Annotated in this window: 51 protein-coding genes (1 of these 51 running past the window's edge); 29 read left to right on the top strand and 22 right to left on the bottom strand. The window is 72.4% G+C overall.

Annotated features, from left to right (window positions below):
• On the bottom strand, window positions 1–2930 hold part of the coding region annotated (locus ACFVIM_RS04020) for a SpaA isopeptide-forming pilin-related protein (protein ID WP_384298078.1) (this coding region is incomplete at its 3' end). The annotated region extends 1358 nt beyond the left edge of the window; 2930 of 4288 annotated nt are visible.
• Between the two features lie 317 nt (window positions 2931–3247).
• Entirely contained in the window at window positions 3248–4192 is a 945-nt protein-coding gene (locus ACFVIM_RS04015) for an AraC family transcriptional regulator (protein WP_384298075.1), read from the bottom strand.
• Window positions 4193–4286: 94 nt separating this feature from the next.
• Here ACFVIM_RS04015 and ACFVIM_RS04010 point away from each other — a divergent pair, with 94 nt between their 5' ends.
• The 3 genes from ACFVIM_RS04010 (at window position 4287) to ACFVIM_RS04000 (ending at window position 7292) form a co-directional block, all read left to right on the top strand.
• Window positions 4287–5150, top strand: coding sequence for an NAD(P)H-binding protein (locus ACFVIM_RS04010; RefSeq protein ID WP_384298073.1), 864 nt, complete (start codon window positions 4287–4289; stop codon window positions 5148–5150).
• A gap of 226 nt (window positions 5151–5376) precedes the next feature.
• Window positions 5377–6729, top strand: coding sequence for a hypothetical protein (locus tag ACFVIM_RS04005; RefSeq protein ID WP_384298071.1), 1353 nt, complete (start codon window positions 5377–5379; stop codon window positions 6727–6729).
• A gap of 8 nt (window positions 6730–6737) precedes the next feature.
• Window positions 6738–7292: a class IV adenylate cyclase gene (locus tag ACFVIM_RS04000; protein ID WP_384298083.1), complete on the top strand. Its 555-nt coding sequence runs from the start codon at window positions 6738–6740 to the stop codon at window positions 7290–7292.
• Window positions 7293–7315: 23 nt separating this feature from the next.
• Here the strand turns inward: ACFVIM_RS04000 and ACFVIM_RS03995 are convergent, their stop codons facing one another.
• On the bottom strand, window positions 7316–7804 hold the full coding sequence (locus ACFVIM_RS03995) for a nitroreductase family deazaflavin-dependent oxidoreductase (protein ID WP_384298068.1): 489 nt from the start codon (window positions 7802–7804) through the stop codon (window positions 7316–7318).
• The gene (locus tag ACFVIM_RS03990; RefSeq protein ID WP_384298066.1) at window positions 7801–9201 is read right to left on the bottom strand and encodes an acyl-CoA dehydrogenase family protein; all 1401 of its coding nucleotides are present in this window, start codon (window positions 9199–9201) and stop codon (window positions 7801–7803) included. Before ACFVIM_RS03990 ends, ACFVIM_RS03995 begins: the two co-directional genes overlap by 4 nt.
• A gap of 117 nt (window positions 9202–9318) precedes the next feature.
• Here ACFVIM_RS03990 and ACFVIM_RS03985 point away from each other — a divergent pair, with 117 nt between their 5' ends.
• On the top strand, window positions 9319–10488 hold the full coding sequence (locus ACFVIM_RS03985; RefSeq protein ID WP_384298064.1) for an acetyl-CoA acetyltransferase: 1170 nt from the start codon (window positions 9319–9321) through the stop codon (window positions 10486–10488).
• Between the two features lie 51 nt (window positions 10489–10539).
• Here ACFVIM_RS03985 and ACFVIM_RS03980 read toward each other — a convergent pair whose 3' ends face one another.
• From ACFVIM_RS03980 to ACFVIM_RS03970, 3 genes are read right to left on the bottom strand one after another with little or no spacing between them, the layout of a single operon-like run.
• A complete protein-coding gene (locus ACFVIM_RS03980; RefSeq protein ID WP_384298061.1) occupies window positions 10540–11262 on the bottom strand; it encodes a TauD/TfdA family dioxygenase in 723 nt (240 codons plus the stop codon).
• A 38-nt stretch (window positions 11263–11300) separates the two neighbouring features.
• A complete protein-coding gene (locus ACFVIM_RS03975) occupies window positions 11301–12119 on the bottom strand; it encodes a hypothetical protein (RefSeq protein WP_384298059.1) in 819 nt (272 codons plus the stop codon).
• A gap of 7 nt (window positions 12120–12126) precedes the next feature.
• Window positions 12127–13548: an aldehyde dehydrogenase family protein gene (locus ACFVIM_RS03970; RefSeq protein ID WP_384298081.1), complete on the bottom strand. Its 1422-nt coding sequence runs from the start codon at window positions 13546–13548 to the stop codon at window positions 12127–12129.
• A 470-nt stretch (window positions 13549–14018) separates the two neighbouring features.
• On the opposite strand from ACFVIM_RS03970, the gene ACFVIM_RS03965 reads away from it, so the two are divergent.
• From ACFVIM_RS03965 to ACFVIM_RS03940, 6 genes are all read left to right on the top strand, one after another.
• Window positions 14019–14720: a hypothetical protein gene (locus tag ACFVIM_RS03965; RefSeq protein ID WP_384298056.1), complete on the top strand. Its 702-nt coding sequence runs from the start codon at window positions 14019–14021 to the stop codon at window positions 14718–14720.
• 458 nt (window positions 14721–15178) lie between these two features.
• Window positions 15179–18526, top strand: a complete 3348-nt coding sequence (locus ACFVIM_RS03960) for a S8 family serine peptidase (protein ID WP_384298054.1) — start codon at window positions 15179–15181, stop codon at window positions 18524–18526.
• Between the two features lie 414 nt (window positions 18527–18940).
• Complete coding sequence (locus ACFVIM_RS03955; protein WP_384298051.1) at window positions 18941–19417, top strand: hypothetical protein; 477 nt, start codon at window positions 18941–18943, stop codon at window positions 19415–19417.
• Window positions 19418–19538: 121 nt separating this feature from the next.
• Window positions 19539–19940, top strand: coding sequence for a hypothetical protein (locus ACFVIM_RS03950; RefSeq protein WP_384298050.1), 402 nt, complete (start codon window positions 19539–19541; stop codon window positions 19938–19940).
• A gap of 121 nt (window positions 19941–20061) precedes the next feature.
• Complete coding sequence (locus ACFVIM_RS03945) at window positions 20062–20598, top strand: hypothetical protein (RefSeq protein ID WP_384298048.1); 537 nt, start codon at window positions 20062–20064, stop codon at window positions 20596–20598.
• A gap of 8 nt (window positions 20599–20606) precedes the next feature.
• Complete coding sequence (locus tag ACFVIM_RS03940; RefSeq protein WP_384298045.1) at window positions 20607–20843, top strand: hypothetical protein; 237 nt, start codon at window positions 20607–20609, stop codon at window positions 20841–20843.
• A gap of 13 nt (window positions 20844–20856) precedes the next feature.
• Here the strand turns inward: ACFVIM_RS03940 and ACFVIM_RS03935 are convergent, their stop codons facing one another.
• From ACFVIM_RS03935 to ACFVIM_RS03925, 3 genes are all read right to left on the bottom strand, one after another.
• The gene (locus ACFVIM_RS03935; RefSeq protein ID WP_384298043.1) at window positions 20857–21372 is read right to left on the bottom strand and encodes a GNAT family N-acetyltransferase; all 516 of its coding nucleotides are present in this window, start codon (window positions 21370–21372) and stop codon (window positions 20857–20859) included.
• A gap of 1 nt (window position 21373) precedes the next feature.
• The gene (locus ACFVIM_RS03930; RefSeq protein ID WP_384298040.1) at window positions 21374–22273 is read right to left on the bottom strand and encodes a hypothetical protein; all 900 of its coding nucleotides are present in this window, start codon (window positions 22271–22273) and stop codon (window positions 21374–21376) included.
• 245 nt (window positions 22274–22518) lie between these two features.
• A complete protein-coding gene (locus ACFVIM_RS03925; protein WP_384298038.1) occupies window positions 22519–23991 on the bottom strand; it encodes an XRE family transcriptional regulator in 1473 nt (490 codons plus the stop codon).
• 391 nt (window positions 23992–24382) lie between these two features.
• On the opposite strand from ACFVIM_RS03925, the gene ACFVIM_RS03920 reads away from it, so the two are divergent.
• The 4 genes from ACFVIM_RS03920 to ACFVIM_RS03905 are packed head-to-tail and all read left to right on the top strand — an operon-like array spanning window position 24383 to window position 26067.
• Complete coding sequence (locus ACFVIM_RS03920) at window positions 24383–24580, top strand: hypothetical protein (RefSeq protein ID WP_384298036.1); 198 nt, start codon at window positions 24383–24385, stop codon at window positions 24578–24580.
• Window positions 24577–24984, top strand: a complete 408-nt coding sequence (locus tag ACFVIM_RS03915; RefSeq protein WP_384298033.1) for a hypothetical protein — start codon at window positions 24577–24579, stop codon at window positions 24982–24984. Before ACFVIM_RS03920 ends, ACFVIM_RS03915 begins: the two co-directional genes overlap by 4 nt.
• 3 nt (window positions 24985–24987) lie before the next feature.
• On the top strand, window positions 24988–25365 hold the full coding sequence (locus ACFVIM_RS03910) for a hypothetical protein (RefSeq protein ID WP_384298031.1): 378 nt from the start codon (window positions 24988–24990) through the stop codon (window positions 25363–25365).
• A gap of 18 nt (window positions 25366–25383) precedes the next feature.
• Window positions 25384–26067: a pyridoxal 5'-phosphate synthase gene (locus tag ACFVIM_RS03905; RefSeq protein WP_384298029.1), complete on the top strand. Its 684-nt coding sequence runs from the start codon at window positions 25384–25386 to the stop codon at window positions 26065–26067.
• A gap of 73 nt (window positions 26068–26140) precedes the next feature.
• On the opposite strand, the gene ACFVIM_RS03900 is transcribed toward ACFVIM_RS03905, so the two are convergent.
• Window positions 26141–26563 (bottom strand): Zn-ribbon domain-containing OB-fold protein, encoded by a 423-nt coding sequence (locus ACFVIM_RS03900; RefSeq protein ID WP_384298026.1) that lies wholly within the window; start codon window positions 26561–26563, stop codon window positions 26141–26143.
• A gap of 248 nt (window positions 26564–26811) precedes the next feature.
• On the opposite strand from ACFVIM_RS03900, the gene ACFVIM_RS03895 reads away from it, so the two are divergent.
• The 6 genes from ACFVIM_RS03895 to ACFVIM_RS03870 all read left to right on the top strand — a co-directional run bounded on the left by ACFVIM_RS03895 (window position 26812) and on the right by ACFVIM_RS03870 (window position 34550).
• Entirely contained in the window at window positions 26812–27948 is a 1137-nt protein-coding gene (locus ACFVIM_RS03895) for a flavin-containing monooxygenase (RefSeq protein WP_384298024.1), read from the top strand.
• Between the two features lie 357 nt (window positions 27949–28305).
• Window positions 28306–30528: an acetate--CoA ligase family protein gene (locus ACFVIM_RS03890; RefSeq protein ID WP_384298022.1), complete on the top strand. Its 2223-nt coding sequence runs from the start codon at window positions 28306–28308 to the stop codon at window positions 30526–30528.
• A complete protein-coding gene (locus ACFVIM_RS03885; RefSeq protein ID WP_384298019.1) occupies window positions 30525–31478 on the top strand; it encodes an enoyl-CoA hydratase/isomerase family protein in 954 nt (317 codons plus the stop codon). Before ACFVIM_RS03890 ends, ACFVIM_RS03885 begins: the two co-directional genes overlap by 4 nt.
• A 177-nt stretch (window positions 31479–31655) precedes the next feature.
• A complete protein-coding gene (locus ACFVIM_RS03880; protein WP_384298016.1) occupies window positions 31656–32210 on the top strand; it encodes a flavin reductase family protein in 555 nt (184 codons plus the stop codon).
• A gap of 76 nt (window positions 32211–32286) precedes the next feature.
• Window positions 32287–33711: a WD40 repeat domain-containing protein gene (locus tag ACFVIM_RS03875; protein WP_384298013.1), complete on the top strand. Its 1425-nt coding sequence runs from the start codon at window positions 32287–32289 to the stop codon at window positions 33709–33711.
• Window positions 33712–33716: 5 nt separating this feature from the next.
• Window positions 33717–34550 (top strand): hypothetical protein, encoded by an 834-nt coding sequence (locus ACFVIM_RS03870; RefSeq protein WP_384298010.1) that lies wholly within the window; start codon window positions 33717–33719, stop codon window positions 34548–34550.
• 87 nt (window positions 34551–34637) lie between these two features.
• Here the strand turns inward: ACFVIM_RS03870 and ACFVIM_RS03865 are convergent, their stop codons facing one another.
• From ACFVIM_RS03865 to ACFVIM_RS03850, 4 genes are all read right to left on the bottom strand, one after another.
• On the bottom strand, window positions 34638–35237 hold the full coding sequence (locus ACFVIM_RS03865; protein WP_384298007.1) for a GNAT family N-acetyltransferase: 600 nt from the start codon (window positions 35235–35237) through the stop codon (window positions 34638–34640).
• A gap of 168 nt (window positions 35238–35405) precedes the next feature.
• On the bottom strand, window positions 35406–36476 hold the full coding sequence (locus ACFVIM_RS03860) for an alcohol dehydrogenase catalytic domain-containing protein (RefSeq protein WP_384298005.1): 1071 nt from the start codon (window positions 36474–36476) through the stop codon (window positions 35406–35408).
• The gene (locus ACFVIM_RS03855; RefSeq protein WP_384298002.1) at window positions 36473–37654 is read right to left on the bottom strand and encodes an acyl-CoA dehydrogenase family protein; all 1182 of its coding nucleotides are present in this window, start codon (window positions 37652–37654) and stop codon (window positions 36473–36475) included. Before ACFVIM_RS03855 ends, ACFVIM_RS03860 begins: the two co-directional genes overlap by 4 nt.
• A 34-nt stretch (window positions 37655–37688) precedes the next feature.
• Window positions 37689–38594, bottom strand: a complete 906-nt coding sequence (locus tag ACFVIM_RS03850; protein ID WP_384297999.1) for an SDR family oxidoreductase — start codon at window positions 38592–38594, stop codon at window positions 37689–37691.
• Window positions 38595–38711: 117 nt separating this feature from the next.
• Here ACFVIM_RS03850 and ACFVIM_RS03845 point away from each other — a divergent pair, with 117 nt between their 5' ends.
• The 4 genes from ACFVIM_RS03845 to ACFVIM_RS03830 all read left to right on the top strand — a co-directional run bounded on the left by ACFVIM_RS03845 (window position 38712) and on the right by ACFVIM_RS03830 (window position 43085).
• Window positions 38712–39638 carry a cyclase family protein gene (locus tag ACFVIM_RS03845; RefSeq protein ID WP_384297996.1) on the top strand — a complete coding sequence of 309 codons (927 nt, stop codon included), beginning with the start codon at window positions 38712–38714 and terminating at the stop codon, window positions 39636–39638.
• A gap of 298 nt (window positions 39639–39936) precedes the next feature.
• A complete protein-coding gene (locus ACFVIM_RS03840; RefSeq protein ID WP_384297993.1) occupies window positions 39937–40845 on the top strand; it encodes a hypothetical protein in 909 nt (302 codons plus the stop codon).
• Between the two features lie 110 nt (window positions 40846–40955).
• On the top strand, window positions 40956–41966 hold the full coding sequence (gene dapF / locus ACFVIM_RS03835) for a diaminopimelate epimerase (protein ID WP_384297991.1): 1011 nt from the start codon (window positions 40956–40958) through the stop codon (window positions 41964–41966).
• 66 nt (window positions 41967–42032) lie between these two features.
• Window positions 42033–43085 (top strand): fatty acid desaturase, encoded by a 1053-nt coding sequence (locus ACFVIM_RS03830; RefSeq protein ID WP_384297988.1) that lies wholly within the window; start codon window positions 42033–42035, stop codon window positions 43083–43085.
• Between the two features lie 178 nt (window positions 43086–43263).
• Here ACFVIM_RS03830 and ACFVIM_RS03825 read toward each other — a convergent pair whose 3' ends face one another.
• The 4 genes from ACFVIM_RS03825 to ACFVIM_RS03810 form a co-directional block, all read right to left on the bottom strand.
• Window positions 43264–43713: an ATP-binding protein gene (locus tag ACFVIM_RS03825; protein WP_384297985.1), complete on the bottom strand. Its 450-nt coding sequence runs from the start codon at window positions 43711–43713 to the stop codon at window positions 43264–43266.
• A 344-nt stretch (window positions 43714–44057) separates the two neighbouring features.
• The gene (locus ACFVIM_RS03820) at window positions 44058–45065 is read right to left on the bottom strand and encodes an acyl-CoA dehydrogenase family protein (protein ID WP_384297982.1); all 1008 of its coding nucleotides are present in this window, start codon (window positions 45063–45065) and stop codon (window positions 44058–44060) included.
• 1 nt (window position 45066) lies between these two features.
• Window positions 45067–46206 carry an acyl-CoA dehydrogenase family protein gene (locus tag ACFVIM_RS03815; protein ID WP_384297980.1) on the bottom strand — a complete coding sequence of 380 codons (1140 nt, stop codon included), beginning with the start codon at window positions 46204–46206 and terminating at the stop codon, window positions 45067–45069.
• Window positions 46203–47471: an amidohydrolase family protein gene (locus tag ACFVIM_RS03810; RefSeq protein WP_384297977.1), complete on the bottom strand. Its 1269-nt coding sequence runs from the start codon at window positions 47469–47471 to the stop codon at window positions 46203–46205. The genes ACFVIM_RS03815 and ACFVIM_RS03810 overlap by 4 nt, the downstream gene beginning before the upstream one ends.
• 314 nt (window positions 47472–47785) lie before the next feature.
• Here ACFVIM_RS03810 and ACFVIM_RS03805 point away from each other — a divergent pair, with 314 nt between their 5' ends.
• A complete protein-coding gene (locus ACFVIM_RS03805; protein ID WP_384297974.1) occupies window positions 47786–49300 on the top strand; it encodes a class I adenylate-forming enzyme family protein in 1515 nt (504 codons plus the stop codon).
• Window positions 49301–49375: 75 nt separating this feature from the next.
• Window positions 49376–50242, top strand: coding sequence for a GNAT family N-acetyltransferase (locus ACFVIM_RS03800; RefSeq protein WP_384297971.1), 867 nt, complete (start codon window positions 49376–49378; stop codon window positions 50240–50242).
• Here the strand turns inward: ACFVIM_RS03800 and ACFVIM_RS03795 are convergent.
• From ACFVIM_RS03795 to ACFVIM_RS03785, 3 genes are all read right to left on the bottom strand, one after another.
• Window positions 50239–50430: a hypothetical protein gene (locus ACFVIM_RS03795; protein WP_384297968.1), complete on the bottom strand. Its 192-nt coding sequence runs from the start codon at window positions 50428–50430 to the stop codon at window positions 50239–50241. The two genes, ACFVIM_RS03800 and ACFVIM_RS03795, sit on opposite strands and share 4 nt — an antisense overlap.
• Window positions 50431–50870: 440 nt before the next feature.
• The gene (locus tag ACFVIM_RS03790) at window positions 50871–51386 is read right to left on the bottom strand and encodes an EF-hand domain-containing protein (protein WP_384297965.1); all 516 of its coding nucleotides are present in this window, start codon (window positions 51384–51386) and stop codon (window positions 50871–50873) included.
• Window positions 51387–51707: 321 nt separating this feature from the next.
• Window positions 51708–52082, bottom strand: coding sequence for an STAS domain-containing protein (locus ACFVIM_RS03785; protein ID WP_384297963.1), 375 nt, complete (start codon window positions 52080–52082; stop codon window positions 51708–51710).
• A gap of 223 nt (window positions 52083–52305) precedes the next feature.
• On the opposite strand from ACFVIM_RS03785, the gene ACFVIM_RS03780 reads away from it, so the two are divergent.
• The 3 genes from ACFVIM_RS03780 to ACFVIM_RS03770 all read left to right on the top strand — a co-directional run bounded on the left by ACFVIM_RS03780 (window position 52306) and on the right by ACFVIM_RS03770 (window position 56537).
• Window positions 52306–52887 carry a sigma-70 family RNA polymerase sigma factor gene (locus tag ACFVIM_RS03780; protein ID WP_384297960.1) on the top strand — a complete coding sequence of 194 codons (582 nt, stop codon included), beginning with the start codon at window positions 52306–52308 and terminating at the stop codon, window positions 52885–52887.
• The gene (locus tag ACFVIM_RS03775; protein WP_384297958.1) at window positions 52884–54416 is read left to right on the top strand and encodes a zf-HC2 domain-containing protein; all 1533 of its coding nucleotides are present in this window, start codon (window positions 52884–52886) and stop codon (window positions 54414–54416) included. The genes ACFVIM_RS03780 and ACFVIM_RS03775 overlap by 4 nt, the downstream gene beginning before the upstream one ends.
• Before the next feature lie 351 nt (window positions 54417–54767).
• Window positions 54768–56537 (top strand): hypothetical protein, encoded by a 1770-nt coding sequence (locus tag ACFVIM_RS03770; protein WP_384297956.1) that lies wholly within the window; start codon window positions 54768–54770, stop codon window positions 56535–56537.
• Window positions 56538–56618 lie beyond the last annotated feature (81 nt).

The raw sequence follows: 56618 nt of genomic DNA, 5'->3' as shown, positions 1-56618 counted from the left end.
GGGTCGGCACCCGTGGTCTGGAGACCGGGGATGCCGTTGGACTCCAGCCAGAGCTGGAAGGTCGCGTCCGCGAGCGGGGCGCTGGTGACCGAGTCCTGCTTGACGACCCGGACCTCGCCCTCGACGGGCGGGGTGGGCATGTTGTCGGCGTTGACGGTGACACCGGTGGCGGCGTTCTCGTCCGTCAGGACGAGCGGACCGAAGACCGGGTCGGCCGGGAGGTCGTACCCCGGCGGGGCCGCCGTCTCCTGCCAGTAGTAGGTGCCGGGCTCGACCGTACGGACACAGAGCCCGTCGGCGCCCGTGGTGCAGGGCGCGCCCACGGTGGTGTCGGGGTCGGCACCCGTGGTCTGCAGACCGGGAACGCCGTTGGACTCCACCCAGAGCTGGAAGACGGCTCCGGCCAGCGGAGCACCCGTGACCAGGTTCCGCTTGAGCACCCGGACCTCACCGGTCACGACCGGGATCGCGACGTCGGCGGCGGTCACGGTGACACCCGTGGGGGCGTTCTCGTCGGTGAGGACGAGCGGCCCGAAGACCGGGTCGGCGGGGAGCTGGTACCCGGGCGGGGCGGCCGTCTCCTGCCAGTAGTACGTCCCGGTCTCGACCGTCCGCACACAGGTCCCGTTGCCGGGGGTGGTGCAGGGCGCGCCCACGGTGGTGTCGGGGTCGGCACCGGTGGTCTGGAGACCGGGAATCCCGTTGGTCTCCTCCCACAGCTGGAACACGGCACCGGAGAGCGGGGCACCCGTGACCGAGTCCTCCTTGATGACCCGGACCTCACCGGTGACCGGGGCGGTCGCGGTGTTGTCCGCGTTCACCTGGACGCCCGTGGGGGCGTTCGCGTCGGTGAGGACGAGCGGGCCGAAGGCGGGGTTGGCGGGGAGGTCGTACCCGGGCGGGGCGGCCGTCTCCTGCCAGTAGTACGTCCCGGTCTCGACCGTCCGCGCGCAGATCCCGTTCGCGGGGGTGGTGCAGGGCGCGCCCACGGTGGTGTCGGGGTCGGCACCGGTGGTCTGGAGACCGGGGATGCCGTTGGTCTCCTCCCACAGCTGGAAGGTGGCACCCGCCAGCGGGGCACCGGTCACCGAGTCCCGCTTCAGCACCCGCACCTCACCGGTGACCGGGGCGGTCGGGGTGTTCTCGATGTCGATGTTGACGCCGGTCGCCGCGTTCTCGGCGGTCAGGACGAGCGGGCCGAAGACCGGGTCGGCCGGGAGGTCGTACCCGGGCGGAACCGCCGTCTCCTGCCAGTAGTACGTCCCGATCACGACGTTGTCCGCGCACTCGCCGACCACATCGGTGGTGCAGGGCGCGCCGACGGGGGTGTCGGGGTTGGCTCCGGTGGTCTGGAGACCGGGGATGCCGTTGGTCTCCCGCCAGAGCTGGAAGACCGCGCCCGGCAGGGCCGCGCCGGTCACGGCGTCGGTCTTCTCCAGGGAGACCTCGCCCGTGATCGGGGTGACGGTGTTGGCGGCCGTGATGGTGATGCCGTCCGGCACCTGGCCGGGGCCGAGGACCAGCGGTCCGAAGACCGGGTTGGCGGGGAGGTCGTAGCCCGGTGGGGCGCCCGTCTCCTGCCAGTAGTAGGTGCCCAGCTCGACCGTCCGGGTGCAGACGCCGTCGGCGCCCGTGGTGCAGACGGCGCCGACGGAGGTGTCGGCGGGGACGGTGGGGGTCGCGGTGGTCTGGAGACCGGCGACGCCGTTGGACTCCTCCCACAGCTGGAAGGTGGCGCCCGCGAGCGGGTCACCCGTGGTGGCGTCCTGCTTGATCACCGTGACGGGGGCGGTGGCGGGGGGCACCGAGCAGTCCGGCAGATCGCCGTCGAACGGGTAGGCGTGGAACTCCTGGCCGCCGCCTCCGCCGACCACACTGGTGTGGGTGACGGAACCGGTGGTGAAGAACCGGCCGTTGGTGCCCGGCAGGGTGACCGTGGTCATCGACGCCTGGTTGCCGATCAGCACGCTGCCCTGGAACTGGCCGGTGCCGCGCAGGCTGACGGTGGTGGCGTCGGGGAAGTTCCACAGCAGCCGCTCACGCAGGGCGTTGAGCGGGTCGGTGTCGGCGATGCCGCCGCTGTAGGTGCTGATCGCCCGGTTGGCACCGATGACGTTGACCAGCACCGTGGCCGTGGGCGGGATGTTGTTGAAGACCAGGCCCTGCTGGCCGCCCGTGGCCGTCGTCATATTGAAGTCGACGTTGAAGACCTGGAGGGCGGAGGTGCCGTCGCCGGTGAACGTGGTCTGCCCGCCGTCGTTGACGGCGGTGCCGGTGGCGGGCCTGAGCCCGTCGGCGTTCCGGGCGTAGCACTGGCTCGCGGCGGTCAGCTCGTCGCGGAGCCCCGCGTAGGGGGCGATGGCGTTGGGGTCCTGGACCACCGTGGCGTCGATGGTGCCGGTGGCGGTGCCCGCGTGGCGGACCACACCGCCCGTGGCGTCCAGCCGCTCGCCGGCCGCGATGGTGACGTTCCCGCCCGTGGTGAGGAAGTCGGAACCGGCGGGCGGGGGCACCCGGGAGCCGACACCCACGACACCGAGGTTGTAGATGGCGCTGGCGCCCTCGACCTTGTTCTGGTCGAAGTTGCCGACGACGACGACCTTCCCCTCCGCCTCGGCGGCGCGCTCACGGACCAGGAAGTCCGCGCCGACGAAGATGTTGATGTTGGCGTCACGGCCCGCGATGGGGCCGTTGTTGATCGGGGGGTAGGGGTTGGGGCAGTCGCCGGGCACACAGGGCCCGAGCCCGCCCGGCAGCGGCGCGATGGCCTTGACCTTAGCGGTGGTGACCCTCTCCTGCGGGGCGGGCGCGGCGCTGGCCGTCCACACTCCCGGTCCGAGGGCGAGCGCGGGCACGGTCGCGGCGAGGACCGCGCAGGCCATGCCCGCCGTCCTGGACCGTTGTCGCCATCGCGCGAGCATTCCTGTCATACGTTCGAGGTCTCCTGTTGAGTGTCCTGTCCGGCGATTCTTTTGACAGGCTGAGCAGGAGACGTAACGGGAGCAGTACGACACTCCAGGCAAATGGGGACAGTCACCCGGGCGGGGTGGGTGGGCGCGGTTTCCCGGGGCGGGCGGGGCCCTTCCGGCCGGGCGGGCGTTCACGGGCGGGCCCGCCCCCGTACGGCCGTCCGCCGACGATGTCGGGGCGGGGTGCGCGGGTTGGCTCCGGCGGGAGCGCCGCGCTAGCGCACCCCGGCCAGGACGAAGGGCCCGGCCAGGGCAGAGGCCCCCGCCCGGGAGTCCCCCTACGCCGCCGACCGCGCCATCGCCCGGTGCTCGCTCGGCCGGACGCCCATGGTCCGCTTGAAGGCCACACTCAGCGCGTAGGCGTTGGCGTACCCCACCTTCCGCGAGACGGCGTCCACCGTCGCATCCGTCCGCGCCAGCAGATCCGCCGCCTGGCAGATCCGCCACTCCGTCAGATACGTCATCGGCGGCTGCCCCATCAGGGTGCTGAACCGCTGGGCGAACCGCGCCCGCGACGCCCCCACCTCGGCGGCCAGCTCCGCCACCGTCCACGCCCGTGACGGATCCCCGTGGATCAGCCGCAGCGCCCGCCCCACCTGGGGGTCACCGTGCGCCCGGTACCAGGACGGCGCCCGCGCCTCCTCCTGCTCGAACCACTCCCGCAAGGTGCACACCAGCAGCAGATCGAGCAGCCGGTCCAGCATGACCTGCTGACCGGGCGCGTCCCTGCGCACCTCCTGGCAGATGAGGGAGAGCATCGGGCACCCCTCGGGCCCGGCGGGCACCCGGGCGATCCTCGGCAGGGAGTCCAGCACCCGCTGGGAGACGCTCCCGCGCACCTGGTAGGTCCCCTTCAGCAGGACCGCGCCTTCGGCCTCCCCCCTCCCGTATCCACACATCGGCAGCTCGGCGGCGGTCACCGGGCGGCCGTCGGGGGCGGTGCACAGACCGCCGCCGTGGACGAGGGCGAGGGGCTCGCCGCCGGGGGAGTCGGAGACGGTGTACGGCTCCGGGCCGTTGACGATCACGACATCGCCCTCCCGCAGCGGCACCGGCTCCCCGCCGTCAGGCGTGACCCACGCCTCGCCGTCGACCATGGCGAGCAGGGCGAGCGGGGTCTCCTCCATGATCCGCAGCGACCAGGGCGCGGTGAGCGTCGTCTGGTCGAAGAGGGCTCCCCGGGGGCGGACATCGTGCAGCAGACTGGAGAGGGCGTCGTCCATGCGGGTGAGTCTAAGCGCCGAACGAGACGATCAGACATCACATCGAGCGTTCCAGCCATCGCCCGTATCGCCCGGAGACGGTTTGATGAACGTCATGACGAACTCCTCCCCCGCCGTATCCCCCGCGTCCGCTCCTTCCTCCGCCCCCGTACTCGTCCTCGCCGCCACCGGCAAGACCGGCCGCCGGGTCGCCGCCCAGCTCCGCGACCGGGGCGTCCCGGTCCGCGCCGCCTCCCGCAGCAGCGAGGTCCGCTTCGACTGGAACGACGAGTCCACCTGGGGCCCCGCCCTCGACGGCGTCCGCGCCGTCTACGTCGTCGACTCCCAGGCCGCCGACGCCGCCGACACGACCCGCGCCTTCGCCGAGGCCGCCGCCGCACGCGGCGTCGAGCGGCTGGTGCTGCTCTCCGCCCGCGTCTGGCCCGAGCTGGACCCCGGCACCGGCGAGCTGCTCGCGACGGAACGGGCCGTGCAGGAGGCCGGGCCGGAGTGGACGATCCTGCGCCCCGCGTGGTTCGCGCAGAACTTCACCGAGGAGGACTGGTTCGGCCCCTTCCTCACCGACGGCGAACTGCGGCTGCCCACCGGGGACGGCCGGGAGCCCTTCATCGACCTGGACGACCTCGCCGAGGTCGCGGCGGCGGCCCTGACCGAGCCGGGCCACGCGGGCCAGATCTACACCCTCTCCGGCCCTCAGGCCCTGACCTGGGGCGAGGTCGTCGGGATCCTCGCCAAGGAGCTCGGCCGCGAGCTGCGCTACACCCCGGTCACCGAGGACCAGTTCCGCCAGGACCTCGCCGAGCGCGGCCTCCCCGACGGCCACGCCGACGTCTTCCTCACCCTCTACCGCCACATCAGCGCCAGCGGCAGCGCCGACCTCTCCGACAACGGCGTCGAGCGCGCCCTGGGCCGCGCCCCGAAGGACTTCTCGGTGTACGCCTCGACCGTGGAGAAGTGACGCGGCGCCGCCACGAGCTTTGCGGGAGCGCCGTGGGGGCGCGCCCGCAGGGGGAAGAGCCGCGCCGGGCCGTGGGGGCCCGGTGCGGCTGGGGGGCGTTCGCGCGCGGCGCGGAGTCGGCCGTTCTCGCTCGCGTAGCGCGACGAGGGGACTACGTACAGCGGTACGGTGGGAACGATCGGAGCGCCCAGGCGCGGAACGTCACGCATTCCGTCGGGAGTTGAGCATGACGATGCCCGTACGCACCCGCAACGAGAACCTCGAACGCCTCATCGAGCAGTCCGGATGGACCCGCTCCCAGTTCGCCCGGATCGTCAACCGCACCGGGGCGGAAGTCGGGTTGGGGCTCCGCTACGACCCGTCGGCGGTCTCCCACTGGCTCAGTGGCACGATGCCCAAACGCCGGGTCAGGCGGCTGATCCTCGAAGCGTTCTCCCGCCGCCTGGGCCGCACGGTGACCCACGCGGAGGCCGGGTTCCCGCCCGCCACGGACGACGACGCGCCGACCGGTGTCGGCACGGTCGAGGAGATCGTGGACCTGGGCCGCGCCGATATGGACCCGTCCCGTCGCGGAGTCGTCGCCGTCGCGGGGCTCTTCTCCGCGACCCTGGCGGTACCGGCGTTCGCCGCGCCCGCGACGGCCGCCCCGGTGACGCCCGGCAAGGCGACCGTACGGATCGGCGCGGCCCAGGTGGAGACGGTCCGGCGGATGACGGACCGGATCGCGGGCGTGCTCGACGAGTTCGGCGGGGCGCTCGCCCGGCCGATGGCGGCGGCCTTCCTCGTCAACACGGTGGCTCCCTGGCTCCGCGCCGACGCGACCGACTCCGTACGCACGGACATGTGGGCGGCGGCCTCCGACCTCGTCTATCTGACGGGCTGGATGGCGATGTACGAACGCGAGCACGGCACCGCGCAGGACTACTACGTCAAGGCGCTGAAGCTCGCCGCCCACGCCGACGACCACCTCACCTACTGCCGCACCCTGCGCGGGATGAGCCTCCAGGCGTCCCATCTCCGTCATGGCCCGCTGGCTCTGCGCCTGGCCGACTCGGCCGCCGAGGCGGCGCCCAAGGCGAGCCCCCGGCTGCGGGCCTTCCTCACCGGCCAGCAGGCACACGCCACCGCGCTGGTCGGCGACCACCGCCGCGCCCGCGCGCTGCTGGCGATGACCGAGACATCCCTGACACGGGCGGACGACCGCCGCGAGTCCATCGGCGGCTACGACCAGTGCGCCTACTCCTTCCATGTCTCGCACGTGCTCTACGAGGCGAAGGACCTGCCGGGCTCGATCAAGGCCCTGGAACGCGCCATCGCGGTTCAGCCCGCCGACGAACGCCAGGGCCGCGTCCACTTCCACGCCGTCCTCGCCCAGCGCCAGCTCGAACACGGCCACCTGGACGCGGCCTGCGCCTCCTGGGAACGCTTCCTGGAGACGTACGAGCACATCGCCTCGGCCCGTGGCGACGAGCACTTCACGACGCTGCGCACCGATCTGAAGCCCTTTCGCACGTCCCAGGCGGTGCGACGGCTGGCGCCCAGGGTGGCGGAGGTCGCCCGGGTGAAGTCGGCGGCGTGAGCCAGCACGTGATCGAGGCCGAGATCAAGGCGCGCGTCGCCGATCCCGACGCCCTGGCCCGCGTACTGGCGCAGCGCGCCGCCCCGCGTGTCGAGATCTACCGGGACACTTACTACGACACGCCCGACGAACGGCTTGATCGGGCTGGGCAGGAGCTACGGGTCCGGACCGTGGACGGCGCGGCGGGCTCCCGTACCGTCCTCACGTTCAAAGGCGCGGCGGTGGACGAGGCGTCCGGATCCAAACCGGAGCGGGAGACGGGCGTCGAGGACGCCGCCGCCACCCATGCGCTGCTGCGCGGGCTCGGTTACGTACCGTCCATCGCCTTCGAGAAGCACTGCCGCAACTACGCCTTTCACGCGTATGGCAGGGATCTCCTCGCCACGCTGGTCAGCGTCCCCGAACTCGACGGCCACTTCCTAGAGGTGGAGACCCTCGCTCCGGAACCGGACCTCGCGGCGGCTCTCGCCGATGTGCACAGGATCCTGATCGAACTGGGCGTCGGTGAGGCGGATCTGACGCGTGAGCTGTACACGGACGCGGTGCGGGCCCGACGGGGCTGAGCCAGGCCCACGCCCCGCGTCCCTCAGAGCGCCCGCCGCGTCACCCGGAAGACCCGGATCTCCCGGCTCACCCGCGCCTGGTACGTCGCGTACGGCGGCCAGAACACCACCAGCCGCCGCCATGCCTCCGCCCGCTCCTCGCCCGCCAGCAGGCGGGCGCGCACCGGCACGGTCTCGCCGTGCCAGCTCACCTCGGCGTCCGGGTGGGCCAGCAGGTTGGCCGTCCAGACCGGGTGGGCGGGGCGGCCGAAGTTGGAGCCGATCAGGAGCCAGGAGTCGGGGGGCTCGGGGAGGGCGGCGAGGGGGGTGGTGCGGGGCAGGCCGGTGCGGGCGCCCGGGACGGTGAGCAGGAGGCTGGGCAGCAGGGCGGCGGAGAGCAGCACCCGGCCCCGGGTCAGCCGGTGCAGGGCGCGGTCCAGGGGCGGCAGAACCACGGGGGCCACCCGGGCGAAGGGCCGGGACGAGGAGACCCGCCGCACGATCCGTACCGTACGGGTCTGACGCGGGCTCATCGGGACGGTTCCTCCGGGCCGGGTGCGGATGTCGGGGGTGTAGCGGGTGTCGCTGGCGTCATGGCTGTCGCTGGCATCACGGGCGTCACGGGCGTCACGGATCGTAGGGCTGGCCCGGGGGCAGACCGCACCGCCGTCTCCGGGTCGCTGAACAGGCCCGCCCGTTCGGCCGCGTGGGCGCGCAGCGCGTGCACCGGGCCGAACAGCAGCTCGTCGGCGGTGGCGCGTTTGAAGAAGAGATGGGCCTCGTGCTCCCAGGTGAAGCCGATGCCGCCGTGGAGCTGGATGGCCTGCGCGGTGACCTCGCGGGCCGTCTCCAGGCAGTGGGCGAGGGCGAGTGGCGCCTCATGGGGTGCGCGGGCGGCGTGGTGGGCCGCCGCACCGGCCGCCCTGACCCGGACATGGAGGTCGGCGAGGCGGTGCTGGACCGCCTGGAAGGAGCCGATGGGCCGCCCGAACTGCTCGCGCTGGCGGACGTACGCGAGGGTCCGTTCCAGCGCGCTCTCCGCCGCGCCGACGGCCTCGGCCGCGAGGAGGGCGGCCACCCAGCGGCCGGTGCCGGTGAGGGCGCGCGACACGTCGGCCGGGTCGCCGTCGGTGGCGCCCAGCGGTTCGGCGGGGCAGTCGCGCAGTTCGATACGGCTCTGGGGGCGGGTCTCGTCCAGTGCGGTCAGCCGGGTCCGGGTGAGGCCGGGCGACGGCGCCCGGACCAGGAAGAGCAGGGTGCGGCCGCGCGGGAAGCCCCCGGTGCGCGCGGCGACCAGCAGCAGCGGGGCGCTGTGGCCGCCGAGGACGGGCGCGGCCTCCCCGTACAGCGTCCAGCCCCCGCCGGGCGCGGTCCGCGCCTGCACTCCCCCGGCCCGGCCGCCGCCCGCCCACGCCCCGGACGCGTTGTCGCCGGTGAGGCCGAGCGCCAGCGGAACCGCGCCGCCGGGGATGGCGAGCGCGCAGGTCAGCGAGGAGTCGGCGAGGGGTGGCAGCAGCCGCGTCCGCTGCTCGGGGCGGCCGAGCGCGAGGATCAGCGGGGCGCTGAGTCCACAGGTCGCCAGCAGCGGGGACGGCAGCAGCGCCCGCCCGGTCTCCGCGCAGGCGGCGGCGAGGTCGGGGAGGGTGCCGCCGATGCCTCCGTACTCCTCGGGCAGGGCGAGCGCGGGCAGCCCGAGCCGCTGGGCGAGCAGCGTCCAGAGCGCGGTGTCGTAGCCGTCGGCGCTGTCGACGGCGGCGCGCAGCCGGTCGGGCCCGGTGTGGCGGGTGAGGGTCTCGCGCAGGGTGCGGCGGATGGCGTCCCGCTCGGGGGAGGTGTCGGCGGGCGTCCGCGCCGTGCCATCGGCGGGTACGGCCGTCGGCGTGGCGCCGGGTCCGCTCCCGGAGCCGGTCTTGGCCATGGCGCTGTCCATACCGCCACCCCTTTCTGACGGCTCGTCATATTAGGAGGGCGGGCACGAGAAACCCAGAGCCGTGCGGGCCTCTTTCGCCTCGCGCGCGGACCGTATGCCTGATGTACCGTCAGATTCATGGCCCTCACCCCCCGCAAGGTCGCCGCCGTCGGGGTCGCCCTCGCCGACTGCGGACGCGCCGACGGCCCCACCCCCTACGCCCTGCACGCCCAGGCCGCGCGCCGGGCCGTCGCCGACTCCGGGCTCGACCGGTCCGTCATCGACGGCCTCGCCTCGGCCGGACTCGGCACGCTCGCGCCCGTCGAGGTGGCCGAGTACCTCGGCCTGCGCCCCCGCTGGCTGGACTCCACCTCCGTCGGCGGCGCCACCTGGGAGGTCATGGCCGCACACGCCGCCGACGCCATCGCGGCGGGCCGCGCCCGCGCCGTCCTGCTGGTGTACGGATCGACCGCCCGCGCCGACCTCAAGGCCGGGCGCCGCACCGCCGAGCTGTCGTTCGGGACGCGCGGCCCGCTCCAGTTCGAGGCGCCCTACGGACACACCCTGATCGCCAAGTACGCCATGGCCGCGCGCCGCCATATGCATACTTACGGCACCACCCTGGAGCAGCTCGCCTCGGTCGCCGTCCAGACCCGCGCCCATGCCGCGCGCAACCCGGACGCGCTGTTCCGGGACCCGATCACCGTGGACGACGTCCTCGGGTCCGCGCCCGTCGCCGATCCCTTCACCAAGCTGCACTGCTGTCCGCGCACCGACGGCGGCTGCGCGGTGCTGCTGGTGGCGGAGGAGCTGGTCCCCGACACGGCGAAGGCCCCGGTGTGGGTGCTGGGCAGCGGCGAGTACGCCTCCCACAGCGCGATGTCCGAGTGGCCCGACTTCACCGTCTCCCCGGCCGCCGTCTCCGGCCGTCTCGCCTTCGCACGCGCGGGCGTGCGCCCCGCCGACATCGATATCGCCGAGATCTATGACGCCTTCACCTATATGACGCTGGTGACCCTGGAGGACCTGGGCTTCTGCGCCAAGGGCGAGGGCGGCGCGTTCATCGGGACGGGGCGGATCGGACCGGGCGGCGCGCTGCCGGTGAACACGGACGGAGGCGGGCTCTCGGCGTGTCACCCCGGTATGCGGGGCTTGTTCCTGCTGGTGGAGGCGGTACGCCAGTTACGCGGCGAGGCGGGGGGCCACCAGGTACGCAAGCCGTCGGGGGCGCTTCCGGAGCTGGCGGTGGCGTCGGGGACGGGCGGATGGTTCTGCTCGTCGGGGACGGTGGTGCTGGGGCGGGGGTGAGACGGCGACAGGACCAGGGAGAGGCTCACCGCGAGCGCCACGCACCCGCGTCTATGACCGGAGCCGGACGTCTCCCAGCAGAACGCGCCGCAGATGCCGCCGAGGATCGGTGAAGGCGTTCCTGGCGTGCATCATGCGCCAGTTGTCCCACACCAGCACGGCGTCCTTCTCGATGGCCACGGCGACATGGTGATCCGCGAAGAACCGCAGACCCTCATCGACGTACCGGCTCTGGAGCGGATCCCCCGTCCGGAGGATGTCCCGCGAGCAGTAGTGCATGACCAGCCCGTCCGGCTGGTGCTCCAGGGCCGGATGGATCCGCGAGAGCTCCACACCGCGACGCTCCAGACTCACATTGGAACGCCAGGCGTAGAGGTCGGTGCTCAACCGGCGCCGGTCCTGTGGGGAGAATCCCTCAAGGTAGGCGTATCCGTCGGCCAGTGTCGTCTCCCCACCGGGTCCGGCGGCGGGCTGGACGGCCCACAGCACGACATATCTGGCGGGCAGGGTCGGGAACTCATAGCCCTCCGTATGCGGTGACAGCGCGTCCAGGTTCGACACCGAGTAAATGCCCTCCATATCCGCCTCGGGGCGCACTTCCCGGACGGCGACCCCGTTGTACTGGGGAATCACCTCCCCCAGAAAGGAGAACAGGGAGGCGTGGTCACACGACGCGGGCAGACCACGGATATAGGAGAACCCGTTGTCCCGCAGGGCTCCCTGCAGGGAGATCGCGTCCTGCTCGGCCATGCGGCCGTTCGTGCCGACTGCCACCTTCACGGACCCCTCCGATCGTCTCGATCACGCCGGACTCACCGCATCGCCCCACCGGACAGTTCCTCGATACGGACGCCGACACGACGCAGCAGATCCTTCTTCTCCGGAAATCTCGCCGCCAGTTCGGCATGCAGACCCGCCAGGAGATCCCAGTAGACGATCTCCCCCTCCTTGAGTCGCTGCCCCAGCGTCCACAGACTCTCGTAGTAGACCGAGAACACCTCACCCGCGGCACTTCCCCGCAGCCACAGCATCTGCCGTTGATCCTCCGGCAGCATGTATCCCAGTGTGGGATCAACCAGGCACAGTTCCTTGCGGTCGAATATCTGGAGACTTAAAGGAGGCGGCAGAAACCCGGCCCGGGACATATCGATGACATTGATCTGGAAGTTCGGACAGCCCTGCGCCCCCTCGATCACATCGAGGAGCCACTCAAGCTTCTCCGGTGTGGGCACGGCCACGATCCGGCGGAACTTGATCTGCGGGGAATCCTGGACCCGTCGTTTCTGGAGTTCGAAGTACTCGACCATCTCCGGCGTGCCGTAGTGACGCGGCGGATAGGAGTCGAGCTGGGTGAGGTCGACCGAGCGTCCGACATCGCGGAGGGCGGACAGCATATGCCGGTAGAAACCGGTACGGTCGCATACCTCACCCTCATGGAACCGTGCGACATCCAGACCCCTCCGTAACAGCGAAAGCTCCTCACGCACTTTCTCCGCGGAGCCCGTCGCGGCGTCCACCGACGCTCTCCACCGGGCGCGCGTCCTCATCTCCCGTACACAGATCACGGCAATGGCGCTGAGCATCACCAGCATGGTGATGCTCAGCGCCAACGGCGTCGGGTCGGGGTTCATCTCACCGTCAGCTATAGGGGAAATACCAGGGCCGCGTCTGGTGATTGCCGTCGAACTGGGCCTGTACGACCTTCTCGTAGGTGAACTCCCGGACACCTGCGGCGCCGAGTTCCACCCCGATTCCACTGTCCTTGCAGACCGACCAGGGGCATGCCGCGATGGACTGGAGCGGCTCGTTCACCCAGACCATTCCCGTATCGCTGCCACGGGCGGCCCACTCGGCGAACTCCGGGTCGTCGGTCCACACCGAGAGCCCCAGCCCGTACGAGGTGTCGTTGGCCTGGTCGAGCACCTCCCGTACGTCGCTGAACCGGTGGATGGCGACGACCGGACCGAAGACGTTCTCCCGCGCCAGACGCGCGTCAGCAGGCACATCCACCAGCACCGTGGGAGCGTAGAAGAGTCCGCCCTCATGCCCGGGTACGGACAGGGGGGCGCCGCCGGTGAGTGCCCGTGCTCCCCGGGCCAGGGCGTCGTCGACGATCGAGGCGACGACCTCGTACTGCTTACGGTTGGCCACGGGCCCGATATCGACGCCCGCCGACGCCCCCGGCCCCACCCGCAGCTTCCGGGTGAGATCCACGACCCGCCCGGTCAGCTCGTCGGCGAGGGTGTCGGGCAGAAACACCCGCTCCACCGAACTGCACCAGTGACCGCAGTTCGAGAAGGCTCCGTAGACAATGCCGGCGGCCACCAGGTCCAGCCCCTGGACCCGGGGATCCACGATGAGCGCGTCCTTCCCGGAGAGCTCCAGGACGCACTTGCGCAGCTTCCGTCCCATCGTGGCCGCGACATCACGGCCCGATGCCACACTGCCGGTGAAGGCGACCATGTCCACCTCGTGCTCCAGCAGCGCGCGACCGGTGTCGGCGTCGCCCGGCAGGGTCTGGACCACGCCTTCGGGGAATCCCGCCCGGTCGAAAACCGACTGCAAGGCGAGCGCGCTCGCGGGCGTGTACTCCGACGGTTTGACGATCACCGTGCACCCCGCCACCAGCGCGGGGCCCAGGGCCCACACGACCTGCTGGACCGGCGCGTTCCAGGGCTTCACCACGGCCACCACGCCGCGTGGCTCATACCGGATGTGGGCCTTCTTCTCCGGCAGCGTCAGACCCGCGAGATCAAGAGGAGTGGGAGCGAGCGCATCGCGCGCCGTGTCCGCGAAGTACCGCAGAAAGGTCGCCGACTTGGTGACCTCGGGCACGGACTCCGCCAGGGGCCTGCCCATCTCCGCGGTGATGACGGCGCCGATCCCATCACCTTCCTTCTCCAGGATATCGGCGGCGCGGCGCAGCAGTTCGCCCCGCCGCTCGACGCCGATATCCCGCCAGGAGGCGAACGCCGCCCGCGCCGATGCCACCGCAGCGGAGATATCCCGTGCACTAGCGATAACAACAGGATCACCTGGATCCCCAGTCGCGGGGTTCACAGGGTGGAGATACTGAAGACTCACGACGCTCCCGAATCATCCGGTTCAACAGAATTACCTGGTCGGTGGAGTACGCCCAGAAAAAAGATCAGACGCCAGTGAGTCCCACATTATGACAGGGCGTCATCAACGGTCGCAGCGCCGCTTTCCGGCCGTCCACCCGTCTCTCTTGTCCGCTCCGCCTGACGGCGCGCACGCAGCTGCCCCCAGGCGAACACCACCAGGTCAGACAAGATCCGCGCGAAAAAACCCGCCAGCACCAGCTCAGAGATGTCCCGCATCGGAATATCCCCCCTATGAGTGACGGCAGTGCCGCCGGTTTGCGTGTTCCACCAGCGTGCGGCCGGGAGAGGACGACGGGACGAGCACCGACATCTGACGCAAGGCCGGAATGGGACTCCGCAAGACAGAACGCCCGCGTACATGATGGGACGGTTCCGTACAGTTCTGAACGGCGATGGGGCGAGCACATGGGCAGGCCCGGACGGTTCAAGCACCCCGAACTCACCGAAGGGCCGCTCAAGGATCTCAACAACGCCCTGCACCAACTCCATCTGCGGGCCGGACTGCCCAGCCTGTCCACCATGTGCCGGGCCATGACAGGAGCGATCTCCCGCACCCGCCTCCACGACGCCTTCTCCAAGCCGGGCCTTCCCCCGTGGGACGTCATCGACGCCCTGGTGGAAGTGCTGGCCACCCGCGCGCACAGCACCAGCCCGGAATCCGAGATCCCGCTTTTCGAGCGGATGTGGCGCACGGCCGCGCTGGCGGAATTGTCCCCGGGACCCGCCCCGGCCGCTCCACCGCGGCCAGCCCACTCCCCTCAACTCACCGCCGGAACAGAGAAATCTCCGGCGGAGATCGTCTCCCTGCTGGGACGTCTGCGTTCGAGCGAACTCGGCGAAAGCATGCACGAGATCCTGCGGACGGCCGCCCGGACCTATTCCATATCCGAGCTTCCCCATGTGGTCATGGAACTTGAGCGCAGATCCGAGCCGATGCCCGCGATCGAGTTCCTCCTGGAAGCCTTCGCCACCAGCCGCCCCCACCGGGACATCCACGACCTGTTCCTCTTCCTCCGGCGCTCCAACCGCTACCCCTACGCGAACTACCTCCGGTGCGCCGTCACACGCCACCAGGATCCCCGCGTCACAGGAGAGGGCGGCACATAGGCGGCGCTCCGGTCCTCGCGCGGGCCACGGCTCCCCGCACCCCGGCGCGCCGAGGTGCCCCCGACGCGCCGTGTCGGGCGGGCCCGGTCCCGTACGGACGACCCCTACGGTGGGCGGCGAGGCCGCTGCGACGCGGGCGCGACCGTGCCCGCCGCGCAGAGAGGGGCCACCAGGCGCGCGCCCGTCGCCGGAGCAACGCATTCCGATGGCTGAAATCTATCGCCCCAGGCATCGGATTCGCCCCGTCATGGGAAGCCGCGACAGGGCTTCCCCCCTCAGGGGCCGATGTCTCCCCAAGGCACACCGGATCACCGGACTCTCGATAGTCCCTTTTGAGCCATCTCTGGATCGGATGACAACGCGGCTCCCCCGGTGACCGCTCTATCCCGCCGGGAGCGGGCAGCGGATCGCTCCCGGCGACGCGCCGACCCGAGCCCGCTGAGCATGGGGGAGACAGCTTGTTCACCAGCAGACGTCATGGCCGGGGGGCCGTGACCGCCACCACGGCCCTCGCGGCGGCGGCCCTCGTCGCCGGACTGACCAGTACGGCCTCCTTCGCGGACACCAGCGGCCCCGGCGGCGGGGCCGTCACCGCGGGGACCGACAGCGCCGCTCCCGGGCACCACTGGGTCACCCTGATCACCGGCGACCGGGTCGCCGTCGACGCCCGTGGCAAGGTCGTCTCCATCGACCGCGCCCAGGGCCGCGAGAGGATACCCGTCCGGTCCTTCACCCGAGAGGGCCGCGCCTTCGTCATCCCCCTCGACGCCGAACGGCTCATCGCCCGGGGCACCCTCGACCGCCGCCTCTTCGACATCACCGGGCTGAACAGCCCCGCCAGCCGCCACGCCTACCGCAAGGGCCTGAAGGTCATCGTCGCCTACGAGGGGACCGGCGGACCCGCCGCCCGCGCGGGCGCCCGGAGCGACACCGAGGTCCGCCGCACCCTCCCCGCCCTCAACGCCGACGCCCTCACCGTCCCCGAGCGGGACGCGGGCGCGCTGTGGGAGAGCCTGACCCGGCCCGACGGCGAGGCCGACGGCGCGCGGACCGCCCGTACCGGGGTCGCCACGGTCTGGCTGGACGCGGTGCGTACCGCGAGCCTGGACCGGAGCGTGGCCCGGACCGGCGCGCCGACGGCATGGCGGGCGGGATACACCGGGAAGGGCGTCACCATCGCGGTCCTCGACACGGGTGTGGACGCGACGCACCCGGATCTCAAGGGCCAGGTCACCGGGGCGAAGAACTTCAGCGACTCCCCCGACACCAAGGACCGCAACGGCCACGGCACCCATGTCGCCTCGACGGCGGCGGGCACGGGGGCACGCTCCGGCGGGCAGCACAAGGGCGTCGCCCCCGGGGCCAGGGTCCTCAACGCCAAGGTGCTCGATGACGAGGGCAACGGCGAGGACTCCGGCATCCTCGCGGGCATGGACTGGGCGGTGGCCCGGGGCGCCCAGGTCATCAACATGAGCCTCGGCCATCGGGACGAACCCGGTCTCGATCCGGTGGAGGCCCACCTCAACACGTTGTCCCAGAAGAAGGGCGTCCTCTTCGCCGTCGCCGCGGGCAACTCGGGGTCGGACTCCGGCACCGTGAACTCTCCGGGCACCGCGGAGGCGGCCCTCACCGTCGGCGCGGTGAACGACACCGGAGGCATGGCCGGCTTCTCCAGCCGTGGTCCGCGCGTGGACGGAGGCTTCAAGCCGGATGTCACCGCCCCGGGCGTCGCCATCACCGCCGCCTCCGCCCCCGGCAGCGCCATCGCCCGGGAACAGGGCGAGCGCCCGGCCGGGTATGTCTCCGTCTCTGGCACCTCGATGGCCGCACCGCACGCGGCCGGGGCCGCCGCGCTGCTCAAGCAGCGCCACCCCTCCTGGTCGGGTGCGCGGATCAAGGCCGCGCTCATGGCGTCCGCGAAGGACGGCGGCCATGGCGTCTTCGAGCAGGGCGCGGGGGAGATCGCCGCCGACCGCGCGCTGAGGCAGACCGTCACCGCCGACCAGTCGGGCCTCTCCTTCGGCTTCCACGCCTGGCCGCATACCGACGACAAGCCCGTCACCAAGAAGATCACCTACCGCAACCACGGCAAGCGGGCCATCACGCTGGACCTCGCCGTCCGGGCCGTCGACGCCCGGGGCAAGCCCGCCTCGGCCAAGCTCTTCACCCTCGGCACCGGCCGGGTGACGGTCCCCGCCGGGGGCAGTGCCTCCGTACCCGTCACGGCCGACACCCGGTTCGGCGGCGCCCATGACGGGACCTACACCGCCACCGTCACCGCGACCGGCGGCGGCCAGAGCCTGCGGACCGTCGCCCTCGTGGACCGCGAGGTCGAGTCCTACGCCCTGACCGTGAAATACGTCGGCCGCGACGGCAAGCCCAGCGGGGACTTCAGCAGCCTGGTCGAGCAGATCTCCGGCGACGGTCGCGGCTCGGCCGGGGACGCGCAGGGCAAGACCTCGGCGACGTTCCGGCTGCCCAAGGGCGACTACGCCCTGTCCGGCAACCGGTACGCCGGACCCCAGGGAGGCATGGACCACCTGATCCAGCCCCGGCTGGCGCTGACGGAGAACACCACCGTCACCCTGGACGCGCGCCGGGCCAAGCCCGTCTCGATCACGGTCCCCGACGCCAAGGCCAAGCTGACCGGCGCCAAGATGACGTACGACGTCTCGAAGGCCGGCCGGTACCTCAACGGCGAGTTCGACGTCGACCGGTTCGGCGACCTCCGCACCGCGCAACTGGGCCCGGCCCGGCCCAGCGGGGTCACGATCCGGCAGACCTTCCACGGCCAGTGGGAGCGCGGCGCGACCCAGTACAACGCCGCCGTCGGCGGTCCGGTCAAGCGGCTCGCCACGGGCGTCGACAAGAGCTTCACGGCCGCTGACTTCGCGAAGCTCCCCGTCACCGTGGCCGCCTCCAGGCCGGGCAAGTCGGCGTACACCATCATGGAGAGCGGCCTGGACGGCTCCAGCTTCACCCCCAGGAGCACCTTCGCCCTGCCCGGCACGCGGACCCACTACGTCGCCACGGACACCGGCGCGAAGAGCAACCCCTGGGCCCCGCACGCGTTCCAGCTCAGCGCCGAAGGCGAGCACGAGGTCCAGTTCAACGGCGAGGCACGGGAGTACGCCCCCGGACGGACCCACGCGGTGCCCGTCGGCACCGCCGTCCACTCCCCGTCGACGCCCGCGGACAGCGGCGCCTACCGCTACGGCGACAGCCTCCAGTTCGGCATACCGCTCTTCTCCGACGGCGCCTCCCACGCGGGCCAGTCCCCGCACACCTCGGCGCGGACCACGCTCCACCAGGGCACCACCAGGATCAGGGAGGACCAGCTGCCGCCGGGCGCCGGGGAGAGCTTCACCGTCGACCCCGAGAACGCCGAGTACACCCTGGCCACCTCGGTCCGGCGCAGCCCCGCCATCTCCCGCGTCAGCACCCGTGTCGACGCCTCCTGGACCTTCCGCAGCGCCCGCCCGGCCGGAGACGAGCAGACCCTCACGCAGCTCTCGACGGTGCGGTTCGGCACCTCCGTGGCCCTGGACGGCACGGTCCCGGCGGGCCGCACCGCCACCTTCCCGGTGACGGTCCAGGGCCCGGCCGCCGGGAAGAACCTGAAGTCGCTCACCGTCTCGATCTCGTACGACGGCGGCACGACCTGGACCAAGCTGCCCGTGACCGACGGGAAGGTGACCGCCCAGCACCCGGCGAAGGGCACGTCGGTCGCCCTGCGCGGCCAGGCCACCGACACCAAGGGCGGCAAGGCGAGCGTGACCGTGTACGACGCGTACTTCGGCAAGTAGCCGCGCCCGCTGGGCGTCAGGGGCACGACGGACAGGGCCTCACCGCTGCGGCGGTGAGGCCCTGTGGCGTACCCGGCGCCGAACACCCTGGTGCGCCGGATATCCGCTCTGCCCTCGCACTGGCGAGCCTGCGAAGGGCTCATCTCACACAGGAAAGACACCTGCCCGCGCACCCCGATGCGCGGGCGCACGAGCATACGTATCGCTGCAATCCACCTCGCTCCCATGCGCCGCTTTATCGCTCCCCACCCATCGGCATCACTGGCGTACCGTCGGCCTACCCATCCTGCGAACTCACCGTCGAGCACCCAAGCGGGAGCCGAATCGGCCTTGGCACAGATGGGCCCTTAAAGATCTCTGACCGTGATGCCACCCACGCTCCGGTACGACAACTCACCCGAAGGGAAGGTGACCATGTCCGCAACAGCCGTCACGGCACAATCGGGCCGAGGGCTGATCGCTCCCCCATTCTTCGAACGCCTCAGCCGTCGTTTAACGCGAAAGGGGGGCCTGAGCATCGAACAGGCAGAGGCGATCACTGACCAGGCGCTGGCATTCCTCGCCACCTGCGCCCAGCGGCCCCCCAGCAGTGCCACACTCAGCCCGAGCCCGCTGGTTGACCTGGGTTGGCATGTATTCCTCGAATATACGGCCGAATACGATGCATTCTTCGCACGTCACGGCTGGCGCAAGGTCCAGCACGCCCCGTTCGATGACCCAACAGCAACATACGAAGCACCAGAGGTCGTCATCCCGCGCACTCTCGACGCGATGGAGCGAGCCGGCTACGCCGTGAACGGGCCACTATGGGTCACCAGCACCGTGGATTGCGGTGGTGACGACAGCGACGACGTTCCCGGTGATCCACTGCCGTGCGGTGATCACCCTTGATTTCCGAGTTCCCCGCAGGCTCAGCAGCCCCACCCCTACAGTGGCTGGGGCTGCTTTCGTCGAGAAGGGCATATGCATGGCGAAGAATTTGAACGGGCGTGGACGGATCACCGTATTCAGAATGCTGCATGACTGGCCCGGTCACTACTGCGTACTCAGCTATACGCTCGCCGGTGTCTCTGGCGACACCGCGGTCCTCGGGGTGATCCCTATTGAGGGCAACACCTTCGAACCTGGCGACCTGTTCGCGATGGCCGGCCGTCACCACGCCAGTGGTCTCTACGGAAGCCCTCCAGAACACGCGCGGGCGGCTTGGCTCGCCTGTACCGGATGGTCGGCCCGGACCGTGGCCAAGCCTGGCTCGCTGGACCTGCCCGACGCGGAGTGGTCCCTCGACATGGTGCAGAGAGTCACCTTGGCGAAACCGCTCTACGGCCACGATCACGTCGCGGCCGGACGATTCACCTTCCAGGACGCCTCACTGATGGAGAAGGCACGAGGGCTGCTCCCTCTATCTCCATAGGGACAGTGCGCCGGCGCGCCGTGTCGCGCGAGCCCGTCACCGTACGGACGCTCCCTACGGTGAGTGCCGAAGCTGTTCCGACGCGGGCGCGACCGTGCCCGCCGCACGGAGGGGAGCCACCGTGACAGGGCCCGCAGGCGACCACAAGCCGTTTACGACGTTCTTCCGGGGAGAGCACATCGAGCTGCCGAGCACCATCGAGGACATCCGCGCCGCGCTCCCGCCGGTCCGGCGGGAGGAGTTCGAGGAGGCGCTGAAGCTCTTCCTCGGACACTGGGCGCTGGAGACCCGTCCCGATATCCGCGACGCGGACGACGCGACGTTCAAGCGGCTGGAGAGCGGGGACTTCTCCGGGTTCACGACGGCGGACCCCGAGCCGCTCATGATGTACATGACGGGGGGACCCGTCCCCATGCCGTCGACCATCCAGGAGGTACGGGAGGCCCTCCCGGCCGAGAAACGCGACGCGTTCACGGAGGCGATGGAGGGTGCCCCGGCCGGGGAACTGACGACGCTCCTGATGCGCTGGGTGCTGGCGATCCCTACCGAGCACGATGCCGATGAGGACGCGCTGGCCCGGCGGATCGCCGCCGGGGACTTCTCCGAGGTGACGTTCGCCGACGAGCTGGGCGACGACGAGTACCGGAGCGCAGGGTGAGCTACCGCGTGACGTACACCGACATCGCCCAAGCTGGACGGGCTGCCCTCGACGCGGCCCGCCGCAAGGAGTTCGAGACCGGCATCGCGGGCGTTGCCCGCACCCCGTACGGCTGCGGCTCCAGCGCCGTGAACGGCGACCAGGACCGGAGGGAAGCCACCCTCGGACGTGTCGCCGTGATCCGCTACGAGGTGAGCCCAGGCGTCCTGATCGTGACCGTGCTGCGGGTGATCCCCGCGCCGTGAGCGGGTGGACGTCCTACGGCAGGGAGCGCAGCATGACGACGAAGGTCGGCGAGTCGGGGAAGAACCTCCGCTCGCCGACCTTCGTGTACTTCCAGTCCGCGTAGAGCTGGTGCAGCTTGGGTGTGTCAGCCAGGGCGGTCAGGACCGCCAGGGATTCGGAGCGATCGGCCAGGAGGGCCTCGTGCAGGCGGCGGGCCAGCCCGGTCTTCCGCCAGGGCGGGCGCACCGCCAGTTCCGATACCGCGTAGGTCGTGGTGTCCGGCCCGTCCGGAACGGTGTGCCCGCGCCACCACTCGCTACCGTGCGACAGCGGAGCCCCGTAGATGAACCCGGCGGGCTCGCTCCCCTCATACGCGATCACACAGGTGAAGTCCGGCAGACCGCCCCAGTGGTCCACGAACCAGGGAAACCGCTGCACGAAAGGGTCGCCGTGGTCGTACTCGGGGAGATCGGCGTGGACATCGAGCAGGTGCTGCCGAATCGAGGGGAGGTCCGGGTGGGTGTAGTGGCGGAGAGCGACCGCGTCCATGTCAGCTCCCCTTCGTACGCATCTGATCCGGCCACTCGTTCGCCTGCACGGAGTGAGGGGCGGTCCGCAGGAGGTCCCGGTGGTAGCCGTCCAAGGCGGTGCGCAGCCGGGTGGGAAGTGATGTGCCGTCCATGAGCGCCAGGACCGCCGATGCCGTCTCGTAGGAGAGATCCACATCGCCTTGACTGAGCTGGGCCCGCGCCATCCCCGACATCACCATGGCCCGGTTCCGCCGGAAGCGCCCCGGAAGAGCGGCCAGCGCACGGTGGGAGGCAGCCTCGGATTCGGCGGCCATGCCGAACCGCCTCTGCACAACCGCTGTGAGGCCCATCAGCTCCGCTGTCCCATAGAAGTCCAGCCAGGAGGGCCGAGGCGCGTCGTCCGCTTTCGCCAGGGCCTCTTGTGCGCGGCCGAGACTGCGCAACGCCAGTTGCCGGTCCCACGCGCCCGAGTGCGCGACAGCTGTCCTGGCATGGGCGAGGGAGGCGACCAGAGGATCACGGCGACACAGAGGAATCGCCTGAGCCGCCTGGGCTGCGGCGACAGCCTCGGCGGGCGCACCCTGTCGATGGGCGACCATGGACAGGACATTCCAGATCTGGAATTGCACATACCCGTCCTGGGACATCCCTGAAAGCTCTATCGCACGGATCACATGGTCACGCGCCTGGTCGAACTGAAGTGCGTCAAAGCAGGCCCAGGCCGCCTTCCCCGTGAATTCCGCCGCGACGCCGTAAAGGCGCTGCCGGACACGCTGTGTGGCACTCCCTTTCCTTTGCAGGTCAAGAGCACCGCCCACGCCTGAGAGCGCGGCCTTCTCCAGGGCCCTGTGCCCACCATTGCGATCATCCAGAAGGACGAGCTGTTCCAGACCGTGGTGAAGCCGCTGCACATCCGACATGCCGACTTTCGTGGCCGCGAGCGCTGGTGTGGCGATGGCAGCGGTCGTTCCGGTGGCTGCCGTTACGAACGTTCTACGCCGCACAGGGTCCTCCTGCGGTAGGGCGGTTGTGGGCTGAGGGAACCCAAGTTCGGTGATGGTGCAGCCGAACACCATCTCGCGCGACGTCCGCCTCCGCGCGGCGAGTACAGGTGCCCTTAAGCGCGGGGAACCTCGCACTCGCCGCTGCGGCGCTGTCTAGGGGCTCATGCCGTGCTGGTGGTGGCGAGACGTTCGCGCAGGCTTTCCACCGTCGCGGCTTTGGGGGCGCGGTGGGTGAGGTAGGTGGTCAGTTCGTCCGCCCGCTTGTGGACGGAGTCGGCGACCCGGATGGAGTCGAGGGCTTGGTGGCCGAGGAACACCGCGCCGTCGACATCGCCGAGTTGGGCGTGAGCGAGGGCCAGGTCGATACGGGCGATGGCTTCCCGGCTCGGTGAGCTGCCCGGTGCTGCCTCGTAGGCGGCGATGGCGCGTTCGGCGTACTGGCGGGCCGGCTCGGGCTGGCCGAGCCAGATGTGGGAAGAGGCCGGATACGAGGTGAGAGCGTATTCCGCGAGGGGCATTGTGCTGTCTCCCAGTCGTAGCGGAGGCCGGGGCGGAATCCGCTCGTAGGCGTCCTCGGCGGCGCGGAACGCGGCGGTGAACTCCTCCGCGTTCCCGTCAGCCGCGCTGGCACGGCCTGCCTGGGCATGCAGCCGCACGGTGAGTGGATGGTTCACCGGGCCTTGCGCTAAGCCTCGGCGCGCTGCCGTCAGGGCTTGCACGGGCCGCTGCGCATAGAGGTTGATGGAGGCCGCCGCGTCCATCGCCCATGCGCAGAGCTGGCTGTTCCCGGCTTGACGGCCATGGGCGAAGGCGTCGTCGGCGAAGGTGAGCCCGGCGCTGTTGTGGCCCAGGTCGTGTGCGAGCCAGGCCAGCATCTCCGAGAGGAATCCGGCGAAGGTCAGCAGTTCCCGGCCCTGCTGATGGGTGTGCCTGCCTTGAAGAAGCACACCGACCAGATGGCGGTACTCCCTGACGGCGTCGAAGTGTTGCCGTGGCGGGGTGGCCTGGAAAGACTGACTGAGCTGGGTGACCGCGCGGTCGAGATGGTCCAGAGCCTCTGGCGTGAGTGCGCTGGCCTCGGCTTGACGGGTGAACTCGGCCGCCTCTGCGGCGGCTTGGTCCAGGACGGTGAAAGCGGCTGCCGGGGCGGTGAGAGTCAGCCCGGCGAGTTTCACGGCGACGCGGCGTTTCGTGGTCTCCACCTCCTCGTGACCGGCTCCAGGGCCAGGAACCACGATGGGGTCGACGTGTGCCGTCTCCTGGTTCTCCCGAGCACTCTTCCCAGAGTAAGCCGGAGGAGAGTGCTGGCCTCCATCCGTGAGGGAGCCCTCCCATGGCCTTGCGGGCATCCCGAGCATGGCGCCGGGGATGCCGAAACCATCGGCCACGCGTTCGATGACCTCGTGCCCCCGGATCCCCCGTACGCCCCGGATGATGTCGCTCACGCGTGAGCTGGTCATCTTGCCGATGGCGGCGGCCATCGCGGCGTGGCTGGTGCCGGTACGGCGGTTGATGAGCCGGAAGATCTCTCCGAAGTCCCGTACGGCGCAGGCGCGCCGCATCGCCTCACTTCTGAGCAGAGCCTCGGGGAGGGTCAGGTCGTAGCCACTGCGTCGGATTTCGCGATCGTCCATGGGCGTACCTCGCGGGGGACGGAAGTGATCCGTCGAGCGTAGCCCCGGCCACCCCGAAGGGGTCCCCATATGCCCATACGGGGTACCCCGTTCATGATTCCGCGACTGTCTCCGTCAGGTGAGGCTCTTCACGGGCCCGACGGGCCCCCACCGAGACGGACCCCCGCGACCGTGCGACCGGTCCGGGGGCATGGCCGACCTGACGGAAGCAGGCTGACATGCGAGACGGTATCCCGCACGCGATCGGAACGTCATCCCCTCCGCCCACTCCACCGGACAGTGATCCACCTCCCTCCCGTGACACCGCTGAGTCGGACTCCCCGGTTCTGCGGTCGTTGCGGGAGCGGGTGCGGGAGATCAACGCGGAGCACGCGCACTGGCGGCTGACGTCGTGAGGCGGTTATGGCTCTGGATCAGCCTGGCCTTGGGTGCCGCTGAGGAGCGGTTGGGGCTCGGGTTCGAGCTGCTGCGGCTGCGCTGGGACGCGGACTGTGTCGATGAGTGGAGCCGGGGCCTGGAGGCCCAGGCGTTTCAGGCACGCATGGACGCCGAGTTGGAGCGCCTGCTGGAGGACGGCGGTCCGGCGTGAGCGGGCCGCCGGTCGCGTACCTGTGCCATGTCATCGCCGAGGGTGCTGTATACGGATCGGGCGAGATCGTTCCGTTCGTACTCGGCACTCTGCGCACGCGGTCGCAGGACATCGCCCTGATGTGGTTGCGCAAGCAGGCCCTGCGCCTCGCGGACGGGCTGGACCCCGACCCGGCCCGCGCCCCCTGGGCCACCCGCTGCGAGCGGACCCCCGTCCCCGACGCGCCCACCGAGATACGCGTCTGGGCCACCGACCCCGCCGAAGAACACGCCGCACGGGCCCGGCTCGACCACGGGGTCGCCGTCTCCGTCGTCATCCCGGACGGGCCCGACCGCTACACCCTCGCCATCAGCCCCCGCCCCGCCCGGGTGCTGTACATCCGCCCGTACCGCAGCAGGAGATAGCCCGTGCCCCGTACCGGACGCGACCACGTCCACACCGACAAGACCACCGTCATCGCCCGCTACTGCGAGGGCGCCTCCATCAAAGCCCTCGCCGCCGAGTACGGCGTAAGCGACGCCTGGATGAAGAAGCAGCTCACCACCTGGGGGCTCCCCGTACGCGGCGTACGCGAAGCCCGCATCCTCCGCGCCCGATCCAACGACCCGATCACGACCGAACAACAGCCCCCCACCTGCCAGACCTGCGAGGACCTGGTGGCCGCCGAACGCCACGCCCGCGTCGCCTACGACCACTCCGCCGCCACCGACGCCCGCGTCCTCCTCCGACGGCACATGGACACCGACCACCGACCGGAGCGGCGCCCCCAGCCCACCCGGGAGTGACCCCGCCACACTGGCCCCATGACCCACGACCAGCTCCGCCAGGACGCCTTCCGCGCCCTCCTCCACACCCAGCGCGTCTGGGACGCCGGGACGGCCGGACTCCCCGGCTTCGCCCCGGCCGCCGCGCCCGCATCACCGCTTCCCCTCTTCCACCAGTGGTTCACCGAGGCCGTCGCCGCCGGGCAGCCCGAGCCGCACACCATGGCGCTGGCGACCGTGGACGGGGAGGGCGCGCCGGATCTGCGTACGGTGATGCTGCACGACGCCGACGCCGACGGCTGGCACTTCGGCACGCACTCCACCAGTGCGAAGGGGCGGCAGCTCGCCGCCAACCCGGCCGCCGCGCTCGCCTTCTACTGGCACACCCAGGGCCGTCAGATCCGGGTCCGGGGCACGGTGACGGCGGCCGGGGCCGACGCCAGCCGGGCCGATCTGCGGGTGCGGTCGGCGGGGGCGCTGGCCGCCGCGCTCACCGGGCGTCAGAGTGAGCCGCTCAGTTCGGCGGAGGCGCTCGCGCGGGCGTCGGAGGCCGCCTGGGAACGGGCGCGGGACGAGCCCGACGCGCCCGTTCCCAGCTGGACGCTGTATGTGCTCGCCCCGCGTGAGGTGGAGTTCTTCCAGGGCGATGCCCAGCGCCGTCATATCCGGCTGCGGTACCGGCGTACGGAGTCGGGCTGGGCCCGTGGACTGCTCTGGCCTTAGGGCCTGCCGGAAGGATCAGGCCGGATCAGGGAGCGGGGGGCTCCCGGCGCCCCGAGGCCCAGGGCGAGGTGTCTCAGGGCGCCGCCAGCCGGAAGACCGGCACCACCACCCCGCCCGAGCCCTGCTGGAACGCGACCCGCAGCGGCGCGCCGACCGCCAGTCGGCCGCCGCCGGGCCCGTCCCCGTAACCGACGATCTCGGTCATCATGCGCGGCCCCTCCGCCAGGTCCACGACGGCGGGGACGTACGGCACGCGGGAGTCGAAGGGCGGCAGGTCATTGCGGTGGACGATGGACCAGGTGTAGAGCGTGGCGCGGCCGCAGGCGGCCTCCCAGTGGACGTCCTCGCTCCAGCAGTGGGGACAGAACTCGCGCGGGTAGTGGTGGGCCTCGCCGCAGTTCTGGCAGCGGCGGATGAGGAGGGTGCCCTGGGCGGCAGCGTCCCAGTAGGGGCGGGTGAAGTCGTCGATATCGGGGGTGGCCGGGTCAGGGAGCATGGGGGGTGTCCGTTCCCGAGGGGTATGAGCTGACGTATCGTCAGTTGAGCGCAGCCCCGATACCCCCGCAAGAGCCACCGGAACCGGCTGGCGGGATCAGAAGCCTCCCGGCGCGCATCAGGGGCCTCGCCTGGGCCCATGACCCCACCGGCATCAAGGCCCCGCCGGGATCAGGAGCCTCCCGGTTGGATATCGATCCCGCCACGAGCCGCTCGTCATGTACCTGTCCCGGTCTACGCTCACCCGCTATGACTACGGAGGAGCTGCCCGTGTTCGTCATCGGCGCGGGCCCCGGCGGGCTCGCCGTCGCGGCGGCGCTGCGGGAACGCGGGGCGCGCGCGGTCGTCCTGGAGAAGTCCCACGCCGTCGGCGCCTCCTGGCGGGGCCACTACGACCGGCTGCGGCTCCACACCACCCGGCGGCTCTCGGCGCTGCCGGGGCTGCGGATGCCGAGATCGTTCGGGCGCTGGGTGTCCCGCGCGGACGTGGTGCGCTATCTGGAAAAGTACGCGGAGGTCCACCAGCTCGACATCGTGACCGGCGTCGAGGTGGACCGGCTGGAACCGGCCGACGGTGGCGGCTGGCTGCTGCACGCGAGTGGTGGGCGGCGGCTCAGCGGGCGCGCGGTGGTGGTGGCGACCGGGTACAACCACACCCCGCTGATCCCCGGCTGGCCCGGCCGGGAGGGCTGGGGCGGGCGGCTGCTGCACGCGGCGGAGTACCGCTCGCCGTCCCCGTACCGCGACCGTGACGTCCTGGTCGTCGGCACCGGCAACACGGGCGCCGAGATCGCCGTCGACCTCGCCGACGGCGGCGCCGCGCGGGTGCGCCTGGCGGTGCGCACCCCACCGCACATCGTGCGCCGCTCGACCATGGGGTGGCCCGCCCAGCGCACCGGCATCCTGGTGCGCCACCTCCCGGCCCCGGTGGTCGATCTCGGGGCGGCCGGTCTGGCCCGGCTGGCGCTGCCCGATCTGTCGGCCCATGGACTGCCGCGCCCGCCCCGGGGCCTCTACACCCGGGTACGGGAGGGCGCGATCCCGGTGCAGGACGCCGGTCTGGTCGACGCGGTACGCAGGGGACGGGTCCAGCCGGTGGCGGCGGTGGCCTCCTTCGCACCGGACGCGGTGGTCCTGACGGACGGGACGCGGCTGACACCGGACACGGTGATCGCGGCGACGGGATACCGGCGGGGGCTGGAGGGCCTGGTGGGTCATCTGGGGCTGCTGGACGGCCGGGGACGGCCGGTGGTGCGGGGCGGACGGTGTTCACCGAAGGCCCCGGGGGTCTACTTCACCGGGTTCACCAACCCGATCTCGGGCATGCTGCGCGAGCTGGCGCGCGACGCCCCGCGCATCGCGACCGCGCTCACCCGCGAGGGCTGAGGCCGGGTCGCGATGCCCCAGGAAGCAGCCGGGCGGCCAGGCCACGGGTCCGCCGGGCCACCAGACAGCCAGGCGAGCCACCAGACGGACGGGCCACCAGACAGCCAGGCGGGCCACCAGACGGACGGGCCACCAGGCGGGCCACCGGGAACCCCGGCGGGCCGCCGAACGGCCGGAGCCCGGCCGCCGGGCCACCCGGCCGCCACCCCACACCCCGGCCCCCACCCCCGACCCCAACCCGACACCTTCCTGACAGCCCGTCAGATATGTAATCTGACCGAACGTTAAGCCTCAACAGCCAAGGGCGACACACGCACCGGCCCATACACACACTCCACCCAGGAGCGGGGTACAGCCATGCTCGGATCAACCCACGGCACCCTCACCCCCCACCCCCACGCCCGCGCCATCGCCTGCGGCGGCGAACCCCACCACATCACCCTCCCCCGCCCCACCGCCCCGGGCGACACGGACGTCAGCGGCCGCCCCCTGCACGCCCCCGTCCCCGAGCTGGACCGCTTCTTCCGGCCGCGCGCCCTCGCCGTCGTCGGCGCCTCCGACACCGAGGGGCGGCCCAACACCGGGGTGACCCGCCAGCTCATCTCCTGGGCCGAGCGGGTCGGCGCGCGTCTCCACCCCGTCCACCCGGCCCGGGAGACCGTGTTCGGGCGGCGCTGTGTCCCCTCGGTGGCCCAGTTACCCGAGCGGGTGGACCTCGCTGTACTCCTGGTGAAGGACCCGCTGCCGCTGGTCGGTGAACTGGCCGAGGCGAAGATCCGGTTCGCGGTCGCCTTCGCCTCCGGCTACGCGGAGACCGGCCCGGAGGGCGCCGCCGCCCAGGAGCGGCTGGCCGCCGCCGTACGACGGGCCGGGATCCGGCTGCTGGGGCCGAACACCAACCTCAACGCCTTCGAACAGTTCCGCGACGACCTCGACGGGCCCGCCATCGCGCTGATCACCCAGTCCGGCCACCAGGGACGGCCCCTGTTCACCCTCCAGGAGCTGGGCATCCGGCTCTCGCACTGGGCGCCCACCGGCAACGAGGCCGATCTGGAGAGCGCCGACTTCCTCGCGTACTTCGCCGAACGCGCCGAGACCGGCGCCATCGCCTGCTATCTGGAGGGGCTCAAGGACGGGCGCTCCTTCCTCCTCGCCGCCGACCGCGCCGCCCGGCGCGGGGTGCCGGTGGTCGCGGTCAAGGTCGGGCGGACCGAGGCGGGGGCGCGGACGGCGGCCTCCCACACCGGCAAGCTGACCGGCGCCGACCAGGTGGTGGACGCGGCGATGCGCCAGTACGGGGTGATCCGCGTCGACGCCCTCGACCAGCTCCAGGACACCGCCGCCCTGCTCGCCCGCGCCCGGCCGCCGCGCGCGGACGGGGTCGCCGTGTACTCCATCTCCGGCGGTACGGGGGCCCACTTCGCCGATCTCGCGACGGCGGCCGGACTCCGGCTGCCCACCCTCTCCGACGCCCGCCAGAGCGAACTCCACCAGTGGATACCGCGGGACCTCCAGGTGGCGAACCCGGTCGACAACGGCGGCCACCCGGTCGGCGACTGGCGCGGCCGGAAGATCATCGACTCGCTGCTGGCCGACCCGGAGGTGGGGGTCCTGGTCTGCCCGATCACCGGACCGTTCCCGCCGATGAGCGACCGGCTGGCGCGGGACCTGGTGGCGGCGGCGGAGACGACCGACAAACAGATCTGCGTGGTGTGGGGATCACCGGTCGGTACGGAGCCGGCCTACCGGGAGGTGCTGCTGGGCTCCTCGCGGGTGGCCACCTTCCGTACGTTCGGCAACTGCGTCGGCGCGATCCGCTCCTATCTGGACCACCACCGCTTCACCCACCGCTACCGCTCCCCCTTCGACGATGCCCCGCGCACCCCGTCCCCCTCCCTGCGCAAGGCCCGCGCCCTGCTCCGGCCGGGGCAGCGGCTGAGTGAACACGGCGCGAAACAGCTGCTGCGCGCCTACGGCATCCGGGTCCCGCGCGAGCAGCTCGTCACCAGCGCGGCGGCGGCGTGCCGGGCGGCGGCGCAGATCGGCTACCCGGTGGTGATGAAGGCGTCGGCCCCCGCCCTGCCGCACAAGACGGAACTGGGCCTGGTCCGTCTCGGACTGACCTCCGCCAGCCAGGTGCGGGACGCGTACCGCGATCTGACGGAGATCGCCCGGGTGGAGGAGATCGACCTGGACGGGGTGCTGGTCTGCCAGATGGTGGAGCGGGGGGTGGAGATGGTGGTGGGGGTGAGCCAGGACCCGCTCTTCGGGCCGACGGTCACGGTCGGCCTCGGCGGAGTGCTGGTGGAGGTGCTCGGGGACACGGCGGTACGGGTGCCACCGTTCGGCGACGACGAGGCCCGGGCGATGCTCCGCGAACTGCGCGGACACGCCCTGCTCGGCGGGGTGCGCGGCGGGCCCCCGGTGGACGTGGACGGCCTGGTGGAGGTGGTGTTACGGGTCCAGCGGATGGCGCTGGAACTCAGCGGGGACCTCGCCGAACTGGACATCAACCCCCTGATGGTCCTCCCCCGTGGCCAGGGCGCGGTGGCCCTGGACGCCCTGGCGGTGTGCCGATGACCGCCACTCCACCCGACAACCCCGCCACTCCACCCGACAACCCGGACACTCCACCTGAGAACTCCACCACTCCACCCGACAACCCGGACACCCCCACCAACCTCACGCACCAGACCACCACCCCCACCAACACGGACCCGCACCCCACCGACGTGACCCCCCACCCCCCCGAACTCCTGCACCACCTCACCCACAACATCCGCTGGATCACCCTCAACCGCCCCTCCTCCCTCAACGCCCTCGCCCCCCGCAACCGCGACGCGCTGATCGCCCTCCTCCATGACTCCTCCGCCGATCCGGCCGTCCGCGCGGTGGTCCTCACCGGCAGCGGCCGGGCCTTCTGCGCGGGCGCCGACCTCCGCGACAGCTCGGCCACCGGACCGCTGCCGCCCGGACATGTGGGCCGGATGATCCGCCGGGGCGCCCAGCCCCTGATCTCCGCCGTACTCGACTGCGAGAAGCCGGTGATCGCGGCGGTCAACGGCACGGCGGCGGGCATCGGCGCCCATCTGGCGCTCGCCTGCGATCTGATCCTGGCCGCCGAGACGGCCGACTTCATCGAGATCTTCGTCCGGCGGGGGCTGGTCCCCGACGGCGGCGGCGCCCATCTGCTGACCCGGATCGTCGGCCCGGCCCGCGCCCGGGAGCTGCTGTTCTTCGGCGACCGGCTGCCCGCCCGGGAGGCGGAGCGCCTCGGCCTGATCAACCGGGCGGTCCCGCCCGGTGAGCTGGAGCCGCTGGCCCGCGCCTGGGCCGGCCGCCTGGCCCAGGGCCCGACCCGCACGCTCGCGCTGACCAAGGAGCTGGTGCGCACGGCCCTGGACGACGATCTCGCCGCGTCCTTCCGGGCCGAGGCGGTGGCGCAGGAGCTGAATATGACGACACGGGACGCGGCGGAGGGCATCGCCGCGTTCGCGGAACGCAGGGAGCCGCGCTTCGAGGGGCGCTAGGCCCGTGCCGAGGAGCGCCGGGACCGTGCCCAGGGCCACCAGGACCGTACCGAGGAGCACCGGGACTGCACCGAGGGCCGCTAGGACCGTGCCCAGGGCCGCCGGGACTCCGCCCAGGGCCGCCGGGACGCTTCCGAGCGCCGCCGGGACTTCATATCTGACGCACCATCAGATTCAATGAGCTTCATGATGGGTCACGCCGCCATGGCCACGACGGTCGTCCGCCACTTCCGCGACCGTCCCCCCTGCACCCCGGCCCGCTTCCGCCAGGTCCTCGGCCACTTCGCGACGGGTGTCACCGTGATCACCACCCGGGACGCGGACGGCCCGGCGGGCTTCGCCTGCCAGTCCTTCTCCGCGCTGTCCCTGACCCCGCCCCTGGTGGTCTTCCTGGTCGGACGGGCGTCCACGACCTGGCCGAGGATCGAGCGTACGGGGGTGTTCTGCGTCAGCGTCCTCGGCGCCGGACAGGAGGAACTCTGCCGGTCGTTCGCGGTGAGCGGCGGCGACAAGTTCACCGGCGTCCCGCACCGCCCGGCCCCGGCGACCGGAGCGCCCGTCCTCGCGGGCGCGGTGGCCTGGATCGACTGCCGGGTCCAGGAGGTCCACGAGGGCGGCGACCATCTGATCGTGGTGGGCCGGGTCGAGGCCCTCGCCGCCGCACCGGACCTCCCGGACCCCCCGGACCCGCTGCTCTTCCACCGGGGCCGCTTCCGCCGTCTGGGGCCCTGACGGAGACCACCGCGCACGCCGCACCGGGCGGGCCGACCCCCCTCGGGGAAAGGCCCGGCGTCGGTAGCCTCACCCCATGGGGGCTCTTCCACACCGTGCGCGCGTCCGGCGGCTACCACGGACTCTGGTCATCACCGTTCTCGTCGGCCTCTGCGCCGCCGCGTGCACGACCGGCGGCCGGGACGGGCCCGCCGGGTCCCCGTCGGCCTCCGCCGACCGCCAGAGCGTCGGACAGCGGCTGGCGTCTCAGTCCCTGCGGCTGGCGGAGAAGGACGCCCGGCTGTCCGTGGCGCTGGCTCTGGAGGCCGCCGGACTGGCGCACACACCCGATGTGGCCGCCGCCCTCAGCCGTCTCCGGAGTCCCCACCCGGTCTCCCAGCTGAAGCGCGAGGGCGCCCCGGTACGGGCCATGAGCTTCAGCGGGGAGGGCAGATTCCTCCTCGCCGGTGACGCCGGCGGCCAGGTGCGGGTCTGGGACGTCTACAGCGGCCGCACCCGCCTGACCGGACGGGTGCGGGGCGCGGTGACCGAGGCGGCGCTGAGCTACGGCGGCGATCTCGCGGCGGCGCGGGGAGCCCGGGGCGGGCTCACGGTGTGGAACGTCAGGACCGGGAAGACCGTCCGTACGTTCGCGGATGCCCCCGGCGGCGCCCAGGGACTCACCTTCGTCCCCGCCGAACAGGAACGGCTGGCCTTCGGCGGCCGTGGCGGCACCGTCGAGGTGCGGGATGTCCGGTCCTGGAACCGTGAGACGACCATCCGTCCGGCCGGCGGCAGCGCCGCCCTCACCTGGTTCCTCGACGGAGGGAAGGAGGGAACGGTCCTCAGCTCGCTCTCCACCCGGGGAACCCTGGAGGCGTGGAGCCTGGACGGGGGCAGACGCCTCGGCGCCGCCCGCGTGCCCGGGCCGGGCGCCGCCGCCGGACCGTATGTCCTGGACTCCCGCACCGATGACCATGGCGTGCTCTCCCTCTCCAGCACCACCTGGACCGTGTCCCTGCGGACCCTGCTCGACAGCGACCGGTCCGGCTCGGTCTTCCGGCGTCTCCCCCGGGATATCTCCCGGCCCGTCACCCTGACCAGCCGTCTGATGGGCACGGACCCGGCGGGCGGCAGCGTGCTGCTGTGGGAGATGGAGGACCCGCTCCCGCACCGCCGGTTCTCCCCGGGCGCGGAGATCGCCCTCCCGACGCGTCCCGGCCGGATCACGGCCCTCACCGGCTACGACCAGCCGACCGGCATGGTCGGCCAGGGCGCACCCACCAAGCGGCTGCCGGTCGCCGTGGGAACCGAGGACGGATCGGTCACGTTCTGGGATCTGGCGGAGGGACCCGAGGTCGGGGAGACCGAGAAGGCGGTCAAGGAAGAGCTCTTCCAGCTCTGTTCCGGGACACCCCTGATCCTCACCCCGGCGGAATGGCGCAAGCTGATCCCGGAGTTGCCCTACGCCCCCGCCTGCGTCAGAACCATGAAAGAGCGCGGCACGGCCGGCCACGACTGAACCCGATGAGCGAGGAAGAACCCATGGCCCTGCGCCGTATGACCGACAGCATCCGCCGGCGCTGGACGACGGCCCGGCCCGGGCGGGCCCGCCTGAGACAGGAAGGCCCCAGCAAGCGGGTCCAGGCGTGGATCGTCGTCATCAGCGTCGTCAGTGTGCCCCTGGCCGTCTGGTCCCTCGCCCAGGGAGCGGACGAGAACGAGAAGGACGAGTTCAGCGTCATCGAACTGTCCGCCGGATCCTCGCGCGCCATCACGACGAAGACGCTGTCCGCGTCCACCGGCAGACAGCACACGGGCACGACGCACGCCACGGTCCTGGTGCTGCGGATGGCGAACAACACGGACGACCTCAAGGTGTTCCGGAAGATCAAGGTGACCACGAGGAGCTTCACCGAAGTGACGGACTGCGTCACCGACACCGGTGGCGATGTGCCGATCACCAAGGGATACGGGATGGATCTGCCGGCCCAGGGCAAGAGCACGCAGAAGCGGATCTCCTACCAGATGCAGCCCCGCCAGGCCGAAGGCATGACGATCACCCTGGGACCACGGACCGGGAAGCGGGGGATCTACGAACTGGAGGTCTCCCTCCATGACGGAAGCGGGTACCAGAGGGCGGGCACGGTGCTGGCCCTCTCCGATCCGGGGCTGAGGGATCTCTACCCGCTGGATGTCGACGCTCTGCCGATATCCAGCTTCCCGAACGCGGACTGCGTCCGGAAGCTGACCGAGCGGACGAAGGAACTCATCGACGCCACATCCCCCGCCCCCGCGGGCCTGCGGGAGCTGCACCAGGGCCTGACCGTGACCCTCAAGGAACTCGGGGGCGCGCCCTGACTGTTCCGTACGGGCCCCTGCGGGGCGCGGCGGCCCACGTGCCGCACCCCGCGCCTGGGTCAGCGATGTCCCGCCGCCGACGTCCCGTCAGCCGACCCGCGCCTCACGCCACATGCCCCACAGCACCGGCCCGCCACCCGGCAGTTCCATGGTCGTGCGCACGGTGAAGCCGAAGTGCTCGTAGACCGGGATGTTGGACTCCTTGGAGGACTCCAGGTAGATCGGCCGGCCCGCCGCGTCCGCCCGCGCCAGACCGGAGCGGAGGAGGGCACTGCCCTGGCCCTGGCCCTGGACGGCCGGGTCGGCGCCGATCAGGGCGAGGGACCAGTGGGGCTCCTCGGGGGTGTGCGCGATGGCGGTCTGGACGGCGTCGCGGAAGAGTCCGGCGCGGTCGCCGAGGATGCCGAGGAGTTCCTGGATGGTGTCGCCGTCGGGGACGGCCTTCTCCTGGGCCTCGGTCGGCACCCAGAAGGCCGCCGCGCCGCTGGTGCGCTCGCACAGCCCGTTGCCGAGGTACTGGCGGGTGAAGATCGTGGTGAAGTAGCGGCCCAGTTCCGCCGCGCGCGTGGCCGCGTCGGGGAAGAACCAGCGCATCATCGGATCGTCGTCGAAGGCGCGCGCCAGGGAGCGGCTGATCAGTTCGGCATCATCGATCGTGGCCGTTTCCGGCGTGTTCGTCATAGCCATGGGCACATTCTGCATCCGGCTGTTTCCGCTGGTGAGGCGGGGGTGTTCGACGTCGCGCCACCCTCGTACGGTACGGAGGAACCGCGGCGCCCTGGCCGAAAACAGCCCCACCCGGGCACGCCACCGGAGCCCGGGAACACCGCCGGAGCCCGGGCACGCCACCGGCCCTCAGCGGAACGTCAGCACCCCCCGCGCCAGCCGCCCCTGCTCCGCCTCCGCCACCAGCGCCCCGAACTCCTCCACCGGCCGCACCCGCGTCACCAGTTCGTCCAGGAGCAGTTCGCCCCGCCCGTACAGACCGGCGTAGAGCGGGATGTCCCGCTGGGGCCGTGCGGACCCGTAGCGGCACCCCAGGATCGCCTGGTCGAGGAAGAGGGCGAAGGGCGGGAAGGATGCCTCCGCCTCCGGACGGACCATCCCCAGCAGCACCAGCTGTCCCGCCCGGTCCAGCAGGCCCACCGCCTCCCGTACCAGCTCCGCGCGGCCCACACACTCGAAGACATGGTCGGCGCCGGTCGGCAGCACCCCCCGTACACCGTCACCGTCGCCGTCGCCGTCCAGCGAGCCGAGGAAGTGGGTCGCGCCGAAGCGGCGGGCCAGCGGCTCCTTCCCCGGCTCGGTGTCGACGGCGACGATCGGCGCGGCGCCCGCCAGCCGGGCGCCCTGGATGACATTGAGGCCGATGCCCCCGGCGCCGATCACGACCACGCTCTCCCCGCGCCCCACCCGGGCCCGGTTCAGCACCGCGCCGACGCCGGTCAGGACGGCGCAGCCGATCAACGCGGCCGAGGTCAGGGGGAGTTCGGGGGGCACGGGCACGGCCTGGACCGCCTTCACCACCGTACGTTCGGCGAAGACGGAGGTGGCCGCGAACTGGTACAGGGGTGCGCCGCGCCGGGTGAAGGGGCGGCCGGGGCGGCCGATCGCGGCGCGGCACAGGGTGGGCCGGCCCGTACCGCACTCGGGGCAGGCGCCGCAGCTCGCCAGCGTCGAGAGCACGACACGGTCCCCGGCGGCGAGGTGCCCGACACCCGCGCCGACGGCCGCGACCACGCCCGCGCCCTCATGGCCCAGGACGACCGGCACCGGGAACGGGATCGTGCCGCCGACCACCGCGAGATCGCTGTGGCAGAGCCCGGCGGCGGCGATCTCCACCAGCACCTCGCCGGGGCCGGGGTCGCGCACCTCCAGGTCGTCCACGAGGTCCGCGCCACGGCCGTCGAAGACCACACCCCTCATGACCGCTCCCTGGGCAGGCCGAGCACCCGCTCGGCGATGATGTTCCGCTGGATCTCGTCCGAGCCGCCGTAGACGGTGTCGGCCCGGCTGAAGAGGAAGAGCCGCTGGCCGGGATCGAGCCCGTAGCGGCCGTCCCAGACGCCGGGGCCGGTCGCCGCGCCCGGACCGCGTACCGCCAGCGCCAGCTCACCCAGCCGCTGGTGCCAGCCGCCCCAGAGCAGCTTGGCGACGCTCGGCGCACCGGGATCCGGTGCCCTGGAGGGTGCGCCGGGATCCGGTGCGCCCGCCAGGGCCCGCAGCGCGGTCCAGCGCATCACCCGCAGCTCGGCCCACTGCCGTATCAGCCGCTCCCGGATCACGGGGTCCTCCGCCGTCCCCTCCCGTACGGCGGTACGGAGGACATCGGCCAGCTCGCTCTCGAACCCGATCTGCTGGGCGAGGACGGCCACCCCGCGCTCGGCGGCGAGCAGGCTCATGGCGACCCGCCAGCCGTGGCCCTCACCGCCGACGACATGGGCGGCGCGGGCGCCGTCGAAGAAGACCTCGTTGAACTCGCTGGTCCCGGTCAGCTGCCGGATCGGCCGGACCTCCACGCCCGGCTGGTCCATGGCGACCAGCAGAAAGGAGAGCCCGTGGTGGCGGGCGGCGGCGGGGTCGGTGCGGGCCAGGACAAAACACCAGTCGGCCTCGCGCGCCAGGGAGGTCCAGACCTTCTGGCCGGTGACGCGGTAGCCCGTACCGTCCCGTACGGCGGAGGTCCGCACGGCGGCCAGATCCGAACCGGCGTCCGGCTCGCTGTACCCCTGGCACCACAGCTCCCCGCCCCGGGCGATGGCGGGCAGGAACCGCCGCTTCTGCTCCTCGTCGCCGAAGGCGACCAGGGTGGGACCGAGCAGGTTCTCGCCCATATGCCCGATCCGGAGCGGGGCGCGCGCCCGCGCGTACTCCTCCGCCCACACCACCCGCTGGGCCGGGGAGGCGGTCCGGTTGCCATGGCCGCCCTCGGCCCAGCCCAGCCCGATCCATCCGGCGCGCCCCAGCTCCCGCTCCCAGGCCCGCCGGGCCGCCCACCCCTGGTGGATCTCCCCGGCCCCGCCGTCCAGCCCCGCGTACTCCCCCCGGACCCGCTCCTCAAGCCAGCCACGGGCCTCGGCCCGGAACGCCGGATCGTCCTCCATGACCCACTCCTCCCTGCTCACTCCCGCGGAAGCACTACTGGTTCGGCCGCTCCCCGGCCGCCGCCGCCCGCGCCATCTCGGTGAGCCGCTCCAGCAGGGGCATCGGGTCCACCCCGACGGTGCCGGGCAGCAGATCGGCGACGCGTTCGGGGGTCCAGGGACCGTCGGCGTGGACCGCGCGCAGCTCACGGGGCTGCGCCCAGACGGCGATCTTGGGACCGGCGACGGTGTAGACCTGCCCGGTGATCGCGCGGGCCCGGTCGGAGAGGAGGTAGACGACGAAGGCGGCCACGTCCTCGGGGTCGCCGATCTCCGACAGCTCCATCGGCACGCCCGCGGACATCCGGGTGCGGGCGACGGGGGCGACGGCGTTGGCGGTCACCCCGTACTTGTGCAGCCCGAGGGCGGCGCTGCGGACCAGGGAGATGATCCCGCCCTTGGCGGCGGAGTAGTTGGCCTGGGCGGCCGAGCCCTGGTGGTTGCCGCTGGTGAAGCCGATGAGGGTGCCGGAGCGCTGGGCGCGCATCACGGCGGAGGCGGCGCGGAAGACGGTGAAGGTGCCTTTGAGGTGGGTGGCGACGACGGGGTCCCACTCCTCCTCGGTCATATTGAAGAGCATGCGTTCGCGCAGGATCCCGGCGACGCAGACGGCGCCGTCCAGCCGTCCGTACGTCCGGACGGCGGTGTCGACCACGCGCCGCCCGCCCGCCATGGTCGCGATGTCGTCGGCGACGGCGGTGGCCGCGCCCCCGGCGGCCTCGATCTCCGCCACGACCCCGGCCGCGACGTCGGAGCGGGGTTCGGCGCCGTCGACACGGACGCCGTGGTCGTTGACGACGACCCGCGCTCCCTCCGCCGCCGCGGCCAGGGCGATGGCACGGCCGATGCCGCGCCCGGCACCGGTGACCGCGATGACCTTGTCGGACAGGAAGTTCCCCACACCGGCCCCTTCCCCAACTATCTGACGGATCGTTAGATTCTGGTTCCAGCGGCGAGCCCGGCACAAGACCCCGGCACCAGACCTCAGCGGGAGAACCGGCGACAGGAGGCCGAACCGATGGCGCTGCCAGCGGAGTTCCACGAGATCGCCCGACAGGTCAACAACTGGGGCCGCTGGGGCGCTGACGACGAGATCGGCACCCTCAACCTGGTCACCGACAGCGTGGTGCGCGCGGCGGCGGCCACCGTCCGCACCGGCCGGCGCGTCCCGCTCGCGCTCCCCCTGCGCCGCGACGGCCTCCAGACCGGCCTCGCGGCGGGCCGTATCGACCCCCAGCACGCCATGATCCAGCTCAACCAGGAACTCTTCGGCCCCGGCGGAGTGGCCCTCAACGACGACATCGTCACCCTCGGCCTCCAGGCGGGCACCCACTGGGACGCCCTCCCCCATGTCACCCACACCGGCCACCTCTACAACGGCCGCCCCGCCACCACCGTGACCGCCCACGCCGGGGCCGCCTTCAGCGGCATCGGGACCGTGGGCGCACTGGTCTCCCGCGGAGTCCTCCTGGACGTCGCCGGAGCCCGGGGCGTCCCCGCCCTCGCGCCGGGGCACGCGGTGGGCCCGGCCGACCTCGACGCGGCGGCCGAGTTCGGCCGGATCACCCTCGCACCCGGCGACATCGCCCTCGTACGCACCGGCCAGATGCGCCACGCGCTCGCCGGAGACAGACAGGCGTACGGCTTCCCCTCCCCCGGCCTCTCCCTCCACACCCCACGCTGGTTCCACACCCACGACGTGGCGGCGGTCGCCACGGACACCTTCCCCTTCGAGATCGTCCCCCCGGAGATCGACGGCCTCTGGCTCCCCGTCCACGCCCTCCACCTGGTGGAAATGGGCCTGCTCCAGGGCCAGAACTGGAACCTGGAGGAACTGGCGTCCGCCTGCGCGGAGGAACGCCGCTACACCTTCCTGCTCACCGCGACACCGGAACCGTTCACGGGCGCGACGGGCGCACCAGTGGCCCCGGTCGCGGTCCTGTAGCCCCCACCCCGCCCCAGCCCCCCAACCGGCTGAGTCCCCCGCTGCCCACCCACCCCGCACACCGGCCCGCCGCCCTGCCCGCCAGCGGACCGGCTTCGCCCGTCCACCGCGATCAGACCAGCTCAGCCCCCGACGCGAGCGGAGGCGCTCACGCCACCTCACACAGCACGCCCCGGCGCGGCCATGCCCCCCGGGGGTCAGGCACCCGACGTTGACGCCAGCGCGTCTTGCCGCGCCGCCGGAACTCGGAAATCATGCTCTGCGGCTGGGCCGACGGCAGTTGAGGGGGAGTTCGAGGATGTCGACACCGCCGCGAAGCGACATCGGCACCCGGATCGCCGAGGCACTCTCCTCCCAAGCCCTCAACGCCCTGATCGGCATCGCCGGTATCGCCATCCCCGCCATCGCCTGGTCGATGCAACAGACACACCTCACGAACATCGTGCTGATCATCGAGACGGTTCTCCTGCTGCTCATGATCGCGAACCACATGTGGTTACGCCGGATCTACATCCAGCTGCGCCGCGCCAACGACCGGGACATGGCCGACGCTCCCTACTTCGCCATCATCCGGACCCAACTGGAACGGGACCTGATCGCCGACTTCGGCGAGATCGCCGATGGGCACCTCCAGGTGTACTCCTCCGAGGTGCCACGCCTGAGCGTCATGCTCTTCCGGGTCCTCATCGAGTCCGGCTCCCAGCCGCAGCGAGTGCTGGCGGCGGACCTGACCACGAACCCGAACCTGCTGACCGCGCGCCGCGAGTACCTCGCCGCCAACCGTCAGCTGATCGAGGCGGGCGGGACCATTCAGCGCCTGTTCATCTGCTGGACGGACGACCTGACCGAGCCGGACTTCGCCCGCTCCCTGCTGGAGCTCGTCGACCACCATCGCTCACTGGGCGTGCAGTGCGCGCTCGCCGTCCGTGACCGGCTCCGTGCCGATCAGGCGATCGACTTCGTGGTGGTCTCCAAGGCCGCCGTCCTGGTCGAAGAGGAACAAGGCGACGCCGAATACCTCCGCGGCCGCTCCAGCGTCTACTTCAAGAGCGTCGAGCGCTGGGCCGGACGGTTCGAGTCCATCTGGGGCCATGGCTCGGCCTCCGCACCGGTCGCCCTGAGCTCCTACGAGGCCAGGGTGCGCCCGATGCTCGCTGCCGGGACCTGGAGCGAGGAAGCGGTACGCGCCACGGTCGGCGGGCTGTGACGAGCGCTGCCGGGACCGACCACTCCGGGCGGCGCACGGCCTGCGGCATACACTGGCGTGACCAGGCTGGGCCCGGTTGGGAGAGCCGGTAGGACGACGGACGGAACACGATGGCTCTCTCCCTCATCAAGACGCACGGCAGCCTGAACGACATCTTCGTCATCGACGGTGCCCCCACCGACCACTTCGCCGAGGCGGACGTCGCGCGCGCCGTACAGCTGCTGTGCGACCGCCGCCGCGGGCTGGGCGGAGACGGCGTGTACTTCATCGCCGACAACGGCGACGGCAGCGCACAGGCCTTCTTCTACAACCCCGACGGCTCCGCGTCGCTGCTGTGCGGCAACGGCATGCGTGGCGCCGGGCGTCTGCTGCTGGACCGCTACCAGGCCGATTCGGTCGTCCTCCACACCGGCCCGTACTCCTTCACCGTGCGCGCCGCGCAGACCACCCCGCACGGTGTACGGCAGGTCTCCGTCGAGCTGCCCCCGGTCGATTTCGCCCCCGATGAGCGGATCGTCGCCGACGCCGACGGACCCTTCGTCGATCAGGTACTGCCCGCCTACCACGTCTCCCGGCACGTGACGGCGCTCGCCGTCCCGAACTCGCACCTGATCACCGTGCTCGATGACGCCTACAACGAGGCCGAGCTCGTGGCCACGGGCAGCCGGGTCGCCGCCACCCACTCCAGCTTCCCGATCGGCGCGAACGTCTCCTTCGTGAAGCCGCTCGCCGAGAACACGGTGTTCATCCGCACCTTCGAGCGGGGCGCCGGTCTCACCCCCTCGTGCGGATCCGGCGTCGCCGCCTCCCGCGCGGTGCTCTCCCGTCTGGGCCGTACGGAACCGGAGCAGCCCGTCGTGGTCCGCAACCCCGGAGGCGTGGCCCGCAGCTGGATGCAGACCAGCGGAGCCCAGTGGCAGCCGATCCTGGAAGGCAACGCCACCAAGGTCTACGCCGCCGAGCTCGATCCGGCCGTGCTGCTCGGCGATGGTCCCGTCGAGTTCCAGGGCGCTGCCTTCGTCGACGAGGTCGATGCGTTCGCCGCCCTGAACGACGAGAATCTCAAGGTGCTGCGGGAAGCCGGGATCCAGATGACCATGCAGAGCCCCGGCGCCGTCTGATCGTCTCCGCGCCGGGCGGCGACGTCAGCGTCCCGCCCGGCGGATCAGAGACCACAGGAGGCGACGTTGGCCATCTGCCTGGGCGTCATCGCGGCCGGTATCGCCCTACGCCAGGTGGACCGGTGGTGGTTCAGCCCCCGCCGCCGCCCGGTAGCCACCCTGCGCGATATCAGGGCGCTGCAACGCGAGCGTGCCAACGACGTCACCCCGGCCGTGCTGCTGCTCGGTCACTGGGTGGAGTGGGCCGGCTGGTGTCTCGTCGCCGCCCAGGCCGGTCCGGTCGGCTGGGTCGCCGGGGCCGTCGCCGGGGCGGTCACGATGCGGCGGCTCCAGGAGGTCAGCCACTTCGCCGCGCACGGGGTTCTGACGCGCACCCGGCGGGCCGGAACCGTGCTCGCCGAGGCCGCCGTCCATCTTCCGCTGGGCTTCGTGCCGGTTGCCGTCCGCCGCAGGCGCCACGTTCGTGAGCACCACCCCAACGCCACCGTCCCCGGGACCGACCCCAACCTCCGGGAGCTGCACGCGGCGGGGCTGTGCGCCGGGGTCGGCGGGAGGCGCTTCGTCGGCGCTCTCGTCTTTCCGCTCACCCTCGGCGGCGTCCTGGCGACCGTGGGCGGGATCGGCGACAACCTGCGCCACGGCCGGGCCCGTTGGGGGCGGCTGGCCGCGCTCGCCGCCGTTCCGGTCGTCGTCGCCGTGTTCCTGGGGTGGCAGGCGGCGCTGTTCGCCGTCGTCCTCCCCCGTCTGCTGCTGTATCCACAGCTCGCCTGGATGTCCCTGCTCGTCGAGCACCGCTGGTGGGACGCCGAGCGGGTCACCGGGCCGCCGGGCGTCGTCGAGGCCGGGCGCTGTCTGCGCCTGTACCCGCGCCATCCGGCCCTCGCCCTGCTCGCCCGCTCCACCTGGCTCCCGTACGGGGACCTTTACCACTACGCGCACTCCGCCCACCCCGCCGTGCGCTGGAACTATCTGCCCGCTCTGGAACGCGGCGCCGTCGGGGTCCCGGCGTACACCCCGGACGCCCTGCTGCTGGGAGACGACTCCGTCGCCCGGCGGCATCTGCGGGCGCTGACCGCCGCGCCGGAGGCTGAGCGAGCCACCCGTACGGGTGGCCTCTGATGTGCCGTGACGACCCGCTGGTGGTGGGCCGGCCGTCATGATGCCGTTCCGAGGCGACTGCCCCACCCCACACGACAAAAGCACCCCACCCGCCGACAGGGGGCTGTCGGCACATGGGGCGCACAGGAACACCGGCGAGGAACCACGGGCGCGCGCGGCTGCCACGACGGGGTGGGGCTCAGCGGACGCCCGACCCCGTCGCCAGCCGCCGGTAGGCCCGCTCCGGGGCGCCTCGGTCGACCTCGCACCAGATGGACTTGCCGCCCGCCTCGGGGCGCCAGCCCCAGCGGTCGGCGAGGCCGTCGACGAGTTCGAGGCCGCGTCCGTTGGTGTCGTCGCCGTGGGCGTGGCGGGGGCGGGGGGGGTGGGCGCACTGGTCGGCGACTTCCACCCGTACGGTGCCCGCTTCCACGGGGCCCGCGCCGAAGACCATCCGGAGCTCGGCGGGGCAGCCGGTGTGGACGACGGCATTGGTGACCAGCTCGGAGATGAGCAGGATCAGGGTCTCGGCGAGGGGCTCGTCACTCCTTATCCCGGAGCGCAGCAGCCGGGAGCGGGCCCATCTGCGGGCGCGTCCCACCTCCGCCGGGTCGGGTCCGACCTCCAACTGAACCTGGAGCACCTGCACCGCTCACACCATCCGAACCGGCGGACACTTCGCCTCGCGCCTCGACTGGGTCATCGACCTCGACCTCGTCACTGAACGTGACTTCCTTACGGGACAGCATGGTTGACGTACAGTCACCGCAACAAGCGCTTCGGGCATATTCCAGCGCGAAGGAGTACTCATGGTGCATACTGTGCGACGCACGTCGCGGGGAGTCGAACAGAGGCTCGTAGCCCTTGTGGCCAGGGAACTCATCACGACTCGCATCTCACGGAGAGTACCGGAGGCTAGCCCTCCGCACGGGCTCTGACGGATGTCCCCAGGACACAACCCGATATCGACTCTCCGTGACAAGAACGCCAGTGTCATAGTTGCCGAACGACACGGAGCGCTTCCGCGAGTATTTCCTCCGCCTCCACCGCCGTGGGCCGCAGCCGGGCCCGGACCCAGGCGCGTTTCAGATGCGGATGGACCTCGGCCTCCCAGGTGAACCCCATGCCGCCGTGAATCTGGAGACAGTCGCGCGCGTTGCCGACGGCGGCCTCGTCGGCGAGCAGGCGGGCCCCGGCGATCTCGGCACGGCCGCCGGTGACGGCGGCCCCGTGGACGGCGGCGCGGGCGGTCTCCGTCCGTACCAGCATCTCCGCGCACAGATGCTTGACCGCCTGGAAGGAGCCGATGGGCCGGCCGAACTGCTCGCGCTCCCGGGCGTGGCGCACGGCCATCTCGGTGGTGCGGGCCGCGCTGCCGAGCTGTTCGGCGGCGGTGAGCAGGGCGGCGTACGCATCGAAGGGGGCTCGGGGCGCTCCGGCCGGCAGCCGGTGGAGCGGGGTCAGCGGGTCCACCGAGCGCAGCGCCACCGCGCCCGGTACCGCGCGCGTCGCCGAACGGGCCGCCATCCCGTCCGCCACCGCGCCCGGCACACCCTCCGCCGCCCTGCCGCCCGCCCCCGCGCCGTCCCCGCCCGCCCCCGCCGCCGGGCCGTCCTCCCTCAGCACCGCGTCCGACTCCGCCAGCCAGGGCACCAGGTCCCCGTCCACCCGGGTCACCACCCGTTCCCCGGTCGCCGCGCCCACCACCACGCCCGCCGCGAGATGGGTGGCGATCAGCGGGCCCGGCAGCAGCGCCCGCCCCACCTCCTCGAAGACGACGACGGCCGCGACCGGCCCGAGTCCCACCCCGCCACGCTCGGACGGCAGCCGGAGCGCGAAGAGCCCGGCCCGGCCGAGGGCGCGCCACAGTCCCCGGTCCAGCCGTGACGGGCCCGGCGCGTCGAGCGCCGCCCGCAGGGCCTCGGGCGGCCACAGGCGCGCCAGCAGCTCACGGGTGGCCCGCTGAAGCGCCCGTTCGTCCTCACCCAGCCGGAAGTCCATCTCAGTCCCGCCTCTCCTTCGGCAGTCCCAGCACCCGCTCGGCGATGATGTTCCGCTGGATCTGGCTGGTGCCCGCCGCGATCGTGTACGCGAGCGAGGAGAGCCGCTCCAGGGTCCACTCCCGGCCCAGGTCGAGCGCGTCGTCGCCGAGGATCTCGGCGGCCGTGTCGTACAGCTCCTGGCGGGCGTGGGAGTAGCGCAGCTTGAAGACCGAGCCGCCGGAGGCGGGGACCGCGCCGGTGGCGTCGGCCGCGCTGACGTTCGCCTGGACCAGGCGCCACAGGGCGGTGAGTTCGGCGTGCAGCCGGCCGAGGGCGCGCCGTATGGACGGGTCCTCCCAGCGCCCGTTGTCCTGCGCGGCGCGCGCCAGCTCGCCCAGGGTGCGGCGGCAGGCGATGACCTCGCCCGCGAAGGCGGTGCCGCGTTCGAAGGAGAGCGTGACCAGGGTGACGCGCCAGCCGTCGTTCTCGGCGCCGACGCGGCAGGAGAGGGGGACGCGCACCTCGTCCAGGAAGACCTCCGCGAACTCGGCCGACCCGGCGAGCGTACGCAGCGGGCGCACGGTCACCCCGGGCGCGTCCATGGGCAGCGCGAGCCAGGTGATGCCCCGGTGACGCGGTGCGGCGGGGTCGGTGCGGACCAGGAGTTCGCACCAGTCGGCGACCTCCGCGTGGGAGGTCCAGATCTTGGAGCCGGTGACGACGTAGTGGTCGCCGTCGCGGACGGCCCGGGTGCTCAGGGCCGCCAGGTCGGATCCGGCGCCCGGCTCGCTGAACCCCTGGCACCACACCTCGTCGCCGCGCAGGATCGGGTCCAGCCAGCGGTCCCGCTGCTCGGGGCTGCCCTCGGCGGCGATGGTGGGCCCGGCGTGGAGCAGTCCGACGAAGTTGGCGCCGACGTAGGGGGCCCCGGCGCGTTCGGTCTCCTCCAGGTAGACCAGCCGCCGGGCGGCGGGGGCGTCCCAGTGGACGGAGGCGTATCCGGCTCCGTAGAGGGCGCGCTGCCAGGCGGTGTCGTAGGCGCGGCGGGCGGGCCAGTCGTCGGGGGAGGGCCGGGGCGGGAGGGTCGGGAGGGTGGTGTGGAGCCACTGGCGCAGCTCCGCCCGGAAGGCGGCGTCGCCGGGCGTGTCGTCGAGGTTCACGGCCGCGCCGGGGCCGGGCCCCGGTCCGCCGTCAGGTCCCGAGCCCGGCCCTGGGCCCCGGCCGGACCCGAGTCCGCGTCCAGATCCAACCCCAGCATCCGGATCGCGTTGCCTCGCATCAGCTTGTGGATGGTCTCCTCGTCCAGCCCCCGGACATGGTCGAGGGCCACCTCCTTCGTATGCGGGAAGGTGGAGTCCACATGCGGGTAGTCGGTCTCGAAGGTGGCGTTGTCGCGGCCGACGGTGTCGATCGCCGCGATGCCGTGCTTGTCGCGGAAGAAGCAGCAGTAGATCTGCCGGTAGTAGTACGTCGACGGGGGCTCGGGGATCAGATCGCGGACCCCGCCCCAGGCCCGGTGCTCCCGCCAGACGTCGTCGGCGCGTTCCAGGGCGTACGGGATCCAGCCCATCTGGCCCTCGCTGTAGGCGAGCGTGAGGCGGGGGAAGCGGACCAGGACGCCGCTGAAGAGGAAGTCCATCATCGACGCCATCGCGTTGTTGAAGCTGAGGGACGCCTGGACGGCGGGCGGGGCGTCGGGGGAGGCGGCGGGCATCTGGGAGGAGGACCCGATGTGCATGTTGACGACCGTGCCGGTCTCCTCGCAGACGGCGAAGAAGGGGTCCCAGTAGCCGGAGTGGATGGAGGGGAGCCCGAGGTAGGTGGGGATCTCGGAGAAGGTCACGGCCCGGACCCCGCGCGCCGCGTTCCGCCGGATCTCGGCCACCGCGAGACCGATGTCCCAGAGCGGGATGAGACAGAGCGGGATCAGCCGTCCGCCGCTGTCGCCGCACCACTCCTCCACCATCCAGTCGTTGTAGGCGCGCACACAGGCGAGCGCCAGTTCCTTGTCCCGGGCCTCGGCGAAGGTCTGGCCGCAGAAGCGGGGGAAGGTGGGGAAGCAGAGCGAGGCCTCGACATGGTTGAGGTCCATGTCGGCGAGGCGGGCCGTGGGGTCCCAGCAGCCGGGGCGCATCTGGTCGCGGGTGATGCCCTCCAGTGTCATCTCGTCGCGGTCGAAGCCGACGGCCGCGATGACCCGTTTGTAGGGGAAGAGGAGGTCCTCGTAGCGCCACCAGTCGGTCGGCTGGCCGTCGGGGTCGGTGGTGAAGCGGTACTTTCCGCCGGAGTAGACCAGGTCGCCGATCCCGGCGGTGAGGGGTTGGGGTCCCCGGTCCCGGTGGCGGGCGGGGAGCCAGGTGCGGAAGAGGTGCGCCGGTTCGATCACATGATCGTCCACGCTGACGATCCGGGGGAGCTCGGCCATGGTGTCCTCCGTGCCGGTAGAGGCGTCCCGGGCGGTCCATCGTCGGGGACGGCCTGTCGTCGGGGGCGGGGCAACGGGCCTGACCTCCCGTATGTCCGGCGAACGGTGCCGCCGGCCCGGAGCCGGACCGTGCCCGTGTCGGTGCGCCCGCGACCCGAACCCGCCCGGCCGTCCCCCGGAACATCGTCCTGATGCACCGTCAGGCTTGCCGCTACGCAGGCTAGCCCCGCGCCCCTGGACCGGCAAGGCGGGCGCCCGTACGCTCCTCTCCGTATCTGACATACCGTCAGCTCACTCTGGAGGGGACGCACGGCATGGACGAGACCGCGACCGCGCCACACCCGCTCCGCGACTGCCGCACCCTGTGGGAGCTGACCGACCGGCGCGCCCGGCTGACCCCCCACCGGCCCGCCCTGCTCCAGGGCGAACGGAGGCTCACCTTCGGGGAGCTGCGCGGGCGCGCGGAACGGGTGGCGGCGGGACTGTACGCGCGGGGCGTGCGCCCCGGGTCGACCGTGGCCTGGCAGCTCCCCACCCGGATCGAGACCGTCGTCCTCACCCTGGCGCTGGCCCGGCTCGGCGCGGTCCAGTCCCCGGTGATCCCCTTCTACCGCGAGCGCGAGATGGGCTTCGCGCTCCGCGCGTCCGGCGCGGAGCACGTCGCCGTACCCGGCGTCTGGCGCGGCTACGACCACACCGCGCTCGCGGAGCGGCTGGGCGCCCGGGGGGTCTTCCCGGCGTACGAGGGGCTGCCGGAGGCCGACCCCGCCACCCTGCCCCCGCCCCCGGCCGACGGCGAGGCCGTCCGCTGGCTCTACTGGACCTCGGGCACCACCTCCGACCCCAAGGGCGTACGCCACACCGACCGCTCCCTGATCGCGGGCGGCACCTGTCTGGCCGACGCGCTCCGGCTGACCCACGCGGACGTCGGATCGATCGCGTTCCCCTTCGCGCATGTCGGCGGGGCGGACTACCTGGTGATGCTGCTGGTGCTGGGGGTGCCCGCGCTCCTGGTGGAGCACTTCGCGCTGCCGGAGGCGCTGCCGGAGTACCGCCGCCACGGCGTGACCGTCGCGGGCGGCTCCACCGCCTTCTACTCCCTCTTCCTCGCCGCCCAGCGCGAGCGGCCCGGCGAGCCGCTGATCCCCACCCTGCGGCTGCTGGCGGGCGGCGGCGCCCCCAAACCGCCGGAGCTGTACCACGCGGTCGTCCGCGAACTGGGGTGCGCGCTGCTCCACGGGTACGGGATGACCGAGGTCCCGATGATCACCATGGGCTCGCCCGACGACACCGACGCACAGCGCGCCACCACCGAGGGCCGCCCGCCGCGCGGCATGGAGATCCGTATCGCCCCCGACGGGGAGGTCCTGCTCCGGGGCGAGGCCGTCTGCCAGGGCTATCTCGACCCCGCCCAGACCGCCGAGTCCTTCGACCCGGACGGCTTCCTCCACACCGGCGACCTCGGCCACCTCACCGACAGCGGCCATCTCGTCCTCACCGGGCGCCTCAAGGACATCATCATCCGCAAGGGCGAGACGATCTCCGCGCAGGAGATCGAGGAACTGCTCCACACCCTTCCCGCCATCGCGGACGCGGCGGTGATCGGCCTGCCGGACCCCGAGCGCGGCGAACGCGTCTGCGCGGTCGTGGAACAGCCCCCGGGAGCGCCACCGCTGACCCTGGCGGAGGTCACCGCCCAGCTGCGCGCCCGGGGCCTGGCCCCGCACAAGCTCCCCGAACGGCTCGAAGTCCTGGACGCCCTCCCCCGGAACGCGGCGCTGCGGAAAGTCCTCAAGTACCGGCTGCGGGAACGGTTCGCGCCGGACTGACAGCGAGGTGCCGTCCCGCGCGGACCAACCGGAAACCAGGTGCGCCCGGCCGGTGCGCCGGGGTCTGATCAGGCCATGACGATCACCTTGGAGACACCGGGCGCCGACCGGCTGGACGAGGCCGTGACCGCGCTGCGGCGATGGCAGGACGACCGCGCGCCCCTGCACCTGCACCCGGGCGATCTGGGCTGGTTCTGGCGGTACGGCACGGCGGCGACGGCCACCGCCGTCAGGACCTGGACCCGGGACGGCCGCGTCCTCGCCGTCGGCCTGCTCGACGGCCCCGGGCTGCTGCGCCTGACCACCGCCCCCGACGCCCGCCGGGACGAGGAACTGGCCCGGCGGCTGGCCGCGGACATCACCGGACCGGAACGCGGAGTGCTCCCCGCGGGGAAGGCGAACGTCGAGGCCCCGATGGACGCCCTGCTCCATGCGTCGCTGCACGAGGAGGGCTGGGACACCGACGAGCCATGGACGCCGCTCCGGCGCGACCTCGGCGCACCGGTGCCGGACCCGGGGTTGCGGATCGAACAGGTCGGACCGGAGCGGGCGCACGCCTTCGCCGACGTGATCCGGGCGTCGTTCGACGGATCCCGGTTCACGGCGGACCGCTGGCACGCGATGGCCGCCGGGACCCCGTACACCGACGCCCGGTCCCTGCTCGCATACGACGACCGGGGCGAGGCGGTGGCGGCGGTGACGGTCTGGTCGGCCGGTCCGGGCCGGCCCGGACTGCTCGAACCGATGGGCGTCCACCGGGCCCACCGCGGCCACGGCCACGGCACGGCGATCACCCTCGCGGCGGCGGCCACCCTCCGGCAACTGGGCTCGTCCAGCGCCCTCGTCAACACCCCGAGCGCCAACACCGCCGCCATCGCCACCTACCGCTCCGCCGGATTCCACCCCGGCCCCGAGACACGGGACCGCTGCCGGGACGCCTAGCGTCTGGCCCGGGCGCCGGGGGTCGCCGCTACGCTCGCGCGCGCGGGCAGTCGCCAGCGCTCGTGCAGTCCGGCCCGTGCCAGGCTCAGCACCCGCCCGGCGTCCGCGTCGTCATAGGCCATCTGTGACTTCTTGAGCAGTACATAGCCTTGCATCGCCGGGGCGTCGGCCTCCTGCGCCCACTCCATGGCCCGGTCGTACCAGAAGACCGCGGCGGTTCGCTGCCGGAGGTCCCGGTGAAGCCATCCGGCGAACTCGGCTCCGTCCGCACCGACTTCCAGCAGTGCGTTCCGTACCTCCGCCTTCGCTCCCCCGCCGTCAGCGGCGGCTCCGGCGGTGGGCCCGAGGAGACCGGTGGCACGCGGATCAGCGGGAGACGAGGGACTGGGGAGTCCCGAGTGGGCTACGGAAGAACGGCTCCGCGCGGGCCGGGCGCCGGAGCCGCTCGGCGCTCGCACCGGAAGGGCGAGCGCCTGCGGGGACGTGGTGCGGACGGACGACGGGTGGTGGGGGGCAGGGTGGACGGGGTGGCACAGGAGCGCGCTGTCACGGCCGGGCGGAGTGAGCGGGGAACCGCACGCGTCCCGCCGGGGGGCGGGTCCGCGTCCGGGACGGCGCGCCCCGTACGTCAGGGCTGTTCGGGAGTGACGTAGTAGGCGGCGAAACCCGCGAGCGCCTGCTCCTCGCTGATCCGGCCGTCACCGTCGCTGTCGAGGCCCGACGCGACGGCAGCCGCGCCGCCCGGGGAGACACCGAGCACCCTCAGCACCCGCTCGACGGCCGGGACGGTCATCCCCTGCCCGTCCTCGTCCGCGATGGCGATCACCGCGTGCAGAAACGGCCGGGCGATCTCGGCGAACCGCTGCGGATTGTCCCGCAGCCGCTTCACGGCGCCGGTGATGAACTCCTGCCGGGTCACCCGCTGGTCGCCGTCGACGTCGGCGATCCCGGCCATGCCCTGCCAGAACGCCTCCGCGCCGCTGTAGAGGTCCTGCCCCTTCCCGCAGCGCGCGGTGACGGAGAACTCCGAGAGGATCGCGGCGGCGGCACCGCTGAAGTCCTGACGGTCGATATAGCCGTTGCCGTCCTGGTCGAAGGCGGCGAAACGAGACGCGATCTTGCGCTCGTACTCTGAGCTGTCCATGCGGGGAGGGTACGGCCCCATGCCCGCGACGCGCGCGGGTACCCACCAATTCACCTGCGCGTATCCACTTTTTCACCTGGAGCGACGGTACGGGGATGACCCTGGCCGCCCCCGTCGCGCCCGGCTCGGCCCGCCCGCGGCACCCGGGCCGTGCGGGGCGCCGGGCCGGGTGAGGCGACACGTGCGGCGGGACGTGCGGCGGAAGCGTTCGCGCCGTGGATGTGGATACGGAGAACCGCGCGCCCTTCGCACGGAGAGCGCCCGGGGGAGCGCGCGTCCCGGGCGAAGCGGCCTCACGCCTCACGCCTCACGCCTCACGCCTCACGCCGACAACGGTGTCGCCCCGTCCCCCGTCGCGGCCGCCGTGTCCGCGTAGACGGCGAAGAGCCGCCGCACTCCCAGCGCGGCCAGCACCCGGTTCACATGCGAGCCCTCGGCCGCTCCCCGCGCGGGGAGCACCAGACGCAGCCGTCCGCCACAGGAGTGCAGCAGTCGGCGCGCCGCGATCAGGACACCCACCCCGCTGGAGTCACAGAAGACGACCTCGCCGAGGTCCAGCACCACATCGCGCCGCCCGGCGGCCACCGCCGCGTGCACCTGGCGGCGCACCTCGGGCGAGGAGACCAGATCCAGCTCCCCCACAATGCGCAGCACGAACCATCCGCCCTCGCGGCTCGTGTCCACCGTCAGCGCCACCGCCCTACCTCCTCAAGCGCGCCCTTCCCCGCCTCCCTGGCATAAAACCCCCAGCAGATGGCAGATTTCCGGTGTGGGTGGCCCAATATCACCCTTCCCCTCTCCGGGGGACGCACTTGACGCAAAGAAGCGTGCGCCACGGCCACGCGCATTACATTCGAGAAGGGGCCCCTGGGCACGGAAAGGAACCGGGGCACTACACAGGGCGATGCTGGGGGGTCGAATGCCACAGGACACACCACCACGCTGGGACCGCAGGATGCAGCAGCGGCTCGCCCGGGGCGAGGCCGCGGCACTCGGTGAGCTGTACGACCGGTTCGCCTCCCTGGTGCATATGCTCGCCCACCGGGTACTCGACGACGACGACGCGGCGGACATGGTGACCCGCGAGGTCTTCGGCTACATCTGGGAGAACCCGGACGCCTACGACCCCAAGCAGGGCTCCCTTCGCTCCTGGGTGGCGAAGCTGACCAACAGCCAGGCCGTGCACCGGCTGCGCCAGACGGAGGCTGCCGCCCTGGCGGCGGGCGCGGGCGGCTCGGCCGAGGAACTGGAGCAGAAGGTGCGCCGCGCGGCGGTGGCGGCCCGCGCCGACTACATCGTCACCTCGATGCCCGCTCCCCTGCGGGCCGCGCTGGAACTGGCCTACTTCGGCCGCCGTGACTACCGGCAGACCGCCGCCGACCTCGGGGTCACCGAGGACGAGGCCCGGCGTCGGCTGCGGCTGGGCCTCCAGTTGCTCGCCACGGCCCACACCCGTCCGCTGGAGGGCTCCACCCCGCCCGGATACGGACGTTCGCTGTGACCGGCCCCGGCGGCGACGGTCCCGGTGACGACGGGGAGGGGCATGAGGAGGTACGCGGGGCGGCGCCCCGGATACCGGGCCCGCGCACGGCGGCGGACGACCTCACCCCGCCACGGACCGGTCCCACCCGGCCCGACGGGCGGTCCACACCGCCGGGCCCGGAACCGGGCCCGCCACCAGGCACGGAACCGAGCACGGAACCGGGGCGGTCCACACCGCCCGCCGAACCCGCCTCGCCCGGTGCGGACCCCGCGCCGGGCGGAAGACCGGTGCCGCGGGTTCCGGGGGCACCGCCGGACCCCGTACCGCCCGGCGGCGGCCCGGCGCACGGACCGGGTGCCCCTATGAACCCCACAGGCCCCGCAGACCCCACAGAACACGCGAACCCCAGCACCTCCAGCACCCCCGGCGCCTCCCGTGGCGAGCTTCCCGAGCCCTCCCACGGTGTGCTCAAGTCCCTCCTCGGCGCCTGGGCCCTGGCGGCCTGCTCCCCCGAGGAGGCCACCGCCGTCGAGGCCCATCTCGGCGACTGCGCGCCCTGCGCCGACGAGGCGCTCCGGCTGCGGGACGCGGTGGCCCTGCTGCACACCGAGCGCGATCTCGACCTCGATCCGCTGCTGCGCTCCCGGGTGCTGGAGAGCTGTCTCGGCCGCCGCCCGGCCCGCGTCCCCGTGCCGGAGTGGGCCGCCCCGTACGACGCGGAGACCGCGCGGCTCGACGCGCTGCTGCGCGACATCGGCGAGTCCGAGTGGCACGCCCCGGTCCGGCTGCGCTGGTTCGACGGGGTGGGCGGGGCGTCCCGGCGCACCACGGTCGCCGGGGTGATGGGCCATCTGCTCACCGTGGACGGGGTCGTCGCCCACGCCCTCGGGCTCGACGACCCGCTCGGCCCGGACGCGCCGCGCGTCCCCACCGGCCGTACGGAGCGTTTCTGGCGCTCCGCCCGCCACCCCACCACGCGCGAGGTGCACGGGCCCTGGCGGGACCAGAGCCACACCCTGATCCGTACGGTGTCGTTCGCGGGCCGGGGTGTGTCGGACCTCTCCGTGTCGTACGGGGACTTCTCGCTGCCGTTGCGTGACTCGCTGCTGGACCGGGCCTTCGAGTGCTGGATCCACGCGGAGGACATCGCGGACGCGGTGGACTATCCGTACGACCCGCCGCGCGGCGCGCATCTGAACCGCATGATCGACCTCGCGGCGCGCTTGCTCCCCGCCGCTCTGGCGGAGCGGCGCCGGGCCGGGCTGGCGGCACCGGCTCAGCACCTGGTGATGGCGGGCGCGCCCGGCCGCTCGCTCCATCTGGAGATCGAGGGCGCGGGCGGCGGGGACTGGTTCATCGCCCTGGACTCCCCCGCCGCGCTCGCCTCCCCCGAGCAGGCGGTCGCCCAGGTCGCCCTCGACGGCGTCGAGTTCTGCCGTCTGGTCGCGGGCCACATCACACCGGAGGACGCGGCGGCGGGACAGGACGGGGACCGGGAGGCGATCCGTGACGTGCTGTTCGCGGCGGCCTCGCTGAGCCGGATGTGAACCCGGGCGGCGCCGGTACGGGCGGAAGGTGACGCCGGGGCGCGGCGGGACCACGCGTGCGGCGCCGAAGACCGCGGCGCCCGTACGGAGGGCGGGGGCGCGCCGCCGGGCGGCACCGCGCGGCCGACCCATGGTCATCAACCCCCGGCCCCCGGCGATCGTGGTGCGGACGGGATATGTCCCGGGTGGTCCCGGTGCGGCGGGAACGCGGTCCCGCCATGGAGCCGCCCGGCTGCGTGATTACGCGTGATCTTGTAGAAGCACGGTGTGGTCACCGGGACATGAGTGGTTCCTGTGACCTGTGGCCCTGTGGCCCTGTGGCCAGTGACCCGACCATCCACCGGAACTCCCGTGAAGGACGACTCCTCCGTGCCCGGACCCCTGCCCAGACGGGGGCGCATAGCGCCGCCCGGACCCCCGCGCCGCCTCCCGCTGGCCGCGCGCGCCCTCGCGGCCGCCGTCACCGCCGCCGCGCTGCTGCCGCTGACGGCCGCGGTGCCCGCCGCCGCCGTACCGTCCCCCACCCCCACGACGAAAGCCACGACGAAAGCCACGACGGCAGCGACAACGGCACCGCCCACGGCCGGCGCCGACGACCGGCTCGCGGACGACGGTCTCGCCGACGAGCCGGCCGGCGAGCAGAACGACCGCGTCGGCAACGACGGACCGCCCGCCGCGCGCGGAACATCGGCGCCGCGCACCGCCACCGCCGCCGGACGGCCCCAGGACTTCCGGATCGCGCCCACGGGCGATCTCGGGGGGCTCGTGACCCGCCTCGGGACCTCGCTGCCGCAGCAGACCCTGACCAAGCTGCTGGAGCAGACCGACCGGACCGCCCGCCTCGGCGGGGCCTGCGGACCGGAAGCGCACTTCGGCGCGTCCCTGCGGCCCGAGCGCCGCGCCTGCTGGGAGCCGGCCGACGCCGTCTCCAAGGAGTGGATCCCCCAGGGCATCAGCGGGATCTCGGACGCGCAGGAGGACGAGCGCTGGGGCGCGTCCCCCGCCGACCCGGTCGCGATCTCCTCGTACGACGCGGACAACCCGGGCCGGGGCAACCGGGTCAACGAGCGGGACTACTGCCTCCAGCCGGGGGTGGACGAGGCGTGCAACGAGAAGGGCGTACGGGTCACCTTCCTCAACCAGCTCACCGGCGCCTACCGCCATGTGCTGCTGGTCTGGCCGTACCTCAACCCCCAGCGCAATGTGTCCTTCGACGCCATCCACGCCCGTGAGGGCACCTGCCCCGAGTTCGGCCCGCTGGCCCCCGACTGCATGGCGCAGGAGGGCATCCACGCGGGAGGCATCGTCTGGTACGGCGACCACCTCTATGTCGCCGACACCGCCAACGGTCTGCGCGTCTTCGACCTGGGCACCATCCTGGACCTGGACGCCGACCAGAACCCCGCCGTCCATGACCGCACCCCGGACGGGCTGACCAGCAATGTCCAGGACCAGGTGCGCGTCGGCCGCCACAACAACGTCTGGTACTCCTACGGCTATCGCTACGTGATGCCCCAGGTCGCCACCCTCACCTTCACCACCCCCCGGCACGGCGGCGCCACCGACGAGAACCAGTGCTACCCCACCGGCCGCCCCAAGGCGTCGTACGCCTCCCTGGACCGCACCGGCACCAAGCACCTGATCATCGGCGAGTACTGCAACCTCAACAGCGAGGGTGCGCAGAGCCCCGGCCGGGTCGCCGCCCTCCCGATGCCCGCGCTGGCCGCGGCCGTCAGGGGAACCGAGGGCGCCATCGACGCGACCGAGGCGTACGAGCTGCCGCGCGGCGCCGTCCTCGGCACCGGGACCGAGCCCCTGTGGCACAAGATCCAGGGTGTGGAGCGGTATGAGGGCCGCTGGTACTTCCACCGCAGCAACGGCGGCTCCCCCGGCAAGCTGCTCCGGGCCACCACGGCCGCCGGAGCGTTCACCCCGCACCCGGTCGTGCTGGACTCCGTCATCGGCCCGGAGGACCTCTACCTCACCCACGGTCGCGGCAGAAACCTTCCGCCCGCCCTCTGGTCGCTGAGCGAACACGCCCCGTCCGCGAGCTGTGCCACCTGTGCGCGGGAGGTCTTCTCCTATCCGCTGTCCCAGGTGGACGGGGGCTTCACCCCCTGACCGCCCCGGCGGTACGGGGAGGGGCTGGCCCTTCCCCGTACCGCCCCCGCCCCCGGGCGCGGCCCGGCGGCCGGACGGACG

Origin of the sequence: Streptomyces sp. NPDC057638 (genome assembly GCF_042800315.1) — a bacterium.
Lineage (GTDB): Bacteria > Actinomycetota > Actinomycetes > Streptomycetales > Streptomycetaceae > Streptomyces.
This window is presented reverse-complemented; position numbering and strand designations above follow the sequence as displayed.

Excerpts from the sequence above, each read along its gene's own strand:
- ACFVIM_RS03990 (WP_384298066.1), bottom strand. The coding sequence starts at position 9,201 with ATGGACAGCGCCATGGCCAAGACCGGCTCCGGGAGCGGACCCGGCGCC.
- ACFVIM_RS03805 (WP_384297974.1), top strand. The coding sequence starts at position 47,786 with ATGGACGAGACCGCGACCGCGCCACACCCGCTCCGCGACTGCCGCACC.
- ACFVIM_RS03935 (WP_384298043.1), bottom strand. The coding sequence starts at position 21,372 with ATGGACGCGGTCGCTCTCCGCCACTACACCCACCCGGACCTCCCCTCG.
- ACFVIM_RS03870 (WP_384298010.1), top strand. The coding sequence starts at position 33,717 with ATGAGCGAGGAAGAACCCATGGCCCTGCGCCGTATGACCGACAGCATC.
- ACFVIM_RS03950 (WP_384298050.1), top strand. The coding sequence starts at position 19,539 with ATGCTGCATGACTGGCCCGGTCACTACTGCGTACTCAGCTATACGCTC.
- ACFVIM_RS03900 (WP_384298026.1), bottom strand. The coding sequence starts at position 26,563 with ATGCTCCCTGACCCGGCCACCCCCGATATCGACGACTTCACCCGCCCC.
- ACFVIM_RS03985 (WP_384298064.1), top strand. The coding sequence starts at position 9,319 with ATGGCCCTCACCCCCCGCAAGGTCGCCGCCGTCGGGGTCGCCCTCGCC.
- ACFVIM_RS03800 (WP_384297971.1), top strand. The coding sequence starts at position 49,376 with ATGACGATCACCTTGGAGACACCGGGCGCCGACCGGCTGGACGAGGCC.
- ACFVIM_RS03845 (WP_384297996.1), top strand. The coding sequence starts at position 38,712 with ATGGCGCTGCCAGCGGAGTTCCACGAGATCGCCCGACAGGTCAACAAC.
- dapF (WP_384297991.1), top strand. The coding sequence starts at position 40,956 with ATGGCTCTCTCCCTCATCAAGACGCACGGCAGCCTGAACGACATCTTC.
- ACFVIM_RS03890 (WP_384298022.1), top strand. The coding sequence starts at position 28,306 with ATGCTCGGATCAACCCACGGCACCCTCACCCCCCACCCCCACGCCCGC.
- ACFVIM_RS03895 (WP_384298024.1), top strand. The coding sequence starts at position 26,812 with ATGACTACGGAGGAGCTGCCCGTGTTCGTCATCGGCGCGGGCCCCGGC.
- ACFVIM_RS03880 (WP_384298016.1), top strand. The coding sequence starts at position 31,656 with ATGAGCTTCATGATGGGTCACGCCGCCATGGCCACGACGGTCGTCCGC.
- ACFVIM_RS03795 (WP_384297968.1), bottom strand. The coding sequence starts at position 50,430 with ATGGAGTGGGCGCAGGAGGCCGACGCCCCGGCGATGCAAGGCTATGTA.
- ACFVIM_RS03865 (WP_384298007.1), bottom strand. The coding sequence starts at position 35,237 with ATGGCTATGACGAACACGCCGGAAACGGCCACGATCGATGATGCCGAA.
- ACFVIM_RS03790 (WP_384297965.1), bottom strand. The coding sequence starts at position 51,386 with ATGGACAGCTCAGAGTACGAGCGCAAGATCGCGTCTCGTTTCGCCGCC.
- ACFVIM_RS03875 (WP_384298013.1), top strand. The coding sequence starts at position 32,287 with ATGGGGGCTCTTCCACACCGTGCGCGCGTCCGGCGGCTACCACGGACT.
- ACFVIM_RS03905 (WP_384298029.1), top strand. The coding sequence starts at position 25,384 with ATGACCCACGACCAGCTCCGCCAGGACGCCTTCCGCGCCCTCCTCCAC.
- ACFVIM_RS03840 (WP_384297993.1), top strand. The coding sequence starts at position 39,937 with ATGTCGACACCGCCGCGAAGCGACATCGGCACCCGGATCGCCGAGGCA.
- ACFVIM_RS03930 (WP_384298040.1), bottom strand. The coding sequence starts at position 22,273 with ATGTCGGATGTGCAGCGGCTTCACCACGGTCTGGAACAGCTCGTCCTT.
- ACFVIM_RS03820 (WP_384297982.1), bottom strand. The coding sequence starts at position 45,065 with ATGGACTTCCGGCTGGGTGAGGACGAACGGGCGCTTCAGCGGGCCACC.
- ACFVIM_RS04005 (WP_384298071.1), top strand. The coding sequence starts at position 5,377 with ATGACGATGCCCGTACGCACCCGCAACGAGAACCTCGAACGCCTCATC.
- ACFVIM_RS03855 (WP_384298002.1), bottom strand. The coding sequence starts at position 37,654 with ATGGAGGACGATCCGGCGTTCCGGGCCGAGGCCCGTGGCTGGCTTGAG.
- ACFVIM_RS03995 (WP_384298068.1), bottom strand. The coding sequence starts at position 7,804 with ATGAGCCCGCGTCAGACCCGTACGGTACGGATCGTGCGGCGGGTCTCC.
- ACFVIM_RS04010 (WP_384298073.1), top strand. The coding sequence starts at position 4,287 with ATGACGAACTCCTCCCCCGCCGTATCCCCCGCGTCCGCTCCTTCCTCC.
- ACFVIM_RS03810 (WP_384297977.1), bottom strand. The coding sequence starts at position 47,471 with ATGGCCGAGCTCCCCCGGATCGTCAGCGTGGACGATCATGTGATCGAA.
- ACFVIM_RS03975 (WP_384298059.1), bottom strand. The coding sequence starts at position 12,119 with ATGAACCCCGACCCGACGCCGTTGGCGCTGAGCATCACCATGCTGGTG.
- ACFVIM_RS03860 (WP_384298005.1), bottom strand. The coding sequence starts at position 36,476 with ATGAGGGGTGTGGTCTTCGACGGCCGTGGCGCGGACCTCGTGGACGAC.
- ACFVIM_RS04015 (WP_384298075.1), bottom strand. The coding sequence starts at position 4,192 with ATGGACGACGCCCTCTCCAGTCTGCTGCACGATGTCCGCCCCCGGGGA.
- ACFVIM_RS03965 (WP_384298056.1), top strand. The coding sequence starts at position 14,019 with ATGGGCAGGCCCGGACGGTTCAAGCACCCCGAACTCACCGAAGGGCCG.
- ACFVIM_RS03925 (WP_384298038.1), bottom strand. The coding sequence starts at position 23,991 with ATGGACGATCGCGAAATCCGACGCAGTGGCTACGACCTGACCCTCCCC.
- ACFVIM_RS03955 (WP_384298051.1), top strand. The coding sequence starts at position 18,941 with ATGTCCGCAACAGCCGTCACGGCACAATCGGGCCGAGGGCTGATCGCT.
- ACFVIM_RS03885 (WP_384298019.1), top strand. The coding sequence starts at position 30,525 with ATGACCGCCACTCCACCCGACAACCCCGCCACTCCACCCGACAACCCG.
- ACFVIM_RS03780 (WP_384297960.1), top strand. The coding sequence starts at position 52,306 with ATGCCACAGGACACACCACCACGCTGGGACCGCAGGATGCAGCAGCGG.